Genomic DNA, 55,824 nt, shown 5'->3' with positions numbered 1-55,824 from the left:
CCACGCTCAGGAACTCCGGTATCCACTGGTGCAGTTCGGCCTGCTTGGCCTCCGACAGGGCGGGCAGCTTCAGGCCCGCCTCCGTGGCCAGGTCGGCGAAGTGGGCGCCGGTGCCGCCCGAGATGGAGTAGACGACGACCCCTTCGGCGCGCGGCGGCCTCGCGCGGGCCAACAGGGCGGCGGTGTCCTGGAGTTCGTCCAGACCGTCGACGCGGATCACGCCGTACTGCCGCATCGCGGCGTCCACCACGGTGTCCGCGCCGGTGAGTTTGCCGGTGTGGGAGGCGGCCGTGCGGGCGCCGGTCTCGGTGCGGCCGACCTTGACCGCGACGACCGGCACCTTGCGGCGGGCGGCCCGGTCGGCGGCGAGCAGGAAGGAGCGGCCGTCCTTGAGGCCCTCCAGGTAGCAGGCGATGGCGCCGACCTCGGGTCGCTCGGCGAGGTAGGAGAGGAAGTCGGAGGTCTCCAGGTCGGCCTCGTTGCCGGTGGGGGCCCAGTGGGTGAGGCGGATGCCGAGCTCCTGCAGGGCGAAGACCGGACGGCCCTGGTGACCGGACTGGGTGATGAGGGCGATGCCCGGCCCGTCGAGGTCGTCGCGGAAGGTCGAGAAGGCGTTCAGGTTGGTGTTGGGCCCCAGCAGGCGCATTCCGGATTCCGCCACGGCGGCAGCGAGACGCTCCTGAGCCGCGGCCCCCTCCTCGCCGGTCTCCGCGAATCCGGAGGCGAAGACGACCGCGAACTTCACCTTGGCCTCGGCCAGTTGCTCGATCAGCGGGAGCGGGTCGGCGACCAGCAGGACGGCGAGGTCGACCTGCTCGGGCAGTTCGGCCACGGACGCCACGCAGGGGATGCCGAACACGGACGGGCGGGTCGGGTGCACCGGATGCAGCCGGGCGCCCACCCGGTCCGCCCAGTCGATCAGCTGCCGGGTGACACCGGTGTTCGGGCGGCCCTCGGCGTCCGAGGCGCCGATCACGGCGACCGACTCCGGCCGGAAGAAGCGGTCCAGATCGGGGACGGCGGCGTACAGCGGCCGCCCGCCGACATCGAGATCGTCGACCTCGGCGGGCCGGCCGTGGACGGCGGGCCCGGGTTGCTCGCCGCACGCGATGACCCGGGCCCGGCGGGAGTCGGTGGTGAGGGTGCCGTGGGTTGATCCAAGCATCGGTCCGCCCGCTCCTGTGTGACAGCTCTATTAACTGACGCTCTGTCAGATTACAGAACTGACGTCGTGTCAGGAACTGTTGGGGAGTGAAATCAATGGACCGCTGTATGACTGGCTGCGAGCCAGGAGAGTCTCGACATCCCGGGTGCGGTGCGCCGGCTCGTTTCGGCATCGCCCTGGGGAAAGCCCTGGCCGAGGATCAACTGGTGGGCGCGGGACCGAGGTCGGCCGGCGAGGGCACCGACGATCCGCCCCGGCTGCGGGAGGAGGCGCGATGCAGCACGCCGAGGTGGTCGCCAAGAACATCACCGCCCAGATCAAGGGCGAGCAGCCGGAGGCCACGTACCAGCCGCTCGGCTTCCCGATGATTCTGCTTCCGCTCGGCCCGAACGGCGGTGTCGGACAGCTGCCCTCGCCCGACGGCCCGTTCCAGGCCCCCGCCACGATGGTCTCCGAGTACAAGGGCTCGGGCCTGTTCACAGGCCGCTTCGTCGGTCAGCTCGGCCCCACGGCCGCCTGACCCCACCGCACCTCCTCAGCCTGCCGCGCGGGCTCGACGGTCATCCAGGATTCCCCCGCATCGACCGGCGAGCCCTCGCGGCGTTCGTGATGCCGCCCCAGGAGCGGACGGGACGCCATCCACGCCATCCACCGGCGGACTATGCGATCGCACAGATGTTCTTCGACGTGGAGTCCGCCGACGGCGGCCCCGGCTACAGCACCGCCAGCACCTCCTTCGCCACCCGCTCGCCCGACCGCACCGCACCGTCCATGAAGCCCATCCAGTGGACCGACGTCTCCGTCCCGGCCCAGTGGATGCCACCGACGGGGGCGCGCAGGGCGGGGCCGTACTGGGTGAGCACGCCGGGCGCGCCGATGGAGACGGGGCCGCCGCGGGAGTAGGCCTCGTTGTTCCAGCGTTGCAGGACGAAGGAGGTGGGGGAGGCCGCCTTCGGGCCGAAGTACGTCACGTAGTCCTTGAGGACGGCCGCCTTGACCTCCGCCTCGCTCGCCGCGTCGTACTTGCGGGCCTCGTCGGCCTCGATGAAGCCCATCAGGGCGCCGTAGGAGGCGTCGGGCGGGGAGTTGTCGAAGGTCGAGCTGATCACACCGGTGTCGCTGACGACCTGGCCGTTGAGGCCGTCGGCCCGCCAGAACGGGGTGTCGTAGATGGCGATCGCCTTGCCGACCGAGGCCATCGGGAGGCGCTGGGTGAGCTGGTCGCGGGCGGCGGGCAGCAGCGGGTCGTAGGTGATCCGGGCCGCGAGCGGCGGGGGTACGGCGACCACGACCCGCTTGGCGGTGACGGTGACGCCGTCGGCCGTGACGACGTACTTCGCGCCGGACCTGGCGATCGTGCGCACCGGGGCGTTCAGCACCACCCGGTCGCCCAGCGTGGCGGCGAGCTTGATCGGAACCAGCTGGGAGCCGCCGACGAAGCGCAGTTCCTGGGCACCGCCCGCGGTCTCGGTGAGGCGTTCCAGGGTGCCGGGGGTGGTCTCGTTGCCGGCGGCGGCTATGTAGAAGAGGACGAACAGCAGGGAGAGTTCCCGGGGTTCGGCCGAGAAGATCGACGTGCAGGCCACGTCCAGGAGGAACTTGGCCGAGGGGATCACCGCGTTGGCGCGCAGCCAGGTCTCGAAGGTCTGCCGGTCCCACTCCTCGGCCTTGGCGGCGGTCCAGGGGGCGTCCACCGGGACCTGCTTGGCCATGTCGTCTAGGGAGGCCTGCACGATCGCCGCGTTGGCCAGTCCCGCCGCGTCGATCGGCGGGACCGAACCGAGGAGGCCGTCGGTGGCGTACGGGGTTTTCTTGCCGTCCTTGTAGAGCAGGTTGTTGCCGGTGTTGTAGGTGGCGAAGGTCTGCACCCCGAGCGAGTCCGCGAGGGCCTTGATGCGGTCCTGGGTGGGGCCGATGAACTCGCCGCCGCCCTCGGTGACACCGCCGTTGGCCAGGGGCAGGTTGAGGACCCGGCCGCCGACCCGGTCACGGGCCTCCAGTACGACGACGGTCTTCCCGCCGGCGACCAGGTCGCGGGCGGTGGTGAGCCCGGCGAGACCGCCGCCCACGATCGCGACGTCCACGTCACGGGTGGCGGCGGAGGCGGGGGAGGCGGCGGTGCCGGTGAGGGTGACGGCACCGGCCGCGGCGGCGGCACCGCCGAGCAGGGAGCGCCGGGTGAGCCGGGGGAGCGGGGGGAGCTGTCTTTCGCGTGCCACGTGAGTCCTCCGTGGTGGAGAGAATGTGGAGCTAGAACATGAGGAGTGTTCACATTCTGGCCCTGTACGACGGCACACGACAACGCTCCCGTCACATCTGACACATGAGCAACGGGAGTCGTACTGAAGTGAGTTGAGGTTTTCTACGTCAGACGGGGAGCTTGGAGAGCCGACCCGCGCCGTCCTTCACCACGGTCTTCGCGATCTTCTCCGCGTCGATCGCGACCTCGCGGAAGGTCCCGCTGATGGGAGTGACGTAGCCCGTGAAATAGAGGCCGGGGGCGTTCTGTGGGGCCCGGGCGCCGTTGACGACTGGGCCCCCGTGTTCGTCGAGGATGTCGAGATGGCCGACCAGCCCCTCCAGCGATCGGGTGTACCCCGTCGCCGCGATGACCGCGTCCGGTGTGATGCGCGTGCCGTCGGCGAGCAGCACCTCGTCGTCCTCGAAGCCCTCGACGGCGGCCACGACCTCCACCCTGCCCTTGCGGATCGCGTCGATGAGGCCGACGTCCTGGACCGGGATGGCGCCCTCCTTGACCCGGCTGTACAGGCCGGTGTCGGGGCGGGGCAGGCCGTGCTGGGACAGGTCGGGCACGCTGAGCTTCGCCATGGGCCGGGCCAGCCGGTCCACGAGGCCGACCGGCAGCCGTCGTACGAGAACGCCCGTGTACTGGGCCGCCCAGCCGGCCGTGGAGCGGCGGACGATGTGCGGGGCGGTCCGCACGGACAGCCGTACCCGTGCGGCGCCGCCCTCGACCAGGTCCACGGCGATCTCGGCGCCGGTGTTGCCGACGCCGACGACGAGCACGTCACGGCCGGTGTAGGGCGCCGGGTTGCGGTACGCGCCGGCGTGCAGGAGCTCGCCCTTGTACTCCTCGCGGCCCGGCCAGTCCGGCACCAGCGGGGTGTGGTTGTAGCCGGTGGCGACGACCACCGCGGCGCCGGTCAGCTCCCGGCCGCCGGTGGCGTGCAGCAGCCAGCCGGTGCCGTCGGGGGTGCGCTCGACGCGGGAGACCTCGACGCCGGTGACGGTCTCCAGCTCGTGGAACTCCGCGTACTTCTCCAGATAGCGCACCACGTCGTCGCGGGCGACCCAGCGGCCGAAGCGGCGGGGCATCGGCAGGCCGGGCAGCGCCGACAGGCGGCGGGTGGTGTGCAGATGGAGGCGGTCGTAGTGGCGCCGCCAGGACGCTCCGACGTGCTCGGACTTCTCCAGGACGACCGCGCGGACGCCCCGGGCGCGCAGTGCGTACGCGACGGAGAGGCCGGCCGGGCCGCCGCCGATGACGTACACGGGGTGATCGGGCTGGTCGGGGCGGTCTGCGGGGGCGGGGTCGGGTGCGGAGTCGGCCATGAGCGCGAGCGTAATCAGACAGCGCGTTGATGGGTCTCGGTCAAGATGGGAATTGGTTGCGGATCGATCACGCCTGTAGGAGAAGTGCGTGGGTCGCGTGACGTAGCCCACACGGAAAGGGCCGGGGTGTCGAGTCCGTGGGGGTTCTCACCGTGAGCGCGGTCTTCCCGGACCCCGTGATCTGACGTACCGTCAGATTCCATGGACACGATCTGGCTGACCGGCGCCGAGTGGCTGGCCGTGCTGCGCATAGGCCTCGGGTTGTGGTGGCTGGAGAGCTGGCGGCACAAGGACAAGAGGACGTGGTTCGAGGGCGGCGGCATCACCTGGGCCGCGGACATCGCCGCCAAGCACCGCTGGACCCCGGTCCGCAGTGGCTTCGACGTGCTGGTGGCGCCCCGCCCGAAGACGATGGCGTACGTCGTCGCGTACGCCGAACTCGCCCTGGGCGCGGGCCTGATCCTCGGCTTCCTGACCCCGTTGGCCCTGGTCGGCGGCCTGCTCCTGAACGTCCTCTACTTCACCCTGATGATCCACGACTGGGCCGAGCAGGGGCAGAACTCGATGATGGCCCTCATCTCGCTCGTCGCCCTGTTCGCGATGTCCTGGCAGACCTGGTCGCTCGACGCCGCGCTGGGCTGGTTCTGATGGGCGCGAGGTACGACCTGCCGGAGACGGACGCCTTCACACAGACCTACTGGGACGCGGCGGCGCGCGGCGTCCTGTTGCTCAGGCGCTGTGGGACCTGCGACCGAGTCCACCACTACCCCCGCGAGTTCTGCCCGCGCTGCTGGAGCGAGGACGTCTCCTGGACCGCGGCGACCGGCCGGGCCACGCTCCACACCTGGTCCGTCGTCCACCGCAACGACCTCCCGCCCTTCAAGGACCGCACGCCGTACGTCGCCGCGGTCGTCGATCTCGTCGAGGGGCCCCGGATGATGACGGAGCTGGTCGACTGCGTGTACGAGAACCTGCGGGCCGGGCTGGACCTGGAGGCGGTGTTTCCGGACGGGGTGCCGAGGTTCAGGCCGGTGGGGCCGGTTCGGCGGTTTGAGTAACCGGGTCGGGCGGTGCTCCGTGGTCCTTGGTGATGCCCCGCCGCCTTTCGTCGAGGGCCGTGGGCCGGGGGGATCTGGAGGGGGCGTTTCCGGACGGGTGCCGAAGTCAGGCCCGTGTGCCGGTTCGGGCGGCTTGAGTGACTGGTCGGGCCGTGCGTGCTCCGTCGTCCATGGCGACGACTGCCGCCCTTCGTCGAAGCCCTCAGCCCGGCCTGGACCTGGAGGCCGTGTTTCCGCACGGGGTGCCGGAAATCAGGCCGCGCCGGACGACCAGGGCGGTTTGAATGGGCGGATGACCCATGTCGATGATCAGCACCGTATACGCCCCTTCACTCCGCTGCACGGGCACGGCCTGCGCCTGTGCGAGTGGGACGCGGACTCCGATGCCCAGGCCGAGGACTGGCTGCGAGCTTCGCTGGATCCCGAGTTCGGGCGCTGGAACACACCTCTCACGCCCGTCCACGACCTCGACGGCGCCCGTGCCGCCCTGCGACACAGGGCCGAGCAGGCGGCGCAGGGCACGAGCGCGTCGTACCGGATCACGGACGAGTCGAACGGTGCGACCCTCGGGCACATCGGCGTCAATGTGATCGACCACGTCTTCCGCACCGCCCGCGTCGGCTACTGGGTGCTGCCCGAGGCCCGTGGCCGGGGAGTCGCCACCCGCGCCCTGCGCCTGGCCGCCCACTGGGCCCTCACCGACCTCGGCCTGCACCGCCTGGAACTGGGCCACGCCCTCGGCCACGGCGCCTCCTGCACCGTCGCCGAACGCTGCGGCTTCCGCTACGAGGGCACGCTGAGGGGAGCGATGTTCGAGGCGGGCCGCCGCGACGCGTTCCGCGACGTGCACCTGCACGCCCGGCTGGCGACGGATCCGCAGCCCTCGTAATCCGCGGGACGCCTGGCACACCGAGGGCCTCGACGTCAGCCGGCTCGCCCGGGCGCGCGGCGCCGACGAGGTGCTGCTCTTCACCGATCTGGCCAACCCGACCAGCAACGGCCTCTATCAGCGCATCGGCTACCGGCCGGTGGCGGACTTCGCGGTGTACGGCTTTCAGGGCCAGAGCAGTTCCCGGCCCCAGCCACCGTCCGTGCGACGGTAGGTGAGCCGTACGTGCCGCCTGCGTTCGTCCCCCTGGAAGAACTCCACCTCCTCGGGCACGAGCCGGTACAGCGTCCAGGACGGGACGGGTGCCGCGGGCTCCCGCGCCGCCCGCTCCCACGCCTCCTCGGACGCTCGCGCCAACTCGTCGAGAGAGCCCAGGACCTCGCTCTGCCGGCCGGTGAGTGCGGCGGCCAGCGCGCCGGTCGAGCGGGCGTGCAGATCAGCGGCCGCCTCGGGGGAGGGCGCGGCGGTCACCGGCCCCCGCACCCGCACCTGCCGGCCGAGGACCGGCCAGTAGAAGCCGAGGGCGGCGTACGGCCGTACCGTCAACTGGCCGCCCTTGCGGCTGTGGGAGTGGCTCGCGAAGGCCCAGCCGTCCTCGTCCGCGCCGTGCAGCATCACGGTCCGTACGTCAGGCCGGCCCGCCGCGTCCGCCGTCGCGAGGGACATGGTGTGCGGCTCGGTCTGCCCGGCGGCCACCGCCTCCGTGAACCAGGCGGTGAACAGTTCCAGCGGGGTCGCGGGCGCGGCGGCGGGGTCGAAGGAGGGCAGCGAGGTGACCTCCGGGTCCCACACCCGCAGCGATCTGAGCAGCTCGTGAAGATCCGTTGCCATGCCTCAGACGGTACCGAGGTCGGACGTCACCCATCGCTCGGGCCGCATCCGGACGATCACCTGCTCGCCGTGGTTCTTCGAGGCGAACTCCACGTACCCGTCCACCTTCTCGGCGGGCAGGTAGCGGGCGGAGATCTCCTGGAGGTCTTCGAGGGTGCCCGGCCGGGTGTCGACGACCGGTCCCTCGACGGACACGTAACGGATGGTGGGCTCGACGCGCTCGACCAGCAGGGAGAAGCGACCGGCCGCCCGGATCAGCTCGTGCTTGCGGGAACCGGCGCCAGTCATGATCCAGATGTCCCCACCGGGCGTGTACTGGTACCAGATCGGCACAGCGAGCGGGGCGCGCCCCTCTCCCGCGTCGACCGCCAGCGCGGCGACATGCGGTTCGGCCAGGAACTGTTCACGTTGTGCGCGAGTCAGGGCCATACAGCGCAGGGTACTGGGGCCGTCGGAGGGAAGGGGGCCCGGTCACCCGGCCGGTCCGTGGGACAGAGGCCGCCAGGACCGGGCCCGGCCGACGCAACGGCGGCCGTCGGGGTGGCGCGCCTCGTGCCCTAACGCCCCAGCACCACCGTCCCCGACGAGCAGAACCAGCCCCCCGTCCCGGACGCCACCGCCAGCCCCGGCGCCGACCCGTCCCGGCGCCGCACCTGCCGGGCGCCCGCCTCCCCACGCAGCTGCCGTACGGCCTCCACCAGCAGGAACAGCCCCCGCATGCCAGGGTGTTGGGCGGACAGGCCACCGCCGTCGGTGTTCACCGGCAGGTCCCCGCCCTCGACCTTCAGCCGCCCCTTCGCCACGAAGGAACCGCCCTCGCCCTTCCCGCAGAAGCCGAGATCCTCCAGGGTCACCAGCGTCATGTAGGTGAACGCGTCGTAGATCTCGGCGAGTTCGATCTCCCCCGGGCGCACGCCCGCCCGCTCGAAGGCCAGCCGTCCGCTCACCGCCGCCGGGGACACCGTGAAGTCGGGCCACTCGGACATGCTGACGTGCGAGACGTACTCCCCGGTGCCGAGCACCCAGACCGGAGCGGTACGGCAGTCCCGTACGTACTCCTCGGCCGTGAGCAGCACCGCCGCGCCGCCGTCGGAGCGGATACAGCAGTGCAGCTTGGTGAAGGGGTCCGCGATCATCGGGCCGGCGAGGACGTCGTCGACGGTGATCGGGTCGCGGAACATCGCCTCGGGGTTGAGGCCGGCGTTCGCGCGGGCCTGTACCGCCACCTCCGCCAACTGCTCGATCGTCGTGCCGTGTTCGATCATGTGGCGGCGGGCCGCCATCGCGTACTTGGCGATCAGGGTGTGGCCGTAGGGCACCTCGAACTGGAGCGGTCCGCGGGCGCCGAAGGAGAGGGTGCCGGTGCGGCGGCCCGCCTTGATGTCGGCGCGGGCCGTGGAGCCGTAGACCAGCAGGACCGCGTTGGCGTGTCCGGCGGCGATCGCGTCGGCCGCGTGGGCCGCCATGACCTCCCAGGTGGAGCCGCCGACCGAGGTCGAGTCGACCCAGGTGGGGCGAAGGCCCAGGTACTCGGCAATCTCGGCGGGGGCGAGGGTGCCGGTGCCGGCCGAGGCCAGGCCGTCGACCAGCCCGTGGTCCAGGCCCGCGTCGGCGAGGGCGCGGCGGGCGGCCTGGGCGTGCAGGGCGTAGGGGGTCGTGCCGTCCACGCGGCCGCAGTCGGCCAGGGCCACGCCGGCGATCGCGACTTTCCGGCTCCCGGGGGGCATGAGGGCCTCCTGCCTCTGGGCATCTGGTGCGGGCGCTCCTAATATGACGGACCGTCAGATCGGGAGGGAAGAGGAAGAGCCATGGACGCTCGCTTCACCGCCGAACAGGACGAGATCCGGGGTGCGTTGCGGGAACTGCTGCGGAGGCGGTGCGGGCCCGCGGAGTCGAGGAGCGCGGCCGACACTCCGGCCGGGTACGACCCGGCACTGTGGACGGCCCTCGCGCAGCAACTGGGACTGCCCGGGCTGGCGCTTCCCGAGCGGTACGGCGGGGTGGGGTGCTCGGCCACCGAACTGGCGCTGGCCTGCGAGGAGACGGGCCGGGTACTGGCGGCCACCCCCCTGCTGGCCACGGCCGTCCTCGCGGCCCCCCTGGTACTGGCCCTGGGCACGGACGCCCAGCGCACGGACCTGCTGCCCCGCATCGCGTCGGGTGCCCTGACGGCGACCCTGGCCGCACCACCGGGTACGGCCCTCGCCCTGACCGGCGACAACAGCGGCGACTGGGCCGGGGGCGGACGAGCGGGCGGAGTCCAGGCCCGCCCTGTCCGCGGCACGGGCGCGAGCGGCGCCCCTGGAGGACCGGGCGCAGCCCCAGCGGGGCGCTCGGCCCTGCCCCCGGCGGATGCCGGCCCCGGGGAGCTGGACGCTGCCTCGGTGGGACCCGCGGCGGATGCCGGCCCCGGAGGATCAGGCGCCGTCCCAGCGGGGGGCTCGGCCCCACCCCCGGTGGATGCCGCCCCCGGGGAGCCGGGCGTCGCCTCGACGGGACGGTCGGGCGCGGTCGCGGCGCGGCAGCCGAGGGCCGCCGTCGGGCAACCGGCAGCCGCGTCGGAGCAATCGGCGCCCGCGGCGGAGCGTTCGGCCGCCGGGGCGGCCCCGGGTGCAGGCGGCTGGCGGCTCTACGGACAGGTGGATCAGGTCCTCGACGGGCACAGCGCCGGTCTTCTTCTCGTCGCCGCCCATGCCGGAGGATTCGCCCGATCCCGGACCCTCCTCTTTCTCGTCCGCGGCGATGCCCCCGGGCTCCTGCGCACCCGGCAGACCACCCTTGACGCCACTCGCCCCCAGGCACGCGTCCAACTCCGGGACGTGGAAGCCGAACTGCTCGGGTCCGACGACGGGGCCGAGGTGCTCGGGGCCCTCGCCCGCACGGGAGACACCGCCGCGGCCGTTCTCGCCTGCGAAGCCGTGGGGGCCGCCGACCGTGCGCTGGAGACGACCGTCGAGTACGTCAAGCAACGGGAGCAGTTCGGACGGGCGATCGGCTCCTTCCAGGCCGTCAAGCACCGGCTCGCCGATGTGTACGTCCAGCTCCAAGCGGCCCGTTCCGCCGCCTACTTCGCCGCCTGGGCCGCCGTTCACGACGAGCAGCGGGTCGGCGGCCTCGCCCTCGCCCAGGCCCTGGAGGCGCTGCGGACCGCCGCCGCCGAGGGGATCCAGCTGCACGGGGGCATCGGGTTCACCTGGGAGCACGAGGCGCAGCGGTACTTCAAGCGCGCCACCGCGGACGAGCTCCTCTTCGGACCGGCGCACCGACTGCGGGCGCACGCCGCGGAGGCGGCACGGCTCTTCGAGCGGACGGAGGTGGCGGTGTGATCGGGGCGCGGATCGTCCAGAAGGTGTCGTCGACGCGCGGCTTCGCCAAGGTCGCTCCCCATGTCGTCCCGGCCCTGGACCGGGCCGTGCACCGGCTCACCCGGGGGAGGGTCCTGCTCAGCGCGCAGATGCTGCCGGGGGTGATCCTCACCTCGACGGGGGCGCGGAGCGGACTGCCCCGGCGGACCCCGCTCGCCTGCATGCCCGAGGACGACGGCCGCACCTGGATCCTCATCGGCTCCAACTTCGGCCGCGCCGGTCACCCCGCCTGGACCGCCAACCTCATCGCCCACCCGGACGCCGAGGTCAGCTGGAAGGGCACGGACGTCCCGGTCACGGCGACCCTGCTGACGGGGGAGGAGCGGGCGGCCGTATGGAAGACCGCGCTGGCGTTCTGGCCGCCGTACGCCACCTATCAGGCGCGGGTCGAGCGGGAGATACGGCTGTTCAGGATCGTCCGCAGGTGACCCCGGACGCACGACAGGCGGCCGTCCACTCGTGTGAACAGCCGCCCGCCAGACAGGACTCGAAACAGGGACGCTACTTCGTCGGCTTCCTGCCGGTCACGCCCAGGTGCACCAACAGCGCCAGATTCGGCTTGAGTTCGGCCTGCTTGACTCCCCAGCTCTGGAAGCCCTTCTGGTGCGAGGCCACCGCCGCGAGCATCGCGACGAGTGAACCGGCGACCGCGGCCGGGTTGACGTCCTTGTCGACCCTGCCCTTGGACTGGAGCTCGGCGACCGCGTCCGCGAGGGAGTTGTTCACGGAGTTGAGGATCTTCATGCGGATCTTGTAGAAGCGCTTGTCGCCCTCGGCGGCCCCGAGATCGACCACACGCAGGATCGCGTCGTTCTTGCGCCAGAACTCCAGGAAACCGTCCACGAGTTCCTGCGCGGTCTGCCAGCCCGCCTTGCCGACCCACGACCGGCCTTCGAGCAGCTGCGTCAACTGGCCGCCCTCGGTGGCCATTTGCTCGGCAACCTCCAGGACGGCGCCCTCGACGTCCGGGAAGTACTGGTAGAAGGTCGCGGGTGAAGTGCCCGCCTTCCGGGCGACATCGATGACTTTGACGTCCCGGTAGGGGGAGGAGCTGAGCATCTCGCTGAGGCAGTCGAGCAGCTTCTGCCGGGTCGCCTGCCCACGCCGGCCGGCCACACGGCCGTCGACGGTACGCACTTGTCCTGTCATGCCGTCAGCTTACCGAGGGGTGATCGGAGCGCGATTCGGCCGACTGCAAATGGGGTGCGCGGGGCCCGGGAGACGGGTGTGCCTGGTCCTGCGGGGTGCGTGCGTCGCCGTTACTTTGACGGTATGGCCGAAAACAGGGCATCCGCAGACGGAACGGGATACGGCGAGGGCGTCCCCTGCTGGGTGGACGCCCAGCTGCCCGACGTGGCCGCCGGGAAGCGGTTCTACGGTGAGCTCTTCGGATGGACCTTCGAGGACGCCCACGGGGGTTCGGTGTGGGCCCATCACAAGGGCCGCCCCGTCGCCGCCCTCGCCCACAAGGCGGACGGCCGCATGCCCACCGTGTGGACGGTCTACTTCGCCACCCCGGACATCGAGAACCTCGCCGACCGGATCTGGGCGGCCAGTGGACAGGTCGTCACCGCGCCCGTGCCGGTCGGTGAGCTGGGCACGTCCGCGCTGGTCACCGACCCGGAGGGGGCCGTTTTCGGCCTCTGGGAGCCGGGCAGCCACTCCGGCTTCGGCGCCCGGCGCGAGCCCGGCACCTTCGCCTGGGCCGAGCTCTACGCGCGCGACACCGAGGCCGCCAACACTTTCTACGGCGGGCTTTTCCACGACGCCCTCTTCGGACCCGAGGCGCACCCCGACTTCGGCCGGGCCCTCGTCTCCGACGTCTTCCCCGCCGAGATGCCGCCCCACTTCCTCGTGCACTTCGCCGTCGAGGACTGCGAGAGCGCGCTCGGGACGGTCAGCCGGCTCGGCGGACGGGTCCAGGCGCCGCCATTCGAGACGTCGTACGGAAATGTGGCCGTCGTCACCGACAATCAGGGAGCGTCGTTCGCCATTCTGGAGCGGTCGGAGCGATCGGAGCGGTAGAAGGTTCCGCTTTGAGGTGAGACACCCCATTTGACCTCGGGTTCGCCACCAGGCCTCCGGCCAGGAAGAATCAGGGTTGCGTGCCGCCATGGCGGTTCGGTGGTGAGACGCTGCACGGGGTCGCGTACATATGTGGGTGGCGCGGCTTGTACGGGGAGGTGGCAGGCAGAGTGGTGGATCAGCTGACGCAGCACGATCCGCGCAGGATCGGGCCGTTCGAGGTGCTGGGACGGCTCGGTGCGGGCGGCATGGGGCTGGTCTATCTCGCGCGCTCGGCGTCGGGCCGGCGCGTGGCGATCAAGACGGTCCGTACGGAGCTCGCCGAGGACCAGCTCTTCCGCGTCCGCTTCACCCGCGAGGTGGAGGCGGCCCGGGCGGTCTCCGGCTTCTACACGGCGGCCGTGGTCGACGCCGACCCGCGCGCGGCCGTGCCGTGGCTGGCCACCGCGTACGTCCCCGCGCCCTCCCTCGAAGAGATAGTGAACGAGTGCGGGCCGCTCCCGGCCCAGGCGGTGCGCTGGTTCGCGGCGGGCGTGGCCGAGGCCCTCCAGTCCATCCACGGCGCGGGCCTGGTCCACCGCGACCTCAAGCCCTCCAACGTCCTGGTGGTCGAGGACGGCCCCCGGGTGATCGACTTCGGCATCGCGTCCGGTGTCTCGAACACCCGTTTGACGATGACCAACGTCGCCGTCGGCACCCCCGCCTACATGTCGCCCGAGCAGGCCAAGGACTCCCGCAGCGTCACCGGCGCCAGCGACGTCTTCTCGCTCGGCTCCATGCTGGTCTTCGCCGCCACCGGCCACCCGCCCTTCCACGGCGCCAACCCGGTCGAGACGGTCTTCATGCTGCTGCGCGAGGGCCCGGACCTGGAAGGCCTCCCGGACGAGCTGCGTCCGCTCATCGAGTCCTGCATGCAGATGGACGCCACCGCCCGCCCCAACCCGGCCGACCTCCAGGCCCAGCTGGCACCCCACCTCTTCGGCTCCGGCTCCGACGACAGCGGTACGGCGTCGGCGTGGCTGCCCGAGAAGGCCGTCACGATGATCGAGTCGAGGCGCGGTGGCCGCCCGGCGCCCACCCAGGCCGTCGGCGCCCGCGGCGGAGGCGGCCGCCCCGCCGTACCGCCGCCGCCCTCCTACGACCCGCCTCAGCCCGCGCCCGTGCCCGTCGGCGCTCCCGACACCGGCCCGGTGCGTCTCGCCGGTGCCCAGGTGCCCATCGGGCCGGGACCGCGCGTCGCCGACGCCCGGGCCGCCGCGGTGAAGGCACCCCCGCCGGAGGCCGGCCTGGTCGCCTCCTGGTCCCGGCCGCGCCCCGGCGTCAACGGCACCGACGCCGCCGTGGGCCCGGCCGTACCGGCGCCCCCGCCCGTGCCGCCGGAGACCGCGGCCGGCTGGCGGCCCTGGCGGTTCCGCATGTCGAACGACGTGTGGGGCACCCCGGCCGTCGCCGGGGACCTCGTCTACGTCACCTCCTTCGAGGTGCACGCCCTGGACGTCGGCACCGGCCGCCGCCGTTTCAAGACACGGGACGTGGCCTGGTCGATGGCGGTCGCGGACGGCCGTATCCACGCCTCCGACGGCCCCACCCTCTTCGCGCTCGACGCCCGCGAGGGCGCCGACCAGTGGCGGCTGAACACCGACGCCTGGGTGTACTCCCTGAAGGCCGAGCGGGGCACGGTCGTCACCGGCACGCGCGGCGGCGGCGTCCAGGCGTGGGACGCCGCGGGCGGCCAGAAACTCTGGGAGATCTCCGGCTGTCAGACCGACTTCGAGTCCCCCGAGGCCGGACCCGCGCTCCACGAGGGCACGGTCTACGTCTGGCAGGAGGGCCGCCTGCGCGCCCTGGACGCCCGCACCGGCGAGGAGCGCTGGGCCTTCCCCATCGGTGACGCGGCCTCCTGCGGCGGCGTGCCGGTCCGGGTGGCCCAGGCCCACGACGGGTTCGTGTACATCTCGGCCGGGACGCGCGTCATGGCCCTCGACGTGGTGAGCGGACGGGTGCGCTGGCACTTCGAGGCCCCGGCGGTCTTCCTGTGCCCGCCGACCTTCGTGCCGGGGGCCGCGGTGACGGGCGGCGGGGTGTACCTCGCCGACTACCTCGGCACCGTCTACGCCCTCGACGCGACCGACGGCCGCGACCGCTGGCGCATCGCCACCGAGGCCCGGGCGTCGGTCGAGCCGGTGCTGGTGGCCGCGGGCCATGTCCACGTGGGCAGCGGCAAGGGCCTGTACACGCTGGACGCCGTCACCGGCACGCCGAAGTGGCGGTTCCAGGCCGGCGGGGACATCGTGGGGGCGCCCGCGGTCGCCGAGGGCCGTATCCACTTCGGGTCCACCGACCATCTGCTCTACACCCTGAAGGCCGACGACGGCCGCCTGCGCTGGAAGCTCGCGACCGGCGGGGAGATCACCGGGTCGCCGGTGGTCAGGGACGGGGTCGTGTACGCGTGCAGCAAGGACCGCTGCGTGTACGCCCTGGACGCGGAGAAGGGGACGGGGACCGCCAGGGCCACCTGATCGGGATGTCGGTGGCCCCCGTTAGGGTGATCCCATGCATTCACGGGGGCGGGTTCTCAGGTTCACGGCGGTCATGGCGACGGTGGTCCTCGCGCTGACGGGGTTCTCCAGCGGTCACAAGAGCAGCGGGCGGCACAGGAGCCACAGTGACGGGGACAGTGGCGGGGGATGCAGCAGCTCCAGCCAGAACCACGACAGCTACACACCCCGGACCACCAGCACCCGCCGTGCTTCGGCGCTCCAGGACGGCTCGGCCGTGCTGGTGAGCTGTGCGACGAAGGCGACTCCCTACGCCACGGTCGAGGTCAGCAACCCGAACAGCCGTCAGGCCACCTTCGAGGTGGAGTTCTCCTTCACCGACGCCTCCGGCGGGACGCTGAGCTCCGGGGACAAGCAGATCTCGGTGTCCGCGAGAGGCACGTCGAGGATCCAGGTGCCGGCGAGTCGGGCCGTTCTGGCGAAGCTCGACCACTGCCTGGTCGAGCCGGAAGCCGACCTGGTGAACTGACCGTCAGCCCCGCAGCCCGGTCAGGAAGCCGACCATCGCCGCGTTCACCTCGGCCGGGCGTTCCTGCTGGGTCCAGTGACCGCAGCCCGGCAGCAGGACCGGGTCGCGGACCAGGTTCGGCATCAGTTCCGGCAGGCGCTCGATCAGTTCCGGGGTGCCGGGGAACGCGGGGACCAGGTCCCGGTCGCCGTACATGTACAGGGCGGGCGGGGTGACCCTCGCGCCGTGCCAGGGCGCCGTCAGCTCCCAGTTGCGGTCCAGGTTGCGGTACCAGTTGAGGGCGCCGGTGAAGCCCTTGGCGAAGCTCTCGGCGAGTTCGTCGAGGTCCTGCTCGGTGAGCCAGTCGGGGAGCACCTCGGGGTCGGGCATGTCCGCGAGCCAGCCGCGGTCCAGGTCGGTCACCAGGGCCTGCTCGTAGCGCCCGCCGCCCTCGCCGTCGCCCGAGGCGCCGACCAGCAGCCTGCGCAGGGCGGAACGGGGGTCGGCGCCGAACTCGGCGTCTGCCACCCCGGGCTGGTTGAAATAGTTCCAGTAGAAGTGCCCGTCGAACCGCTCCCGCATGGTCGCCAGCGGCGGCCGCTCACCCCGGAACGGTGGCGGCACGCTCAGCCCCGCCACCCCGCGCACCACATCGGGCCGCAGCAGCGCGGTGTGCCACGCGACCGGCGCCCCCCAGTCGTGCCCGACGACGAACGCCGTCTCCTCGCCCAGCGCGTGGACGAGACCGACGACATCCCCGACCAGGTGGAGGATGCTGTACGCCGACACGTCCTCGGGGTGGTCGCTGGTGCCGTATCCGCGCTGGTCGGGTGCGACCACCCGGAATCCGGCGGCGGCCAGCGGGCCGAACTGGTGGCGCCACGAGTGCCAGGACTCCGGGAAGCCGTGCAGCAGCACGACGAGCGGTCCCTCGCCCTCCTCCGCGATGTGCAGCCGTATACCGTTCACGTCGACCATGCGGTGTTCAACCATGGGGTGAGCATACGCCTGTACAGGACACCGAAATTGCTAACGCAACCTGAATGCGGCCTGCCGGGAACGGAACAGTTCGCTCTGCCGGTCCAGGGGCAGGTTCCCGAGCGCGATGAGATGCGGCGCCTGCGCGAACCCCTGTGCCACGGCGGTCTCCTTGGCCGCCCAGAGCGCGCGGACGGTGCCCTGCACCCCCTCCGTCGGGTACCCGGCGATCACCGACGCGGCAGCGGTCGCGGCCGCCGACGCCCCGCCCGGCTCGGTGAGTTCGGTGACCAGTCCGATGGCGTGGGCGCGTTCGGCGGAGAGCCGTTCCGCCGTCCCCATGAGCGCCGTCCGCGCGGCCTCCCCGTGCGGCATCAGCTGCGCCATGAGCACCGACTCGTAGGCGCTGACCATCCCGTAGGTGGTGTGCGGGTCGAAGAAGGTGGCGTTCGGGTCGGCGACGAGGAAGTCGCACTCGCCGAGGAGGTAGAAGGCCCCGCCGCAGGCCATTCCGTTCACGGCGGCGATGACCGGCTTCCAGAGGTCGTTGGACTTCGGGCCGACGTGCAGAAGCGGATCGTCCGCCATGTAGGGGGAGTCCGGCTGCGGCACCTCGGCGTCCCGGTCGAGGCCGGTGCAGAAGGCCCGCTGCCCGGCACCGGTCAGGACGACCGCCCGTACGGTGTCGTCGAAGCGCAGCTCCCGCCACACCCCGACGAGTTCGTCCCGCAGGGCCAGGTCGATGGCGTTGTGCCGGTGCGGCCGGTCGAGGGTGACGACCGCTACCCCGGTGTCCTTGTCGGCGGTCATCCGCAGGCCGGTCACGCCAGCACCCACTGCGGAAGTCCGTCGGAGAACACCACGTGCACCCGGGCGCCGATCCGGATCCGTTGCGGATCAAGGGAGTTGAGCGGCGCCCCGGCCGCGGTGACCAGATTGCCGACCAGCCGTACCCGCGGCGCCTCCTCCAGTTCGACCACGATCACGTTGTACGGCGCCTGCGCCGCGTAGTCGGGGAGCAGGGGCGGGTGCGGGACGACGTAGGACCAGATGCGGCCGCGCCCGGAGACCGGACGCCACTCGGTGCCGAAGGACCGGCAGTGCGGGCAGCAGGGCCGGGGCGGGAAGCGGGGTTCGCCGCAGTCGGCGCAGACCTGGACGCGCAGTTCGCCCCGGGCGGCGTACTGCCAGAAGGGGGCGCCCGTGGAGTCCTTCACCGGTTCGAGCATGTCAGCTCCTGTTGGTCAGCAGCAGGGCGGAGGTGGGGACGCCCTCGCCGGCGGTGACGAGGCAGGTCGCGGCGTCCGGCACCTGGGCGGTGCTGGCCCCGCGCAGCTGCCGTACGCCCTCGTCGATGAGGTTGAAGCCGTGCACGTAGGCCTCGGACAGCCCCCCGCCCCCGGTGTTGATCGGCAGTCGTCCGCCGATCTCCAGGGCACCGCCCTCCGTGAAGGCGCCGCCCTCCCCGCGACCGCAGAAGCCGTAGCCCTCCAGGGAGAGCGGGACGAGGGCGGTGAACGCGTCGTAGATCTGGGCCACGTCGACGTCCTGCGGGGTGAAGTCGGCGTGTTTCCACAGGTGTCGGGCGGCCGTCCAGGCGGGTCCGGTGAGCGGGTCGTCGTTCCAGTAGTTGACCATGCCGTGATGCTGGGCGGGCAGGCCCTGGGCGGCGGAGTGGACGTAGACGGGGGTGTTCGGGCAGTCCCGGGCGCGCTCCCGGCTGACCAGCACACAGGCCAACGCCCCGTCCGTCTCCAGGCAGTTGTCGAAGAGGCAGAGCGGTTCGCTGATCCAGCGGGAGGTCATGTACATCTCGCGGGTCAGGGGGCGGTCGTACATGATCGCGGCGGGGTTCTGGTTGGCCCGGTTGCGGCAGGCGAGGGCGACGTTGAAGAGGTGGTCGCGGGTCGCGCCGTACTCGTGCATGTAGCGGCGGGTGAGCATCGCGATCTCGTCGGCCGGGCGGAGCAGGCCGAAAGGTCTCGTCCACTGGGCGGGGGTGGGGAGCTGGACGGTCGTGTTCGTCCAGGGGCGGGGGCCGGACCCGCGCTTCCGCGAGCGCCAGGCGACCCCGACCGTGGCCTGGCCGCTCGCTATCGCCGCGGCGAGGTGGGCGACCGTCGCGCACGAACCGCCGCCGCCGTAGCCGACCTTGCTGAAGAAGGTGAGGTCGCCGAAGCCGACGGCCTTCGCCAGTTCGACCTCGTCCGTCTCCTCCATGGTGTACGAGGCCAGGGCGTCGACCTCGCCCGGGTCGATCCCGGCGTCGTCGAGGGCGGCGAGCACGGCCCGGCAGGCCAGGGTTCTCTCGTCCTCGGCGAGTCGTCTGGCGAAGGGAGTCCGTCCGATGCCGACGATCGCCGTGGCGTCCTTGAGGGTCACGCTGCACGCACCTCCGCACACTGTGAGGCCTGCTGACAGCCCGTCAGGCTACAGCTAATCTGACGGATAGTCAGCTAACGCAGTTTCCGCTTTCGGGGAGGCCGATGTGGAGTGGCGGAGCATCCCGGAGCTGGTCGGCTGGGCCGCGCGGCGGTACGCCGCCACGGAGGCGGTCGTCGAGGGCCGTAACCGGGTCACCTACGGCGAGTTGGGCGCCCGCGTGGAGCGGGCGGCGGCCGCGTGCGTGGCGAACGACGTACGGCCCGGCGACCGGGTGGCCGTCTGGGCTCCCAACTCCCTGGACTGGATGGTCGCGGCGCTGGGCGCGGTGTCGGCCGGGGCGGTCCTGGTGCCCCTCAACACCCGCTTCAAGGGCACCGAGGCCGCGGACGTGTTACGCAGGAGCGGGACCCGGCTGCTGTTCGTCACCGGCACCTTCCTGGGCACGTCGTACGTGGCCTCCCTGCGCCGGGCGGTCGCGGAGGGACCGGGGCTGCCGGACCTGGAGCAGGTGGTGGTGCTGTCGGACGACGCCCCCGCCGACTACCGCACCTGGAAGGAATTCCTGGCGAGCGGGGACGCGGTGGGGGAGGCGGAGGTGCGGGCGCGGGCCGCCGCCGTGGCCCCCGACCGGCCCTCGGACATCGTCTTCACGTCCGGCACGACGGGCCGCCCCAAGGGTGCGGTGATCACCCACGAGCAGACCCTGCGGGCGTACGAGGTCTGGTGCGAGCTGGCCGGGTTGCGGCACGGCGACCGCTACCTGATCGTCAACCCCTTCTTCCACACCTTCGGCTACAAGGCCGGGGTGATCGCCTGTCTGATGCGCGGGGCGACGATGATCCCGCAGCCGGTGTTCGGCGTGGACACCGTGCTGGCGAACATCGCGGCGGAACGGGTCTCGGTGCTGCCGGGCCCGCCCACCCTCCACCAGTCCCTCCTGGACCACCCGGCGCGCACCTCCCACGACCTGTCCGCCCTGCGCCTGGTGGTCACGGGCGCGGCGGTGGTGCCGCTCAGACTGGTCGAGCAACTCCACGGCGAGCTGGGCGTGGAGACGGTCCTGACCGCGTACGGCCTCTCGGAGGCGAGCGGCATCGTGACCATGTGCCGGCGCGGCGATCCGCTGCCGGTGATCGCGTCGACCTCCGGGCGGGCCATCCCCGGCACCGAGGTGCGGGTCGAGGCGCCGGACGGGGAGCCCGGTGAGGTCCTGGTCCGCGGGTTCAACGTGATGCGCGGCTACTACCAGGACGAGGCGGCCACCGCGGAGGCGGTGACCGAGGACGGCTGGCTGCGCACCGGCGACATCGGCGTCCTGGACGCGGCGGGCAACCTGCGGATCACCGACCGGCTGAAGGACATGTTCATCGTCGGCGGCTTCAACGCGTACCCGGCGGAGATCGAGCAACTGCTCGGCCTGCACCCGGCGGTGGCCGACGTGGCGGTCGTCGGTGTGCCCGACGCGCGGCTGGGCGAGGTCGGCAGGGCGTACGTGGTCCGCCGCCCCGATGCGGTCCTGACCGCCGACGACCTGATCGCCTGGGCCCGCCGGGAGATGGCCAACTACAAGGTGCCGCGGACCGTGGAGTTCGTGGCGCGGCTGCCGAGGAACGCGAGCGGGAAGGTGGTCAAGGGCGAACTGCGCCGGGGACCGGCCTGAACGGCCGGCCCCCGGACACGCCTCGGCCGCGGCGGCTCCCCCTCCGCGCCGCCGCGGCCGATCCCCGTGCGGGAAGGAGTCCGGTCAGACGGGCTCGTCCGTGGCGTGGATGTTGTCCGTGCCGGCCTCGGCCGTGCCCTCGTCCGCCTTGAGCGCGGCGGCCTTGAGCGGCTCGCTCGTGGCGTGGATGTTGTCCGTGCTCACCGGCGTCTCGTCCTCGACGTCGGTGGCGTGGATGTTGTCGGTGGTGTTCTTGTCGCTCATGGGACTGCCTCCCCTGACAGTTCGGATGCTGATCTGTTGCCCGGCCCGGCGACTCCCCCGAGGGTCGCCGGGCCGGTGGTGCGACCGCACACCGTAGTGCAACGGTCCAGGTCGACCCGCCTGCCCCCCGACGCGACGGAACGACAGGACGAGAGTGCCTGTCGGCGATAAACGAATGATGAACGTCCGCTCCCCGGCCTCCCGGCCCCTCCCGTCCCGGCCCCCGGGAAGGTCGCTCCTAGGCGAGTGCGAGCGGTGAGAGCAGGGCCCGCACCGAGTCCGCCTCGGGGGCGTCGAGGGCCTCGAAGAGGTCCAGGGCCTCCCGCCAGCAGACCTGCGCGCGGCCGGGCTGGCCGATGCCGCTCAGGGCGTGGCCGAGGACCACGAGGACGTTGGCCCGGCGCCAGTCGCCGCCGATGCCGCGCAGCACGGTCAGGGCCGTCTCGGCGTTCGAGGCGGCCTGCGCCGGTCGCAGCGCGGTCAGGTCGGCCTCCGCCAGGCGGAACATGGACATGCCCTCCCACAGGCGCTGACGGCTGTCCTGGAACACCGTCAGGGCCTCCTGGAGGCGCTCGGTCGCCTCACCCAGCCTGCCGTGCTGGGTGAGCGCGAGGCCCAGCGCGTAGCGGGCGTTGGCGCCCTTGAGGGCGTGGCCCATGGCGTCGTACATCTCCATGCCCTGCCGGGCCAGCGAGACCGCTGTCTCGGTGCGGCCGCCCGCCAGGTGGATGCGGGAGAGGTTGCACAGGGCGCTCGCCTCGCCGGTGGGGTCGTCGCAGGCGCGGAAGCCCTCGATGGCGCTGGTGAGATGGGCCTCGCCGTCCTCGTTGCGGCTCTGGTAGACCGCGATCACCCCGAGGATGTTGTTCGCCCAGCTGCCCGCCAGCGGATCACTGGAGGCGACGGTCAGTTCGTGGGCGCGGGCGGCCTCCTCGTCGGCCAGGTCGAAGCGGCCGGTGACGCTGTGGGCGTAGGCCAGCGTGATCAGCGCCCGGGCCTCCGCCGCGGAGTCCCGGGCCTCGCGCGCGGCCTCTCGCAGGGCCGAGGCGACACCTTCGTACGCCTTGGAGTTGGTGCCGGACTCCGCCAGGTCCACGGCGGCCCACAGGAGGTCGACCGCGCGTCGCAGGAAGCCGGACCCGGCGGACTGGCGTACGCACGCGAGGAGCGACACCGCTTCCGCGTACAGCCAGTCCTGTGCCGCGTGCCGGTCGGCGAAGACCAGCCCCGGGTACTCCGGGGTGGCCAGATGGTCCACCAGCCGGTCCCCGGGCCGTTCGATCAGGTACACACCCGCGACGGTGGCCAGGTAGAAGTCGAGGAGCCGGGACAGGGCGGCCGCCCGCTCGCTGGGCGGCCACTCGTCGCGTTCGGCGCACGCACGCGCGTAGAGCCGTACGAGATCGTGGAACCGGTAGCGGCCGGGCGCCGCCGACTCCAGCAGTGAGGTGTCGACGAGGGCCTCCAGGAGGTCCTCGGTGTCCTCGACGGGAAGATCCAGTACGGCGGCGGCCGCGGCCAGCGAGATGTCCGGGCCGTCGGCGAGGCCCAGCAGCCGGAACGCGCGGGCCTGGGCGGGCTCCAGCTGGCCGTAGCCGAGTTCGAAGGTGGCCTTCACCGCGAGGTCACCGGCCTGGAGTTCGTCGAGGCGCCGGCGTTCGTCGGCGAGCTTCGCCGCGAGGACCGAGACCGTCCAGGTGCGGCGGGCCGCCAGACGGGAGGCGGCGATGCGGATGGCGAGCGGGAGGAAGCCGCAGGCGGCGACCACGTCGAGGGCGGCCTTGCGCTCGGAGGCGACCCGCTCCTCGCCGACGATCTTCGTGAAGAGCTGGAGTGCCTCGTCGGGGGACATGACGTCCAGGTCGACCAGGTGGGCGCCGGCGAGGTCGACCATCCGGACCCGGGAGGTCACGAGGGCCGCGCAGCCCTCGGTGCCCGGCAGCAGGGGCCGCACCTGGGCCGCGTCGCGCGCGTTGTCGAGCAGGACGAGGACCCGGCGGCCGTCCAGGACCGAGCGGTACAGGGCGGCCCGTTCCTCCAGGGAGCCGGGGATCGCCGAGTCGGCGGTGCCGAGGGCTCTGAGGAAGGCGCCGAGGACCGTCTCCGGGTCGGCGGCCCGGGCGCCGGCACCCTGGAGGTCGACGTAGAGCTGTCCGTCGGGGAAGGCGGCACGGGACTGGTGGGCCACGTGCACGGCCAGCGTGGTCTTGCCGACGCCGCCGATGCCGGCCAGCGCGGAGACCGCCATCACCCGGCCCTCGGAGCCGGATGCGAGCACCTCGCTCAGTTCGGTGACGAAGGCGGCGCGACCGGTGAAGTCCGGGACGGTCGCCGGTAGTTGCGCGGGGCGGACGGGGGCGGCGACCGGTTCGGGCTGCGGGGAGGAGGGTTCCGCGAGGCCGGGGTCGGCCTGGAGGATGCGCTGCTGGAGCTCGCGCAGACCGGCGCGGGGGTCGACGCCGAGTTCGTCGGCGAGCAGGCGGCGGGTGTCGGCGTAGACGGCGAGGGCCTCCGCCTGCCGGCCGCTGCGGTACAGGGCGAGCATGAGCAGCTCCCTGAGCCGCTCGCGCAGGGGGTGCTCGGCGGTGAGAGCGGTGAGTTCGGAGACCGCCTCCGCGTGGCAGCCCTGCTCCAGGTCCATGTCGAGGCGGGATTCGAGGAGTTGCAGCCGCCACTCCTCCAGCCGCACGCGCTGTGCCTCGGCGTACGGTCCCGGCACCCCCGCCAGCACCTCGCCGTCCCACAGCCCCAGCGCCCGGGTCAGGGCGTCCCGCGCGTGGCACAGGTCCCCGGCGCTTCTGGCCTTCTCCGCCTCGGTGGCCAGTTCCTGGGCGGCGACGAGGTCCAGCGCGTCCTCGCCGAGCCCGCGGATCGCGTAACCGCCGGACTCGCTGACCAGGATCCCGGGGTCGAGGATCTTGCGGAGCCGGGAGGCGTACGTGCGCACGGCGGCCAGCGCCTGGGACGGGGGCTCCTCGCCCCACAGGGCGTCGATCAGCTCGGCGGCGGTCGCGGTACGGCCCTCACGCAGCAACAGGGCGGCGAGCAGGGCGCGTTGCTGGGGGGAGCCGGTGTTCAGCAGTTCCTCGCCGCGCCGGGCGCGCACCGGGCCGAGCACGCGGAAGCACAGCGGCGCGGGTTCCCCCGCGGCACCCGTGTCCTGCCCGGCCCCCGCCGAGGAGCCGGGGCGCCTCTGCTCCGGCACCCGCGGTACACCGTCCATCGCCGTCCCCCTCGGGCCTGTTTACAACCCCGTCAGTCTGCCTTGTCCATGGCGGATGCGTCAGCTGTGGAGAGCCTGATCACAGGAGGACGCGCGGGATATCACAAGCCCTTCGCGCTCTCTTCGCACACTTCCGCACAGGACCGCTCGCGACGACCCCGCCGGCACCCACCTCCCGACACGACACCGGGAGCGGGGCGGACGGTTCCGGACGGACTCGCTCATGGGTGCCGGGTGCCGAGTGCCCGGTTGCCGGTGGCTACGCCCGGGCCTCCGCGGGGGGGCGTCCGGGGCCCGTCGGTCGCGCGGGCGGACCCGCCTGCCGTCCTCCAACCGGCCGGGGCCACCTCCAACGCCGGTACAACGCCCCGCGCACGCAGAGCTGACGGGTCGTCAGATCGGCGCTACCGTGAGCGCCATGGAGACCACGACGGCACTTCCGAAGATCATCTCCGTCGACGACCACACGGTGGAGCCCTCCGACGTCTGGCAGAACCGGCTCCCGAAGAAGTACCTCGACACCGGCCCCCGCGTAGTCCGCGCCCCGCTGAAGGAGATCAGCTTCCTCGGCGGCCGCTTCAAGCCCGTGATGGGCGCCCCCGGCGAGGACGGCCCCCTCGGCGACTGGTGGCTGTACGAGGGACTCCAGCGCCCCCTCACCCGCCTCGACACCGCGGTCGGCTACAGCAGGGACGAGATCAAGCTGGAGGTCATCACCTACGAGCAGATGCGCCCCGGCTCCTACGACGTCCCGCAGCGCCTCGCCGACATGGACGTCAACCACGTCCAGTCCGCCGTCTGCTTCCCGACCTTCCCGCGCTTCTGCGGCCAGACCTTCACCGAGGCCGAGGACCACGAACTGGGCCTGCTGTGCGTCCAGGCCTACAACGACTGGATGGTGGAGGAGTGGTGCGGCCCCGACGCGCAGGGCCGGCTCATACCGCTCACCCTCATCCCGCTGTGGGACGCCGAACTGGCCGCCGAGGAGGTCCGCCGCAACGCCGCCCGCGGGGTCCGCGCCGTCGCCTTCTCCGAGATACCCCCGCACCTGGGCCTGCCCTCCGTCCACTCCGACGACTGGGACCCCTTCCTCGCCGCCTGCGACGAGACCGGCACGGTCATCTCGATGCACATCGGCTCCAGCAGCCGTATGCCCTCCACCTCCGCCGACGCCCCGCCCGCCGTCGGCTCCACGATCACCTTCGCCAACTGCTGTTTCTCGATGGTCGACTGGCTGATGAGCGGCAAGTTCGAGCGCTTCCCGAACCTCAAGGTCATGTACGCCGAGGGCCAGATCGGCTGGATCCCCTACATCCTGGAGCGCGCCGATGTCGTCTGGGAGGAGAACCGCGGCTGGGGCGGCGTCGCCGACAAGGTCCACCGCCCGCCGTCGGAACTGTTCACCGAGCACGTCTACGGCTGCTTCTTCGACGACGCCTTCGGGCTGAAGAACCTCGACTCCATCGGCGTCGGCAACGTCCTCTACGAGACCGACTACCCCCACTCCGACTCCACCTGGCCGAAGTCCCGCGAGGTCGGCGAGGCCCAGATGGGACACCTGGACGCCGAGGTGGTCGAGCGGATCGTGCGCGGCAACGCCATCGAGCTGCTCGGTCTCACCCCGGACGGCCTGTGGGGCGGACCGCGGTGACCGAGTACGGCATCCAGCTCCCCGTCCAGTCCCAGAGCACGATCTACGCCGAGCCCTGGGAGGCAGCCGCGGGAGCCGGGGATCTCGCCGAGGTGGCCCGGGCCGCCGACCGTGCCGGGTTCGCGTACATCGCCGCCTGCGACCACGTGGCGATCCCGCGCCGCCTCGCCTCCGCGATGAGCACGGTCTGGTACGACCCGGTCGCCACCCTCGCCTACCTGGCGGGCGTGACCGAACGGGTGCGGCTGCTCAGCCATGTGGCCGTCGTCGGGCTGCGACACCCCCTCCTCACCGCCAAGCAGTACGCCACCCTCGACCATCTCAGTGGCGGACGGCTGATCCTCGGGGTCGGCGCGGGACACGTCCAGGAGGAGTTCGAGGCGCTCGGGGCCGACTTCGCCGGACGCGGGGCCGTCCTCGACGAGTCGGTCGACGCGCTGCGAAAGGCCCTCGGCCCCGACGAGTTCCCCGAACACCACGGCAAGCTCTACGACTTCGCCGACCTCGGCCAGCGTCCCCGGCCCACCCAGTCCCACGTCCCGGTGTGGGTCGGGGGCTCCTCCCCGGCCGCCGTACGCCGGGCCGCCCTCAAGGGGGACGGGTGGCTGCCCCAGGGGGACCCCCGGGACCGGCTGCCCGCGCAGATCGAGCGGATACGGCGGCTGCGGGCTCAGGCGGGCCTGGACGGGCCGTTCACCGTCGGGGCCATCGCCGAGCCGCTCTACCTCGGCACGCCCACCTGGGACGTCGGCCGTCGGACGCTCAGCGGCACGCCCGAGGAACTCGCCGAGTCCCTGCGCGCCTACCGCGCGATGGGCGTGGACCAGATCCAGGTGCGCTTCCGCAGTCGTGACCGCCAGGAACTCATCGACCAGATCTCGGCGTTCGGCGCCGACACCGCCCCCCACCTCTGAGGAGTCACCGCATGGGCAAGCTGGACGGACGTGTCGTGCTCGTCACCGGCGCGGCGCGCGGGCAGGGGGAGCAGGAGGCCCGGCTGTTCCGCGAGGAGGGCGCCGAGGTCGTCGTGGGGGACGTGCTGGACGAGCAGGGGAAGGCGCTCGCCGAGGAGATCGGGGCGCTGTACGTGCACCTCGACGTGGGTCAGGAGGCCGACTGGCGGCGGGCGGTACGGGCCGCCGTGGAGGAGTACGGGCGGGTCGACGGGCTCGTCAACAACGCCGGCATCCTGCGCTTCAACACCCTTCTCGACACCCCCCTCGACGAGTTCATGCAGATCGTGAACGTCAACCAGGTCGGCTGCTTCCTCGGCATCAGGGCCGTCGGGCCGGTCATGTCCGACGGGGGCACGATCGTGAACACCGCCTCCTACACCGGGGTGACCGGGATGGCGGGCGTGGGCGCCTACGCGGCCTCCAAGCACGCGATCGTCGGGCTCACCCGGGTCGCCGCGCTGGAGCTGGCACCGCGCGGTATCCGGGTCAACGCCATGTGCCCCGGCGCCGTCGACACCGCGATGTCCAACCCGGCCGTCCTGGACCCGTCGGCGGACGGGGCGGAGGCCTCCCGGGGGCTCGACCGGTTCTACCGCAAGATCGTGCCGCTCGGCCGGATCGGGCGGCCGGAGGAGGTGGCGGCGCTCGCGCTGTTCCTGACCTCCGCCGACTCGTCGTACATCACCGGGCAGCCGTTCGTGATCGACGGCGGCTGGCTCGCGGGAGTCAGTGTCATCTGACTGACCGTCAGCTATTGACCCTCCATGCCGGTGGTGCCACAGTCACATCGAAACTGACGATCCGTCAGAAATATTCGGACCGGGGATGGTGACCCGCCTTGGAATTCGGGCTCTTTGTACAGGGATACGTGGGCAAGCGCGCCGAGACCGACCCGCTGGCCGAGCACAAGGCGCTGATGGAGGAGACCGAGTACGTCATCCAGGCGGACCGGTCCGGCTTCAAGTACGCCTGGGCGTCCGAGCACCACTTCCTGGAGGAGTACTCGCACCTCTCCGCCAACGACGTGTTCCTGGGCTACCTCGCGCACGCCACCGAGCGGATCCACCTGGGGTCGGGCATCTTCAATCCGCTCGCCCAGGTCAACCACCCCGTGAAGGTCGCCGAGAAGGTGGCCATGCTCGACCATCTCACCGAGAACCGCTTCGAGTTCGGCAGCGGGCGCGGGGCCGGCTCGCACGAGATCCTCGGCTTCATCCCCGGGGTGACCGACATGAACTACACCAAGGAGATCTGGGAAGAGACCATCGCCGAGTTCCCCAGGATGTGGCTCCAGGACGAGTACGTCGGCTTCCAGGGCAAGCACTGGCAGCTCCCGCCGCGCAAGGTGCTGCCCAAGCCGTACGGCAAGTCGCACCCCGCGATGTGGTACGCCGCCGGGTCGCCGCCGTCGTACGCCATGGCCGCGCGCAAGGGGCTCGGGGTGCTGGGCTTCAGCGTGCAGAAGGTCTCCGACATGGAGTGGGTCCTGGAGCAGTACAAGACGGCGGTGGTCGACGCCGAGCCGATCGGGGACTTCGTCAACGACAACGTGATGGTGACGACCACGGCGATCTGCGCGCCGACGCACGCCGAGGCGATCGAGATCGCCGTGCGCGGGGGGCTGCACTATCTGCCGTCCCTGGTGTTCAGGTACCACGACACCTTCCCGCGGCCCGAGGGGTTCCCCGTATGGCCGGAGACCCTGCCCGAGTACACCGCCGAGTTCGTCGAACTCCTCATCGAGGAGGAGCTGCTGATCTGCGGTGACCCGGACGAGGTGGTCCGCCAGTGCAAGCGGTGGGAGCAGGCCGGGGCGGACCAGCTGAGCTTCGGGCTGCCGGTTGGGGTGCCGAAGGAAGAGACGCTCCAGACGATCCGGCTCATCGGGGAGCACGTGATTCCGAAGATCGACACGGATCCTGTGCATCGGACTACGCGGTTCCGTCAGGGGGCTTGAGCATTCGTCGGCGGGTGCGGGTTCGTTGCGGCTGGTCGCGCAGTTCCCCGCGCCCCTAGGTGGGCATCCCGGCCCCTGTCCAAGGAGGCAACGTCATGCTCGATCACGTCATCAAAGGCGCTGCCGTCGTCGACGGGACCGGTGCGCCTTCCTTCGCAGCCGACGTCGGCATCCGTGACGGACGTATCGCTGTCGTCGGCAACGTCACCGAAGAAGCCCGCACCACCGAGGACGCCACCGGGCTCGTTCTCGCCCCCGGGTTCGTCGACCCCCACACCCACTACGACGCCCAGCTGTTCTGGGACCCCTACGCGACCCCCTCCCTCAACCACGGCGTCACCACGGTCGCCGCCGGCAACTGCGGCTTCACCCTCGCGCCGCTGAACCCGGCCCGCCCGGACGACGCCGACTACACCCGCCGCATGATGTCCAAGGTCGAGGGGATGTCCCTGGTCGCCCTGGAGGAGGGGGCGCCCTGGACCTGGAGTTCCTTCGGGGAGTACCTGGACGCCCTGGAGGGGCGGATCGCCGTCAACGCCGGGTTCATGGTGGGGCATTGCGCGCTGCGGCGGTACGTCATGGGGCCGGACGCCGTCGGAGGACAGCCCTCCGAGGAGCAACTGGCCGAGATGCTCCGGCTGTTCCATGACACCATGGACGCCGGGGCCTGGGGATTCTCCACCACCCAGTCCTCCACGCACTCCGACGGCGACGGCAGGCCCGTGGCGTCCCGGCACGCCCTGCCCGCCGAACTCCTCGCGCTCTCCCGGGCCGTCGGGGAGCACGAGGGGACACAGATCGAGGCCATCGTCGCCGGCTGCCTCGACCAGTTCAGCGACGCCGAGATCGAGCTGTTCGCGGAGATGAGCGCGGCGGCCGGGCGGCCGTTGAACTGGAACGTGCTGACCATCGACTCGTCCGTGCCGGAACGGGTGCCGAGGCAACTGCTCGCGAGTGAGCAGGCGAGGAAGGCGGGCGGCCGGGTCGTCGCCCTGACCATGCCGATCCTCACCCCGATGAACATGTCCCTGGGCACCTTCTGCGCGCTCAACCTCATCCCCGGGTGGGGGCCGGTCCTCGGGCTGCCCGTCCCCGAGCGGATCGAGAAACTGCGCGATCCGGACGTACAGAGGGAGCTGCTCCGGCAGTCCCAGTCCAAGGAGGCCGGGGTCTTCCGGCGGCTGACCAACTTCGGCCGGTACGTCATCGGCGACACCTACAGCGACGCCAACCGCGGGCTCAGCGGGCGGGTCGTGGAGGACATCGCGGCCGAGCGCGGACAGGAGCCGTTCGCCGCGCTCGTCGAGATCTGCGCGGCCGACTCCTTGCGTACGGTCCTGTGGCCCATGCCCACCGACAACGACCCGGCGTCCTGGGCGATGCGTGCCGAGGCCTGGCAGCACGAGGACGTACTGCTCGGCGGGTCCGACGCGGGCGCGCACCTGGACCGGATGTGCGGGGCGCCGTACACGACCCGCTTCCTCGGGGACTGTCTGCGCGGGCGCAAGCTCACCTCGTTGGAGCAGGCCGTGAAGATGCTCACCGACGACCCGGCCCGGCTGTTCGGGCTGCGGGAGCGCGGGCGGATCCAGGAGGGCTTCCATGCGGACCTCGTCCTCTTCGACCCGGAACGCATCGCCGCGGGCACGGCCACCCTGGTGCACGACCTGCCGGGTGACAGTCCGCGGCTGGACTCCAAGGCGATCGGGATACGGGCCGTGTGGGTCAACGGGGTCGAAGCGATCCGGGACGACGTGGTGAGCGGGGCCGTACCGGGCCGGGTGCTGCGGTCGGGGCGGGACACGCGGACGGTGAGCACGAGGTGAGTGCGCCGGAGGAGCAGGCGCTGTTCGTCGGCGGTGAGTGGGTGGCACCGGACGCCGGTCACTACGCGGTGGCCGACCCGGCCACCGAGGAGACCGTCGGATGGGCTCCGGAGGCCTCGCGGGATCAGGTGCACGCGGCTTGCGCCGCGGCCCGCGAGGCCTTCGGACCGTGGTCGCGCACGACGCCGGAGGAGCGGGCCGCCGTGCTGGCCCGCGCCGCCGACATCATCCGCGCCCGCCTGGTGCCGTACGCCGAGCTCGCGCAGGCCGAGACCGGCGCGACCACGGGTGTGGCCCGTGGCATGCAGGTCGGCGTGGCCGCCGCCCGCTTCCGGCGGTACGCGCGGGTCGAGCCCGCGGAGTGGGCGATCCCGCCGCAGGTCAACGACGCCGGCCCGATGGGGAGGGCCGCGGTGATGGGCGCGCTGGCCGTCCGTCAGGCCGTCGGGGTGGTCACCTGCATCACGTCGTACAACAACCCGTGGGCGAACCCCGCCGGGAAGATCGCCCCGGCGCTCGCGATGGGCAACACGGTGGTGGTGAAGCCCGCCCCGCAGGACCCCCTCTCCGTCTACCGCATGGCGGAGGCACTGGAGGCCGCCGGGGTGCCGCGCGGGGTCGTGAACGTGGTGAGCGGCCGTTCCGTGGAGGTCGGCGAGGCCGCCGTCGACTCGCCCGACGTCGACATGGTCAGCTTCACCGGCTCCACGGCGGTCGGACAGCGCATCGGCGAGGTGTGCGGGCGGTCCATGAAGCGGCAGCTCATGGAGCTGGGCGGGAAGGGGGCGGCGGTCGTCTTCGAGGACGCGGACCTCGCGTCGGCGGTGGCCGGGATCGGGACCACCTTCTCCTTCTACAGCGGACAGATCTGTACGGCACCGACGCGGGTGCTGGTGCAGCGGGGCGTCTACGAACGATTCGTCGAACAACTCGCCCTTCACGCGCAGAGGTTGAAGGTGGGGGACCCTCGGGAGGCCGGGACGGTCGTGGGGCCGCTGATCTCGGCGGCCCACCGGGAGCGGGTGGAGTCGTACGTCGAACTGGGCCGCAAGGAGGGCGCTTCCGTCGTCGTCGGCGGTGAACGGCCGCCCCTGGAGCGCGGCTTCTACGTCGCCCCGACCCTCCTCGCCGACTGCGGCCCGCAGATGCGGGTGGTCCGTGAGGAGATCTTCGGCCCGGTCGTGACCGTGACCCCCTTCGACGACGAGGAGGAGGGGATCGCCCTCGCCGACGACAGCGACTACGGCCTGATCGACTACGTCTGGTCGGCGGACGTCGCCCGTGCCTTCCGCGTGGCGCGACAGTTGCGGGCCGGGGGAGTCGGGGTCAACACCGTCGGCCGCAACATGGAGGCGCCGTTCGGAGGCTTCCGCAGGAGCGGGGTCGGCCGGGACTGCGGGTCGTACGCGCTGCACGCCTACAGCGAGGTGCAGTCGATCGTCTGGCCGGGGTGAGACGGCTTTGGGAGCGCGTGTTCGGCCAACTGGCCGGTAACCCCCGGGTGGGCCCGTAGAGTCCCGGAGCGGAGGGCGGCGAACGCGCCGTCGCCGCACTGACAGTCAGTCAAGAACCGTTCCGGAGAACCGACTTGAAGCTCACCAAGCGACTTGCCCTGACCACCGCGGGCCTTGCGGCCGCGACCGCCCTGCTGGGCACGACCACCGGTTACGCGACCCCCTCGGACCCCGCACCCAGGCCCGTGAAAGTCCCCGCCGCACTCAAGGTGCCCGACGGCAACAAGCTGACCGGCGTGTACCCGGCCCGGGGCGTCCAGACCTACACCTGCACCGACGGCGCCTGGAAGCTCCTGGAGCCCGCCGCGACCCTCTCCGACCGGAGAGGCCGCACGGTCGCACTCCACTCCCGCGGCCCCGTCTGGGTCTCCACGGTGGACGGCAGCGCGGTGAACGGGGCGGCGATCGCCAACTCCCCCAAGACCGGCACCATCCCCGAGCTCCTCCTCCAGGCCACCGCGACCCGGGGCACGGGCGTCTTCGCGGGCGTCTCCTACATACAGCGCCTGAACACCACCGGCGGTGTGGCCCCGACCACCGCCTGCACGGGCACGGACCAGGTGAGCGTGGCGTACACGGCGACGTACGCCTTCTACAAGCCCGCCAAGTGACGCCTGTGACTCCCTGAGCGGCGCGGCGGCGCCTTCCCGCCGGAGCGGAGCCGCCGCCGTGCCGCCTCTCAGAACTGCTGCCGCTCGCCGGCCCCGCGCGTCACAGGAACTCGCTCCGGTAGGCCGAGGCCAGCTCGGCTGCGCGGCGGCGACGCTCCATGACCTCGTCCTGCGACAGCTGCGGCGGCGGCGCGTCCTTGCCCGCGACGACGTCGCCGATGCGCAGGAAGTACTCGTCCTGGCCGGCGGGGGTGCACATGCACAGCATGCGGGCCGGCGCACCCGAGACGTTGCGGAAGTTGTGCGGCGCGTTGGCCGGAACGTTGATCGTGGACCCGGCTGCCACGGTGTGCTTCTCGCCGCGGAAGGTGAACTCGATCTCGCCCTCCAGGACCGTGAACATCTCCTCGAAGTCGTGCCGGTGCGGGGGCGGCCCGCCGCCGTCCGGCACACGCATGTCGATCAGGCAGTACCGGCCGTCGGTCTGCTCGCCGGTGACCAGCATGGCGTATGTGTTGCCCACCAGTGAGACGTACGTCGTGCCGGGGTCGTCCGGGTGCGCCACGGTCAGTGCGCGGGACGGGTCGTCGTCGGGAATCATCGCGGTCGTCTCCTCTTCGAAGTCGTGTCAGGCGGCGGGTGCGACGATGACGACTTTGCCGTGCAGCTCGCCCGCGGCAGCCTGGGCATGGACCGTCGGCAGCTCCGCGAGCGGCACCCGCTGCGCCACGTCGACGCGCAGCTCGCCGGAGTCGACCAGCGCCACCAGCCGCGACAGCTGTTCGGCGTCGCTGTTGACGAACAGGTCGATGCCGCGCACGCCGCGTGATTCGTCGCTGGGCGCGGGCATCCACACCGTGGTGTTCACCAGCACCCCACCGGGACGGATCAGCGTGAGCAGCGCGGCCAGCTGTGCCGGGTCGACGGGAGCGAGGTTGAGCACGACGTCGAGGGGCTCGGTCACGGCCGCGGTCACCTCGGTGCTGGTGTGGTCGACCACCTTGTCGGCACCCGCCGACTCGACGAGCTCGCTGCTGCGCGGGCCGGCCGTGGCGATCACGTACGCGCCGGCGTTCTTGGCCAGCTGCACGGCGTAACCGCCGACCGCACCGCCCGCACCGTTGATGAGCACACGCTGCCCCGACGCCAGCTTCGCGTGATCGAACAGGGCCTGCCAGGCGGTGAGACCCACCAACGGCAGCGCGGCGGCGTCGGTCAGCGGGATGTTCCTGGGTGCCGGAGTCAGAACCTCGGCCGGAGCCACCACGTACTCCGCGGCCGCGCCGACGCCCGCCATCGGCAGGAAGCCGACGACCCGATCGCCGATCCCGAGGCGGCCGGTCACGCCCTCACCCAGCGCTTCGACCGTGCCGGAGACGTCGATGCCGGGAGTGTGCGGCAACGTCACCGGGATGGGGCCCTGCATGAATCCCCCGCGGATGTTGCCGTCGACACCGTTGAACGATGTCGCCGCGACCCGGACCAGAACCTGCCCGGCGCCCGCTATGGGCTGCTCGACATCCTCGTAACGCAGGACGCTCGGGTCGCCGTACTCGTGGAAACGTACTGCCTTCATGGGAAATCCCCGTCTTTCGATTCGCTGAGTCGACGGAGCAAGCGTGGCGCGCATCGGGACCCGGATGAAGGTCCTGCTTATCCACGGACAAGTTGTCCCTGGCAGACGAAGTCCTCTCTGCGGGAGGGTCTTCAGTGGCTCACGGCGGACAGGAGTTGGAGCTTCTCGTAGCTGGGTGTGCCGGGTGTGGCGGAGAAGACCAGCAGTTCCTGGGCCTGGTCGGGGTCGACCAGGCGCTGGCAGTACAGCTCCAGTTCGCCCAGCTCGGGATGGCAGTAGCGCTTGAGGTCGTTGTGGTGGGTGACGTCCACCTCGTGCAACCGCCAGATGTCGGCGAACTCGGGGCTGGCCTCCAGCAGTGCGTCGACGATCTCGCCGGCCCTTCCTCGAGGGTCCGCCGTGTACGCCGCCCGGATCTCCGAGGTGAAGACCCGGCCTCGCAGGTCGTGGTCCTCGGCGGGGTAGAGGGCGCGTTGCACCGGGTCGGTGAACCAGCGGTAGACCAGGTAGCGGGACAGTCCGCTGAAGCGGGTGTAGTCGCCCAGCAGGGCGACCGCCGTTCGATTCTGCAGCAGTGTCTCGTTGAACCGGGACATCACCAGGGCGGGTGTGTCCGCGAGGCGTTCGACGATGCGCATCATGGTGGGGCTGACGTGGTCGTCGCGCAGGTGCCGCCGCGGCGCCGAGTGCCCGGCGAGCTCGAAGAGGTGGTCCCGTTCGCTCAGGCTGAGGTGCAGTCCGCGGGCGAGCCCGGCGAGCACCTGTTCGGACGGGATCGGACCGCGCTGCTGCTCGATCCGACTGTAGTAGTCGACCGACATACCGGCCAGCGCGGCGACTTCCTCGCGTCGTAAGCCACCGGTACGACGCCGCGGGCCACGGGGAAGCCCGACATCCTCCGGCTGCAGCACCTCCCGGCGCGCCCGGAGGAAGTCGGCCAGCAGCGCCCGGTCCATCTCAGCCCCCGCGAACAAGACCCGTGCCGAAGGACTGTCCGGTCGGCGAAAACCACCGTATCGGAACCGTATCGGAAAGGCCTTGCCCAAAGCCTGATCGTCCAGGCCGCCCTGGATGTGGCCCTCAGCGGTCCAGATCCACCCGTACGGTCAACTGCCCTGCCCCGATGGCCCGTACGGACACGCTGTTCAGCACGGGCAGCGAGCGCAGCCGTACGGCGGTGTCGTCGTCCGGCATCAGATGGGCGGTCCCGGTGTGCCACCGTCCCCGGATGCGCACCCGCACCCGCGGATCGGCCTTGATGTTGCGGACGTACTGCGACCGTTCGCCGAACTCCGACACCAGCCAGAAGGAGCCGCCGACCCGCTTGCCGCCCACCGGCGTCCTGCGGGGCAGGCCCGAGGCGCGGCCTGTGGTCTCCAGGACGGTCTGCAGGGGAAGTTGGCGCATGACGGGGTTGAGCAGGCGCTGAACGGCCCTGGCGGCACGGTACTTGCGCTCGGCGTCACGGGACATGGTGGTGACACTCCTGTCTCTGGTCTTCGCTCCGGCCTTCCATAACGCGACCGTCGGCCTAGATGATCTCAGGGTGCGGCCGGGCGGACGAAGGGTGTGGCAATGCGCGTGGTGACCTGGAACCTGTGGTGGCGCTTCGGCCCGTGGGAGGAGCGCCAGAAGGCGATCCTCGCGGTTCTGCGGGAGCTGCGGCCGGATGTGGTGGGCCTGCAGGAGGTGTGGTCGGCCGGTTCCGAGAACCTCGCGGAGTGGCTCGCCGGCGAACTCGGTCTGCACTGGGCGTGGGCCCCGTCGCCCGCCTCGGAGCGCTGGCAGCGGCGGATCGGCGACCCGGGGGTGGAGGTCGGCAACGCGGTACTGAGCCGCTGGCCGGTGATCGACCGGGCCGTGCTGCGCCTGCCCGCCCCCGAGGACCTGGACGACGGCCGCCTCGCCTTCCACACCCGGCTCGCGGGGCCCTCGTACGACATCCCCTTCTTCACCACCCACCTCACCTCGGCCCCCACCGCCTCGGTGATCCGCCGCCAACAGGTCACGGCGCTGGCGGAGTTCGTGGCCGACCACCGCTCCGGCACCGACTTCCCCCCGGTGATCACCGGCGACTTCAACGCCTGGCCCGACTCCGACGAGGTCCGCCTCTTCGGCGGCTACAAGACGGCTCCGGCCGCGCCCGACCAACTCTTCGTGGACGCCTGGGAGTACGCGGACCCGACGGCTCCCTCCGCGACCTGGGACCCGGCGAACCCGTATGTCCGCGTGGCCCCACCGGTCCGCATCGACTACATCCACGTGGGCCCTCCGGGCGCGTCCGGCTTAGGCCACGTCCTGAACGTCCGGCGGGCGGGGGACGGTCCGGTGGAGGGGGTATGGCCGTCGGACCACCTGGCGGTGGTGGCGGATCTGGCGGACAGGTCAGAGTGACTTGAGGTGGTCGAGCAGGGCGGTGAAGGCGGCGGGGGTGACGGTGACGATGGTTTGGGCGGTGTCGGAGTCGGTGAGGTGGACTCCGTCAGGGTCGGTGGATATGTGGACGCAAGCTTCGCCCTCTTGGCAGTAGGACGACTTCCGCCAGGCGTGGGTGGTCATCTCGGCTCCTTCACAGGCTTTGGATGATGGAGTGGATCAGATCGCGGGACTTCGCGGGACTGAGGGCAATGGCCTCCACGACGTCCAGGAGGCGCCGGTACTTCTCCAGATGCGCCTCGGCATCCAGGAGCATCGGACCGTGGAACTGGTCCAACTGCACGGTGTCCAGCAGGGGTACGGGCCCACACAGGTAGTTGATCGACTGTCCCGACCCGGGGAACGCCCCGATGTCGTAGGGGAGTACACGAAGGGTGATGTGCTCTCGCAGGCTCATGTCGATCAGATGCCGAAGCTGATCGCGTGCCACCCGCTGTCCGCCGACCCGCATGTGCAGGGCGGCCTCATGGATCACCGTGCTGTACGGGTTCGGGTTCTCCCGGAACACGAAGTCCTGCCGCTTGATCCGATGCGAGACGCGGTGCTCGACCTCCGGCGGGGTGGGGGCCGGAATCGCCTGGCTGAAGATCTCCCGGGCGTGCTCGGCGGTCTGGAGCATGCCGGGGATGTGGGCGGTGAAGGCGGTACGGACGGCTGTGGCGTGGTGCTCCAACTCGGCGAGGGCGAGCAGTCCTGACGGCAGCACCTCGCCGTACGCGTCCCACCACCAACCACGTGCCTTTTCGGCCGCCATGTCGGCGAGGGCGTCGATGTACGACTGGTTCGTGCACGAGTAGATGCCGGCCATCGCCCGCACCCGATCCGGGCTCACCCCGAACCGGGCCGACTCGACGTTGCTGAGTTGACCCGAACTCGTGCCGAGCAGCTGGGCGGCCTCGGTCGCGGTCAGACCGGCCCGTTCGCGGAGTTTGCGCAGCTCAGTCCCGAGCCGGACACGTCGAGCCGTCGGCGCGGGCCTGGGCGCCATGAGACCTCCTCCTACCGGGCGTACGGCGAGCTTGTCACCCACACGAGGGAGAAGGCGCCGAGATTCTTCGAAGTGGCGCAAAGAACCTTTGCGCGGCCCCTATCGTCGTATCCAGGCGCCCTTCCTGGAAGCGCACCGTGGGACGCCACGGCAGAGACACCAGGCACTCGTCCAACTCCCCTCAGTGACCGGAGACTTCCGATGGCCACCGTATCCCCGTCCTGGAACTACACCCTGCATCTCCCGCACGATCCACGCGCACCGGGGATCGCGAGAGGTGCTCTGCGGCTGATCCTGGCCGCACACGAGATGCCGGACCTCGCCCCCACTGCGGAGCTGCTCGCGGCGGAACTGCTGGCGAACGCGCACTGTCACACGAAGAAGCCGTACGCCTTCCGCCTCCTCTCTCCGGCCCCCGGACGGGTGAGGGTCGCCGTCTGGGACACGGACCCCCGCATCCCGCCCGGCTTCACCTCCGACCAGCCTCCCCCCGCACCGGACGCCGAACACGGCCGAGGCCTGCACCTGGTCCGTGCCTGCGCGGACGCGACGGGCGTGTCGGTACTGCGCGAACTGGGCGCGTCGAAGGGCGGGAAGCTGCTGTGGGCGGAGTGCGGGGGCGGGGGTACGGCATGGTGAGCGAGGTGCTCCCCCTGCCGCCGACCCGGACCGTGGGACGTACGGCTTCCCCGGGGACCGGGAGCACTTCGAGGACGAGTCGGCGGCAGCCGTAGGAACCTCCCCGATCGACGACTTCGCGGACGCCGCCGTACGTGAACGGGATCGTGCCCACGCCGTGACGTCGGCCGACGTGGAGACAGGAAAGAACCTTATGGCGGGGGTTACTCGCGGGCTCGTCGGTCAGTCGGGTGTCTCGCCCGAGTCGGCGGGCTGGGAGTCGTCGGCCGGCGCGGACCGCTCGATGTCGTCGTTGGTCGCGGCCCAGCTGGCCAGCAGGTTCAGGGCGTCCTGCGAGGGTGAGTGGGGTTCAGCGGTGTAGGTGAGGAGAAACTGGCTGGGGCCGTCGGGGAGCGGGAAGGTTTCGAAGGGCAGGTCGAGGTCGCCGACGACCGGGTGGTGGAGGAGTTTCACGCCGGTGGTGTGCATGCGGACGTTGTGGGCGGCCCAGCGGCGACGGAATTCCTCGCTGCGGGTGGACAGCTCCCCGATCAGGTCCGTCAGCCGTCGGTCGTAGAGGTCGCGGCCGGCCTCGGCGCGCAGCATGGCGACCGTGTCACCCGCGACTTCGTCCCAGTGGCGGAAGAACGCGGTCGCGTGCGGGCTGAGAAAGACGAACCGGGCGTTGTTCGGCGGCCGTACCGGGTCGGCGTAGACGGGGGAGAACAGGGCGCGCCCGAGGTGGTTGGCGGCCAGGATGTCCCCGCGTCCGCTGAGGATGAACGCGGGTGTGCCGGCCATTGAGTCGAGGACGCGCTGCACCGCGGGCCGCACACGCACCTGGGCCGGTCGGCGGCGCGGCGGGCGGGTCGTACCGGCGCCGCGCAGCAGGTCGAGCAGGTGGATGCGTTCGGCCTCGTCGAGCTGAAGTGCTTGCGCGATGCCTTCGATGACACTCTCGGAGACGCCGGTGGCGTTGCCGCGCTCCAGCCGGGTGTAGTACTCGCTGGAGATGCCCGCGAGGAGGGCGACCTCCTCGCGGCGCAGCCCGGTGACCCGTCGGCGCTCTCCGCCGTACAGGGGCAGGCCGGCCTGCTCGGGGGTGACCTTGGCCCGTCGCGTGCCGAGGAATTCCCGGATCTCCGCGCGGAAATCATCACGGAGGTCGCGGTTTGTGCCGTTGGGGTCGTTTCTGCCTGCCATGCGCTTCACTCTACGAGCGCATCCGCCGGGTTGGGGGTCCCTGTCAGTGACCCCCTCATCAGGGACTCCCGTCCCCGCGTGACAGCCGGTTTTGTTGGTGGTGCACCGCCCACGGCGGTGTGAACCGTCCGGACAGACGGCGCTCGCCGCGCCGGTCTCCGCCTCCTCTGCGGCGCTCTCCGCGCTGCACGGATCACCCCCGCAGACAGCGGGTGCCGGATCTCGGCGCCTGAAAGGAAACCCCCCCATGAGCAAGGTCATTCTCGTCACCGGTGCCGGACGCGGTCTGGGCACGGACATCGCCCGCGAGGCCCTCGCCGCCGGGCACCAGGTCGTCGCCACCGGCCGCCGCCCCGAAGAGGTCGAGAAGACCCTGGGCGGGCCGCAGGACAATCTGCTGGTCACCAGGCTGGACATCACCAGCCTGGAGGAGGCCGAGGCCGCCGCGCAGGCAGCCGTCGACCGTTACGGCCGGATCGACGTCCTGATCAACAACGCCGGGAATCTCTTCACCGGCTACTTCGAGGAGATCTCGCCCGCGCAGATGCGCCGGCAGTTCGAGACCAACCTCTTCGGCCCGATGAACGTCACCCGCGCTGTCCTGCCCATCCTGCGCAAGCAGCGTGCAGGCCACATCATCACCATCACTTCGACCGCCGGGCTGGTCGGCATGGAGTTCACCTCCGCCTATGCCGCCTCCAAGTTCGCGGAAGAGGGCTGGATGGAGTCCCTGCGTCACGACGTCGAGCCGTACAACATCCACACCACGATCGTGGAGCCCGGCTACTTCCGCACCGAACTCCTCGTGGACGGCTCCACCAACTGGCCCGAGCTGTCCATCGACGACTACGCCCCGCGCACCGCCCCGCGGATCGAGGGCATGAAGAGCATGAACGGCCAGCAGCCCGGCGACCCGGCCAAGCTCGCCCGCGCTCTGCTGACCATCGTCAGCCAGGACAAGCCGCTGCTGCGGTTCGTCGCCGGTGCGGACGCCATCGAGGCTGCCGAGGCCAAGGCGAAGGAGCTCCTCGCCCAGGCCGAGGCATCCCGCGAGCTGGGCGGCCGCCTGGCCTACGACGACGCTCACGCCTGAGCACCACGCCCCGCACCCCTGCCGGGACGGAGGACGGTTGCCGGGTGCCTTTTCGACAGTACGGAGAGAGCCAACATGCCCCTCAAAGGCGAGTACGAGCCGAGCAAGGCGCAGTTTGTGCGTGACCAGGTGGAGCTGTACGAAAGCTCCGGCGGTACGCAGGGAACGACGCTGAGTGTCCTGGTCGCACGGGAAGAGGACGAGAGGCTCCGGGACCTGCCCGTCGTCATCCTGACCACTCTGGGCGCGAAGAGCGGCAAGATCCGCAAGACGCCGGTCATGCGGGTGGAGCACGATGGCTCCTACGCAGCGGTCGCCTCCATGGCGGGAGCACCCACCCACCCCGTCTGGTACCACAACGCGGTGGCCGACCCCCGGGTCGAGCTGCAGGACGGCCCGGTGCGCCAGGACATGCTGGCACGCGAGGTGACCGGGGACGAGAAGGCCCTGTGGTGGGCCCGAGCCGTCGAGGCCTTCCCCGACTATGCCGAGTACCAGAAGAACACGGACCGTGAGATCCCGGTCCTCGTTCTGGAGCCGGCAGCCCACGAGCACTGACCGGCGCAGCCGGTCCAACCCAGGAATCCCCCGCCGCCTGGTCCTGCCGACACCAGCGTCGGACCCCACCCGGCAGCGGCCGGTTCGCATCCCCCGTGATCGGCCGGGGGCGCGCCCGGGCCTGCGTTGCTGAAGAACATCACGGACGACCGCGGCACAGATGTCCCCGGCGGCCTGACCTGCGACGACGTCCACGTCTGAGCACCATGCCAGGCCGAGGCCGGCAACCACCGGGTGCACCTACGGCCCCGGCCCGCGACCCGGCCGACGGCGCCCGCGTCGACAGCGCGCGCGGATCACCCCAGCACGGTCCCGCCGACTGTTGGCGCACCCCCTACGCACGACCACCGACCGGCCTGACGGCCGTCACGACAAGGAGTACCTGATGAAGCACGTATCACTGGGCGGGCTCGATGTCTCCCGCATCGGCCTGGGAGCCATGACCATGGCCGGCACCTACACCACGGGCGGGGGCCTCGACGACACGGAGTCGATCCGCACCATCCACCGTGCGCTGGACCTCGGCGTCACCCACATCGACACCGCCGAGATCTACGGCCCCTTCCACAGCGAGGAAATCGTCGGCCAGGCCATCAAGGGCCGCCGCGACGACGTCGTCGTGGCGACGAAGTTCGGTCTCGTCTCGCACGCCGGCGACGGTCCCGGCGTCATCGACAGCAGCCCCGCCAACGTGAGGACCGCCGTCGAAGGCTCACTCCTGCGGCTCGGTACCGACCACATCGACCTCTACTACCAGCACCGCGTCGACCCGAACACCCCCATCGAGGAGACCGTCGGCGCGCTGGCGGAGCTGGTCGCCGAGGGAAAGGTGCGCCACATCGGACTCTCCGAGGCCGGCCCCGCCACGATCCGCCGGGCCCACGCCGTGCACCCGGTGGCCGCGCTGCAGACCGAATACTCCCTGTGGACGCGTGACGTCGAGGCCGAAATCCTTCCGCTGCTGCGCGAGCTCGGCATCGGGTTCGTGCCCTACTCGCCGCTCGGACATGGCCTGCTGACCGGGCAGATCCGCACCGTCGACGACTTCGCCGACGACGACTGGCGCAAGACCAACCCGCGCTTCACCGGTGAGAACTTCCATCGCAACCTGCGCATCGTCGACGAAGTACGGGCCATCGGCGCCGAGATCGGAGCCACCCCCGCCCAGACCGCGCTGGCCTGGCTGTTGACCCGCGGTGACGACATCGCCCCCATCCCCGGAACCCGCCGGGTCGCACGCGTCGAGGAGAACACCGCTGCCGATGGTGTGGAACTCACCGCCGCCCAGCTCGACCGCCTCAACAACCTCACACCCGCCGCCGGCGAACGCCACGACGAGGCCAACATGGCCAGCATCGACCACTGACCACCGAGGTCGGCTGAGCCCGCGCTCCTGGACTTCGCGAAATTCCGGCGCCCCGGGCGGCGTCCATTCACCCTCTCCCTGATCACTGAAAAGGCTCACCATGTCCAAGGTTCTCCTTGTCGTCGGCCACCCCGACCTGTCCCAGTCGCGGGCCAACGCGGCGCTCGTGGACGCCGTCCGTGACCTGGCCCATGTCACCGTGCACGACCTCTACGCCACCTACCCCGACTTTAAGATCGACGTCGCCGCAGAGCAGGCACTGCTGGCCGAGCACGACGTGGTCGTCTTCCAACACCCGGTGTTCTGGTACAACACCACCCCACTGTTCAAGCAGTGGCAGGACAGGGTCTTCACCCTCGGCTGGGCCTTCACCATGGACGGCTCCGCCTCGCAGCTGGCCGGCAAGAAGGCCGTCGTCGCCGTCACCGCCGGCGTCCCCGCCGAGCACTACACCCCCGAAGGCTCGAACCAGGCCACCATCGAGGCACTGCTCGGCAACTGGCACGCCACCCTGCGGCTCTGCCAGTTCGACATCCAGCCGATGGTCAAGCTGTACGGCACCGCTTTCGGCCTTTCCGACGAAAACCTGGCCACCGCCGCCAAGCAGTACAACGAACTGCTCGCCTCCTTTGCCGCCTGACCGCACTCTCACGAGGACAGCCGCCCTCGCCGTCCGCGACGCAGCGGTGATGGTCTGGTCTTCGGTCGCTCCTCGCCGGATCGGCGCCAAGCGACCGAAGATCAGTATCGGCGGCGACCGTGTCGTGAAACAGCGACCGCTCGTCGCCGCCCAGGGCCAGGTGGTGCTGCGCTCGAGGCGCGGTACCCAGATGGCTGACGCGGTCCCGGCCAACGAAGACGGAGACCGCGTCAGGTCTCTTCCTCGCGAGCCACGAGATCGATGGCACGACTGAATGGCAGGTTCGGGAGGGCCAACTCTTCATTTCGCCGGGGGACGGCAGACACCGCTACCTCGACGGGTGACCGACCCGTTCCGCCGGTTCCGGCGGCCGACTCGACCGTTGAAGTCGGCCTGAATGACTCACTGACCCTGTTCCTCCCCCGTGAACATCCTGATCAGCCCGTGAGGCGTGTCCGTGCCGAACATCAGGGCGAAGAGTTCGGTGCCCTCGGTGGCCGTTTCGGCGCTGCGGGGGAACATCGCGCGCTCGTGCTCGGTGAGCGCGGTCTCGATGTCGTCGGGGTGGGCGGCCAGGGCCTGGGCGAGCTCCGCGCCGTCGAGCATGGCGAGGTTGGCGCCCTCGCCGTTCGGGGCGGCGACATGGGCGGCGTCGCCGATCAGGGTCACTCCCGGCACCCGCTCCCACCGGTGCTCGACGGGCAGGGCGGTGAAGGGGCGCAGCACCGGCGCGGTGTCGGTGTCGGTGATCAGCGCGGTGAGCTCCGGTGCCCAGCCGTCGAACTCCCGCGCTATCCGTGCGGTGGCCGCGGCGGAGTCGGAGAAGTCGATGTCCGCGAACCAGTCCTGCGGCCGGGCGAGCATCACATACGTGTGCAGGTTGCCGCCCCTCTCCCGGTGCGTCACGAAGCCCTTGCCCGGCGCCAGCACGAACAGCGCCCCGCCGCCGACCACCTTCGCGCTGGCCGGGTGCCGGGTGTCGGCGTCGTGCAGATACACCTCCACGCAGGACATACCGGTGTACGCGGGCTTCGCGGGCGAGAGCAGCGGCCGTACCCGTGACCACGCGCCGTCCGCACCGACCAGCAGATCGGTGACGACCGAGGTGCCGTCGGCGAACGTCACCTCATGCCGGCCCCCACCGAGCGCCCGGACGCCGCCGACCTTGTGGCCCCAGCGGACCGTGCCCGGCGGGAGTGAGTCGAGCAGGAGCTGCCGCAGTTCGCCGCGCTGCACCTCGGGGCGGCCGCCGGTGCCGTCGTCGGCCTTGTCGAACAGGAGGGTCCCGTCCCGGTCGACCAGCCGTGTCGCCTCCCGGCCCTCCAGGATCAGGCCGTGGAAGCCGTCCACCAGGCCGGCCGCCTGGAGGGCCAACTGCCCGTTGTAGTCGTGGATGTCGAGCATCCCGCCCTGCGCACGCGCCGTCGGGGAGGACTCCGCCTCGTAGACGGTGGAAGGGATGCCGTGCACGTGCAGGACGCGGGCGAGCGTGAGGCCGCCGAGTCCGGCGCCGATGATCGTGACGTGGGTGGTCATGGTGGCTCCTCGAGGGGTGCGGGGCCGGTCGGATGGTCACCGGCCGTCTCCAGAAAGGTTCTGAGGCCCCGTCGACAAGCCGCCGACATCGAACCGACAGCCCCGACAGACGACCGACACACGGCAGCGGCCCCCGTCCCCGCCACTGATGCCGACCAGTCGGTATGGACATCCCGGCCCCCGCCCGGTACAGATGCAGTCATGCGTATCTCCGTGACGATCTTCCTCACCGACGAGACCATCACCCCGACCCGGCTCGCCCGTGAGCTGGAGGCGCGGGGCTTTGCCGGGCTGTATCTGCCCGAGCACACCCACATCCCCGTCGAGCGGGTCACCCCGTACCCCGCGGGTGGCGAACTGCCGCGCGAGTACGGCCGTACCCTCGACCCCTTCGTCGCGCTCGGTCAGGCCGCAGCCGTCACCGAGCGGCTCGGTCTCGGCACCGGCATCACCCTCGTCGCCCAGCACGACCCGATCGACCTCGCCAAGCAGATCGCCACCCTCGACCACCTCTCCGGCGGACGGTTCACGCTCGGGCTCGGGTTCGGGTGGAACGTCGAGGAAGCCGCCGACCACGGCGTCGAGTGGCGGACCCGGCGCGAGCTCGTCCGGGACCGGATGGCTCTCATGCAGGCCCTCTGGGCGGACGAACCGATGGCCTACGAGGGTGAGTTCGGGAGCGTCCGGGCCAGCCACGCCTTCCCCAAGCCGGTCCGGAAGCGGACCCTGGTGGGCGGTGCCGCCGGGCCCAAGCTGTTCTCCCACATCTGCGAGTACGCCGACGGGTGGCTGCCGATCGGCGGACGCGGCCTGAGCGAGTCCCTGCCCGTGCTGCGCGCCGCCTGGGCCGACGCGGGCCGTGACCCGGGCGCCCTCCAGGTCGTCCCGTACGCCGTCCTGCCCACCCCCGGCAAGCTCGCCCACTACGCCGAGCTCGGCATCGAGGAGGTCGTGCTCCAGCTGCCTCCGGCCGGGGAGGGCGAGGTGCTGAAGGCGCTCGACGAGTATGCCCGCTTTGTCCAGGACGGCACCGGAGATGTGTGATGTCCCCCACCTCCGGTCGGCAGCGCCGCCCTGATCACACCGCTCGTATGCTCGAAGGATGACGACTTCCGCGACCTCCGGATCCGGACCCACCGACCGCCCCGGCGGAACCGGCCCCACCGAGAACTCCATGCGTCGCGCTCTCAAACGGGCCCGGGACGGCGTCGCACTCGACGTGGCCGAGGCAGCGGTCCTGCTGCAAGCCCGCGGCGAGGCCCTCGTCGACCTCACCGCGTCCGCCGCCCGCGTCAGGGACGCGGGCCTCGCACAGGCGGCCCGCCCCGGTGTCATCACGTACTCGAAGAGCGTCTTCATCCCGCTGACCCGGCTGTGCCGGGACAAGTGCCACTACTGCACCTTCGTGACCGTGCCCGGCAAGCTTCGCCGGGCCGGCCACGGCATGTTCATGTCCCCCGACGAGGTCCTCGACGTGGCCCGCAAGGGGGCCGCGCTGGGCTGCAAGGAAGCCCTGATCACCCTCGGTGACAAGCCCGAGGACCGCTGGCCGGAGGCCAGGGAGTGGCTGGACGCGCACGGCTACGACGACACCATCGCCTACGTCCGGGCCATCTCCATCCGCATCCTGGAGGAGACGGGCCTGCTGCCCCACCTCAACCCGGGCGTGCTCTCCTGGACCGACTTCCAGCGGCTGAAGCCCGTCGCGCCGAGCATGGGCATGATGCTGGAGACGACCGCGACCCGGCTCTGGTCCGAGCCCGGCGGCCCGCACCACGGCTCCCCCGACAAGGAACCCGCCGTACGGCTGCGGGTCCTGGAGGACGCCGGCCGCTCCTCCGTACCCTTCACCTCCGGTCTCCTGATCGGCATCGGCGAGACCTACGAGGAGCGGGCCGATTCCCTCTTCGCCCTCCGCCGGGTCTCCCGCGCCTACCACAGCGTCCAGGAACTGATCATCCAGAACTTCCGCGCAAAGCCGGACACCGCGATGCGCGGCATGCCCGACGCGGAGCTGGACGAGCTGGTCGCCGCGGTGGCGGTGGCCCGCCTCATCATGGGCCCGGCCGCGAACATCCAGGCCCCGCCGAACCTCCTCGACAGCGAGTACGAGCGCCTGATCGGGGCCGGGATCGACGACTGGGGCGGGGTCAGCCCGCTGACCATCGACCATGTGAACCCCGAGCGTCCCTGGCCGCAGATCGAGGAGCTCACCGAACGCTCGCGCGCCGCCGGTTTCGAGCTGCGGGAACGGCTGTGCGTGTACCCCGAGTTCGTCCGGCGCGGTGAGCCCTGGCTGGACCCGAGGCTGCGCCCGCACGTGGCCGCGCTGGCCGACCCGGAGACGGGGCTGGCGGTGCCGGACGCCGTGGTCGAAGGCCGTCCCTGGCAGGAACCGGAGGAGGTGTTCGTGGCGTCCGGCCGTACCGACCTGCACGCCTCCATCGACACCGAGGGCCGTACGTCCGACCGCCGCGACGACTTCGACGAGGTCTACGGCGACTGGGGCGCCCTGCGCGAGGCGGCCGCCCCCGGGATGGTGCCCGAGCGTATCGACACGGACGTACGGGAGGCACTGCGGACCGCCGCCGACGATCCCACCAGGCTGACCGACGAAGAGGCCCTCGCGCTGCTGCACGCCGACGGCCCGGCCCTGGACGCGCTGACCCGGATCGCCGACGACGTCCGCAAGTCGGTGGTCGGCGACGACGTGACGTACATCGTCACCCGGAACATCAACTTCACCAACGTCTGCTACACCGGCTGCCGTTTCTGCGCCTTCGCCCAGCGGCGCACCGACGCCGACGCCTACACGCTCTCCCTGGACCAGGTGGCCGACCGCGCCCAACAGGCCTGGGAGGTCGGCGCGGTGGAGGTCTGCATGCAGGGCGGCATCCACCCGGACCTGCCGGGGACGGCGTACTTCGACATCGCGAAGGCGGTGAAGGAGCGGGTCCCCGGCATGCATGTGCACGCCTTCTCGCCGATGGAGGTCGTCAACGGCGCGACCCGCACCGGCATGTCCATCCGGGAGTGGCTGACCACGGCCAAGGAGGCCGGGCTCGGCTCCATACCCGGTACGGCCGCCGAGATCCTCGACGACGAGGTCCGCTGGGTGCTGACCAAGGGCAAGCTGCCGACGGCGACCTGGATCGAGGTGATCGAGACCGCGCACGAGGTCGGCCTCCGGTCCTCCTCGACGATGATGTACGGCCATGTCGACCAGCCCCGGCACTGGCTGGGCCACCTGCGCACGCTGGCCGGGATCCAGCAGCGCACCGGCGGCTTCACGGAGTTCGTGACGCTCCCCTTCATCCACACCAACGCCCCGGTCTATCTGGCCGGCATCGCCCGCCCCGGCCCGTCGATGCGGGACAACCGGGCGGTCACGGCGATGGCCCGCCTGCTCCTGCACCCCTGGATCCCGAACATCCAGACCAGCTGGGTCAAGCTCGGCACCGAGGGCGCGGCGGAGATGCTCCGCTCCGGCGCGAACGACCTCGGCGGCACGCTGATGGAGGAGACGATCTCGCGGATGGCGGGGTCGTCGTACGGCTCGTACAAGTCGGTGAAGGACCTGATCGCGGTGGCGGAGGCGGCGGGCCGTCCCGCGCGTCCGCGCACCACGCTGTACGGGGAGGTGTCGCAGGAGCGGCAGCAGGCGGCACAGGTCTCCGACGGGCACCTGCCGGAGCTGCTGCCGGTGCTGGACTGAGAGCCGCTCTGGACGGGCGTCGAGACGGGGGCCGGTACGATGATCCGACCCCCGTTCGACGGGGATCCTTAGCCGAGGAGATGCGTGCCGTGCCAGCCCCGAAGGTCTGGGTGACGGGTCTGACCGTGGGGGCGATCGCCGCCGTCGTCGCCCTGGCCGTACAGGCCGACGAGGGGACGAAGCCGAGCGGAGCCGTCTCCACCCGGCCGAGCGTGTCGGCGTCCCCGAGCGTGTCCGCGCAGCCCAAGCCGTCCGCCACCGCGGTCCCGGACGGCTCCGGCACCGGCCGCCGGATCGTCTACTCCCTCGGCGAGAAGCGGGTCTGGCTGGTCGACGCGAGCGAGGCGGCCCGGCGGACCTTCGCCGTCTGGCCGGGGACGGTCGAGCCCGCCCCCGGCGACTACTCCGTCTCGCTGCGCCGGGGCGAGCCGACGACCGGGTCCGACGGCGTGCGGATCGAGCACATCGTGTACTTCACCGCCGTGGACGGCGTGAACGTCGCCTTCTCCAACGCGGTGGACGGCTCCTCGCCCCCGCCCGCGAACGGCGCCCAGACCGGCGGCATCCGCATGAAGGCGGCGGACGGCTCGGCACTGTGGACGTTCGGCGAGACGGGGACGAAGGTCGTCGTCGTCAACTAGCGCTACGGTCGGGCAGGTTGACGACCAGCAGCACCAGCCCGCTCAGCACGAACACCCGCAGCGCCGCGTCCAGCCCGTTCCAGGTGTCCGACTGCCACATGGAGAACCACTCCCCGCCGATCGCGATGAACCCGGCACCGAAGAGCAGCATGAGCATGAGCAGACCGTAGGTGGAGAAGCGTCGGGCGGCCTGGTCGTCCCGGCGCACCCACAGCCAGGTGCCGTAGATCAGCACGAGCGCCGCGAGCGTCTCCCAGACGATGATCGCCACGTACGCCGTGTTCTGAAGTCCCTTGCTGGTGACGGCTCTCCACATCAGATCGTCGTCCTTGAACGTCGTGTCCATCGCGAGAACGTGCTGCACGAACGCCTGGTTCGTCCCGAAGTCCGTGATGTTCCCGAACGCGACGAGCGCTATGTACAGCGCGACGCTCGCGGTGAGCAGGGTGGCGGAGAGATGGAGTGCGCTGCGTGTGGTGCGTGGGGGTGTCGATGCCATGAAGGTCATCTTCCCTGTCGGGGACGGTGTGTTCCAGATCGGTTGCGTCAGAATGAGAGGCGGACGGGCCGCGACGAGGGGACGAACGCATGACGCAGGCGGAGCCGTCGGCGCAGGAGCTGATCCTGCGGCGCGCACGGGCCGGATTCGTGGGCCGCGAAGCCGAACGGGCCGCGTTCCTGCGGAACTTCGACATCCCGGCCACTGACGCCCGGCACCGGTTCCGGTTCCACGTCCACGGCAGCGCGGGCATCGGAAAGACCTCCCTGGTCCAGGAGTTGGCGCAACTCGCCCGTGAACGCGGGGCGCTCACCGCCTACGTCGACGACAGCGTCGGCAGCGTGCCGGAGGCGTTGGAGACCCTGTGCCGTGAATTCGCCGACCAGGGAAGGCGATTGAAGGACTTGGAGCGGCGCCTCACGACCTGGCGGGAGCGGCGGCGCGAGGCGGAGGCAGCCACCCTCGCCGCGCTCGCGCCCGAGTCCTCGCCGGAGCCGGCGTCGGCCGGAAGCAGGATGGCGGTGGACGTCGGACTGGGCGCACTGGAGGCCACCCTGCCGGGCGTCGGCCTGGTCACCCGGGCCCTTCCGGCGGACCGGCTCGCCCAGGGGGCCGACCGGCTGCGGGCCGGCCTCGGCGCCCGTTTCCGCAACCTCGACGACGTCGACCTGGTGCTCACCCCGGAGCGGGTCCTCACCCCGGTGCTGCTCGGCGAACTGAGGTCCGCCGCCGCAGCCGTACCGTGGATCGTCCTGTTCTTCGACACGTACGAGCGGACCGGCCCCTTCCTCGACCCGTGGCTGTACGACGTCCTCACCAAGCCCCGCGAGCACGGCCGGCTGCCTGCCGCCGTCGTCGTGGTAACCGCGGGTCAGCGCCCCCTGGACAGCGCCCGCTGGGGCGGCCTGGACTCGGTGGCGGAGGTGCCGCTCGCTCCCTTCACCGAGGCCGAGTCGCGCCGCCTGCTCGCCGCGCGGGGCGTCGTGGCCGAACCGGTCGTCGAGGAGGTGCTGCGCCTGACGGGCGGCCTCCCGGTCCTCGTGTCGACGCTCGCGGCCAGACGCCCCGACGGTCCGGACGACGTGATCGACCCGAGCAAGACCGCGGTGGAACGGTTCCTGAAGCCGGAACCGGAGGCCCGCCGGAAGGTCGCCAAGGCCTGCGCGCTGCCGAGACGGCTGGACGCGGACGTCTTCCGGGTGCTCGTCGCCGCATCCGAGGACGAACTGGACTCCCAGTACGCGTGGTTGACCGGGCTGCCGTTCGTCGCACAGCGCGGGGACCGGCTCCAGTACCACGACGTCGTACGCGCGCAGATGCTCCGGCTGGAGCGGCGCCGGTCCCGGACCGAGTGGACGGCCCGGCACCGGCGGCTCGCGGAGGCGTTCGCCGAGTGGCGCGAGGACGCCGAATTCGACCGCCGTGCCGAGGAGTTGTGGACCGACGAGGAGTGGTGGGAGCTGCGCCTGGAAGAGGTGTACCACCTGCTGTGCGCCCGCCCGCCCGCGGCACTCGCCGAGGCGCTGCGCGGGTTCGTCGTGGCCTGCCGCGAGGACGAGGTCGTCGCCCGTCGCTGGACGCGGATGCTGGAGGAAGCGGGCGACGCGGCGGACAACGCCGTACTGCGCGAGTGGGGACGGTCGTTGGCCGCCGCGCTCGCCGACGAGGAGAACGGGGTGACCAGGGCGACGGACCTGCTCCTGACCCGCCCCGGTCTCGACCCGGCCGGCCGGGCGGAGGCGCACGCGCTGCGCGGCAGGGACCTGCGCAACCGTCAGGAGTACGGGCAGGCCCTCGAGGAGTACGACCGTGCGCTCGAGCTCGACCCGGAGCAACCGCTGGCCCACTACGGCCGTGGCGTCACCCACCAGCTGCTCGAAAACTACCCGGCGGCCCTGGCCGCTCTCGACCGAGCCGCCGAACTGGCCCCCGACAGCGGGTGGATCCTCGCCGAGCGGGCCGAGACCTACCGTCTGGCGTCCCGTCTCGACGAGGCGGACGCCGACTTCAGCCGTGCCGTCGCCCTCGACCCCATGGACGACATCGCCCTGACCGGGCGGGCGGTGTGCCGGCACAGCATGGGCCGGCTCGACGAGTCGCTCGCCGACTTCAACCGTGCGCTGAGCATCGATCCCGAGTACCTGTGGGCGCTGGTGCGCAGGGCCCGGCTGCACCGTGCGCGGGGCGACCTGGACAAGGCCTTCGCCGACCTCGACCGGGCGGCCGCGCTCGCGCCCGAGCTGGCCTGGGTCGCGTCGGAACGCGGCGACGCGTACCGGCTCGCCGGACGGTACGACGAGGCGGTGACGGAACTGGGGCGCGCGGTGTCCCTGGAGCCGGGCTACGCGTCGGCGCTGGCGAGCCGCGCCGAGGCCCTGTACGAACTCGAACGGTACGAGGAGGCGTTGGCCGACTTCGACCGGGCCGTCGGGCTGATCCCCGACTACGCCTGGGCGCTGGCCATGAGATCTCGGGTGAGGAGTCGACTGGACGACCGGAACGGCATGTTCGAGGACCTGCGGCGCGCCAGCGAGGCGGAGCCGGGTGCCCACTGGATCCAGGCCGAGCTGGGGTGGGCGTACTGGAGCGCGGGGCGGCACGACGAGTCGTCGGCCGCCTTCCAGGCTCTTCTGGCACAGGACCCCGCCCACGAGACCGCCCTGGCCGGCCTGGGAGCGATCCACCACGCCCGCAAGTCCTACGAAGAGGCTCTTCACCATCTGGACCGCGCCGTGACCGTCGACCCCGAGTACGCCTGGGCCTACGGCCGGCGGGGCCGGGTGTGTCTGGCGATCGGCCGAACGGAGCAGGCTCTGTCCGACCTGGACCGCTGCGTGGCGCTGGACGCCGGGATGACGTGGGAGCGGAGCGCGGCGATCGAACTGCTGCTGGGGTGCGGGCGGTGGGAGGAGGCGGGGGAGCGGTTGGCGGCGACCGACTCCGCGGAGCTGGACGACGTACGGGCGGAACTCCACCGCCACCACGGCGAGTGGGCGCAGGCCCGCGCTTTCGCCGAGCGCCTGCGCGCCACGGACCCCCTCGCCGGCACCTTCCAACTGGCCATGACGGTCCACCGCTCCGAAGGCCCGGCTGCCGCCGAACCCCTGTGGCGCGACCTCGCTCACCTGGTCGAGCAGGACCCGGACATGGCGCCCGTGATGCGAGCCCAGGGCCACTGCTTCCTGGGCTGCGCCCTGTCCGACGGGCCGGCGGCGGACCGGGGCCTGTCCGAACTCCTGGCCCTCACCCCGGAATGGGACGACCTGGCCGCCCTGGCCGGCGTCCTCACTGAACTCGTGACCGCTCCTGCGCCGGGCCGTTCCGCCCACACCACCACATGCCTGACGGCGGTGACCGAGGCGAGGGACGCGATTCAGGCCATGTGGCGTGCGGGGAACTGAGGCAGGGGAGTCACGCCGACCGGCCGCCGCCCCCGTCCCTGGCGTCATAAGCCCGCCGAGCCTCCTCCACCCTCTCCAGATTCGGTGACCACTGCGCCAGCGTCGCGAACAACGGGGCCAGGCTGCGGCCCAGTTCGGTGATCTCGTACTCCACGCGGGGTGGGACCTCCGCGTGGTACGTGCGGTGGACCAGGCCGTCGCGTTCCAGTTGGCGCAGGCGCTGGGTCAGGACCTTGGGGGTGATGGTGGCGATCCGGCGTTCCACTTCCACGAAGCGCTGACGGCCGTACTCGTGAAGGGCCCAGAGGATCGGTGTGGTCCAGCGGCTGAAGACGATGTCGACCACGGGGGCGATGGGGCAGGCGTTCTGGGGTGTGGTCTCCGTCACATCGATACCTTCCGTCCATTACTTTCCTCTAGGTACCTACTGGCTTCCCGATAGTAGCTTCGCCGTGTGTCCACAGGAACCTCGGAAAAGGGGAGCAACATGATTGTGGTGACCGGTGCTACGGGGAACGTCGGGCGGCCGCTGGTGAGGGCGCTTCTCGCGGCGGGGGAGCGCGTGACGGCCGTCTCCCGGCGGAGTCCGCACGACCTCCCGGCAGGGGTGCGCCATCATCGGGCCGACCTCGCGGCGCCCCAGACCCTCAAGCCCGCCCTCGACGGCGCGGAGTCCCTCTTCCTCCTGACCTCCGGCGACTTCATGGCGCAGGGCGGCAACCTGGACGACGTCCTCGAAGTCGTCCGGGCCGGTGGTGTCCGGCGGGTCGTGCTGGTGTCCTCGCAGGGCGTCAGCACCGGCGACCATCCCTCCGAACTGGAGGACGCCGTAAGGCGGTCGGGGCTCGACTGGACCATGCTGCGGCCCGCGGGGTTCCACTCCAACACCTTCCAGTGGGCCGACGCGGTGCGTGCCGAGCGGACCGTGGCGGCGCCGTTCGGGGACGTCGCGCTGCCGACCGTCGATCCGGAGGACATCGCTCAGGTCGCCGCCGTGGCGCTGCGGGATCCCGGCCATGCCGGGCGTGTCCATGAGTTGACCGGGCCCGCCCCGATATCGCCACGGCAGCAGGCCGCCGCCCTCGCGGAGGCGCTGGGCGAACCCGTGCGGTTCGTCGAGCAGACCCGGGCGGAGGCCAGGGCCGGGATGGTCCGGTTCATGCCGGAGCCGATCGTGGACGCCACCCTCGACATCCTCGGCCGACCGTCGGACGGTCTGCGCCGCGTCAGCCCCGACGTCGAGCGGGTCCTCGGCCGCCCGCCCCGCGCCTACGCCGAGTGGGCGGCCGGCCACGCCTCCGCCTTTCGGTAAAAGTGGCGCATACCCACACGCCCCCTGAACCCCGCAGCCACCGTCGATTACAGTGCTGAGCGTCGTACATACGGACGGTCGCCACGGGAGGTCTTGGTGGGTGCGACAACCGGGGCCGTCGTGTGGGGGCGTGCCGAGCAGCAGGACTTCCGCAGCCGGGTACGCGGGACGCTCCTCGGGGTGGCCGTGGGTGACGCGCTGGGCGCGCCGGTCGACGGGCTCGGACTGGACGAGATCAGGGAGACGTACGGCGCCGAGGGGCTCCTGGATCTCGGATTCGGGTACGGCCGGCGCGGCGCCGTCACCCATCTCACCCAGCTCAGCCTCTTCACCGTGGACGGGCTCATACGGGCCCAGGTGCGCCGGGACACCGGCGCCTGGCATCCGCCCACCGATCTGCACCGGGCGTACCTGCGCTGGTTCGCCACCCAGCGGGACTGGGGGCCCGACGAGCGGCGCAAGGACGACGGCTGGCTGGCCCGGGAGGAGTGGCTGTACGCCCGCCGCGACCCCACCCGGTCCCTGCTCATCGGGTTCGGCGACGACACCATGGGGACGCTGGAGTCGCCCAAGAACCCCAACGAACTCGGTCCCGAGGCCACGGCCCGTTCCGCGCCCTTCGGGCTGCTCGTCGGATGGGAGCCGCAGCTCGTCGTACAACTGGCGGTGGAGTGTGCCGCGCAGACCCACGGGCACCCCGTGGCCTATCTGTCGGCGGGCGCCTACGCCGTGATCGTGCACGCGCTGGCCCTCGGCGACAGCCTGGACGGGGCGGTCCAGCGGGCGCTCGCACTGCTGGCCGCGCGGCCCGGGCACGAGCCCGTGTCGGACGCGCTCCAGCACGCGCTGGGTGCCGTACGGCAGGGGATGCCCACCCCGGCGCGGGTGGAGGAACTCGCGGCCGACGGCTCGGCGGACGGGCTGCTGTCCGCCGCCGTGTACTGCGCGCTGGTCGGGGAGGACGTACGGCACGGTCTGTGCCTCGCCGTGAACCACGACGGCCCCTCCGCCGCGGCCGGCGCCCTCACCGGCGGCCTGCTCGGCGCCCTGCACGGCGAGACGGCCCTCCCGCCGGCCTGGCTGGCCGAGCTGGAGGGCCGTCCCACCCTGCTGGAACTCGCCGACGACTTCGCGATGGAGATGACCCAGGGCCCCGCGCTGCACGGGCCCGCGGGGGCGTCCCCGGGGTGGCTGGTCCGCTACCCCAGAGCCTAGGGTCTGTCCGCAATGTCAGGGGAGCCAGAGTCGTAGGCAGGCGAGGGTGACCAGGGCCTGGTAGTGGCGGGCGAGTTTGTCGTAGCGGGT

The 55,824-nt window shown here is 71.5% G+C and carries 52 protein-coding genes and 1 pseudogene (1 of these 53 only partly in view); 30 read left to right on the top strand and 23 right to left on the bottom strand.

Translation table 11 applies throughout. The features are described 5' to 3' along the window. A protein-coding gene (locus ABZT93_RS21875) for an acetate--CoA ligase family protein (RefSeq protein ID WP_356106726.1) crosses the window boundary here: on the bottom strand, positions 1-1,165 show its 5' portion. 1,061 nt of this gene lie to the left of the window's left edge; only the first 1,165 of its 2,226 coding nucleotides appear in the window; its start codon is at positions 1,163-1,165; its stop codon lies beyond the left edge, outside the window. A gap of 274 nt (positions 1,166-1,439) precedes the next feature. On the opposite strand from ABZT93_RS21875, the gene ABZT93_RS21870 reads away from it, so the two are divergent. Continuing rightward, on the top strand, positions 1,440-1,685 hold the full coding sequence (locus tag ABZT93_RS21870; RefSeq protein ID WP_356106724.1) for a hypothetical protein: 246 nt from the start codon (positions 1,440-1,442) through the stop codon (positions 1,683-1,685). A gap of 193 nt (positions 1,686-1,878) precedes the next feature. Here the strand turns inward: ABZT93_RS21870 and ABZT93_RS21865 are convergent, their stop codons facing one another. Together ABZT93_RS21865 and ABZT93_RS21860 are read right to left on the bottom strand one after the other, a co-directional pair. Beyond that, entirely contained in the window at positions 1,879-3,384 is a 1,506-nt protein-coding gene (locus ABZT93_RS21865; RefSeq protein ID WP_356106721.1) for an FAD-dependent oxidoreductase, read from the bottom strand. 148 nt (positions 3,385-3,532) lie between these two features. Beyond that, on the bottom strand, positions 3,533-4,738 hold the full coding sequence (locus tag ABZT93_RS21860) for an NAD(P)/FAD-dependent oxidoreductase (RefSeq protein WP_356106718.1): 1,206 nt from the start codon (positions 4,736-4,738) through the stop codon (positions 3,533-3,535). A gap of 201 nt (positions 4,739-4,939) precedes the next feature. On the opposite strand from ABZT93_RS21860, the gene ABZT93_RS21855 reads away from it, so the two are divergent. The 4 genes and pseudogenes from ABZT93_RS21855 to ABZT93_RS21840 all read left to right on the top strand — a co-directional run. After that, entirely contained in the window at positions 4,940-5,386 is a 447-nt protein-coding gene (locus tag ABZT93_RS21855; protein ID WP_356106717.1) for a DoxX family membrane protein, read from the top strand. Continuing rightward, positions 5,386-5,796 carry an OB-fold domain-containing protein gene (locus ABZT93_RS21850; protein ID WP_356106714.1) on the top strand — a complete coding sequence of 137 codons (411 nt, stop codon included), beginning with the start codon at positions 5,386-5,388 and terminating at the stop codon, positions 5,794-5,796. The genes ABZT93_RS21855 and ABZT93_RS21850 overlap by 1 nt, the downstream gene beginning before the upstream one ends. 292 nt (positions 5,797-6,088) lie before the next feature. After that, a complete protein-coding gene (locus tag ABZT93_RS21845) occupies positions 6,089-6,685 on the top strand; it encodes a GNAT family N-acetyltransferase (protein WP_356106712.1) in 597 nt (198 codons plus the stop codon). A 31-nt stretch (positions 6,686-6,716) separates the two neighbouring features. Further along, positions 6,717-6,899, top strand: a pseudogene (locus ABZT93_RS21840) (GNAT family N-acetyltransferase); the annotation flags it as partial. On the opposite strand, the gene ABZT93_RS21835 reads toward ABZT93_RS21840, so the two are convergent. The 3 genes from ABZT93_RS21835 to ABZT93_RS21825 all read right to left on the bottom strand — a co-directional run bounded on the left by ABZT93_RS21835 (position 6,851) and on the right by ABZT93_RS21825 (position 9,243). Continuing rightward, complete coding sequence (locus ABZT93_RS21835; RefSeq protein WP_356106710.1) at positions 6,851-7,516, bottom strand: pyridoxal 5'-phosphate synthase; 666 nt, start codon at positions 7,514-7,516, stop codon at positions 6,851-6,853. The pseudogene ABZT93_RS21840 and the gene ABZT93_RS21835 sit on opposite strands and share 49 nt — an antisense overlap. A 3-nt stretch (positions 7,517-7,519) precedes the next feature. Continuing rightward, complete coding sequence (locus ABZT93_RS21830) at positions 7,520-7,945, bottom strand: pyridoxamine 5'-phosphate oxidase family protein (RefSeq protein ID WP_356106707.1); 426 nt, start codon at positions 7,943-7,945, stop codon at positions 7,520-7,522. A gap of 128 nt (positions 7,946-8,073) precedes the next feature. Then, entirely contained in the window at positions 8,074-9,243 is a 1,170-nt protein-coding gene (locus tag ABZT93_RS21825; protein ID WP_356106704.1) for an acetyl-CoA acetyltransferase, read from the bottom strand. A gap of 81 nt (positions 9,244-9,324) precedes the next feature. Here ABZT93_RS21825 and ABZT93_RS21820 point away from each other — a divergent pair, with 81 nt between their 5' ends. Further along, positions 9,325-10,842 carry an acyl-CoA dehydrogenase family protein gene (locus tag ABZT93_RS21820; RefSeq protein ID WP_356106702.1) on the top strand — a complete coding sequence of 506 codons (1,518 nt, stop codon included), beginning with the start codon at positions 9,325-9,327 and terminating at the stop codon, positions 10,840-10,842. Continuing rightward, a complete protein-coding gene (locus ABZT93_RS21815) occupies positions 10,839-11,309 on the top strand; it encodes a nitroreductase/quinone reductase family protein (protein WP_356106699.1) in 471 nt (156 codons plus the stop codon). The genes ABZT93_RS21820 and ABZT93_RS21815 overlap by 4 nt, the downstream gene beginning before the upstream one ends. Positions 11,310-11,382: 73 nt before the next feature. Here ABZT93_RS21815 and ABZT93_RS21810 read toward each other — a convergent pair whose 3' ends face one another. Further along, complete coding sequence (locus ABZT93_RS21810) at positions 11,383-12,030, bottom strand: TetR family transcriptional regulator (protein WP_356106697.1); 648 nt, start codon at positions 12,028-12,030, stop codon at positions 11,383-11,385. Positions 12,031-12,153: 123 nt separating this feature from the next. Between ABZT93_RS21810 and ABZT93_RS21805 the strand changes: the two genes are divergently transcribed. From ABZT93_RS21805 to ABZT93_RS21795, 3 genes are all read left to right on the top strand, one after another. Beyond that, entirely contained in the window at positions 12,154-12,906 is a 753-nt protein-coding gene (locus ABZT93_RS21805) for a VOC family protein (protein WP_356106694.1), read from the top strand. Positions 12,907-13,076: 170 nt separating this feature from the next. Beyond that, complete coding sequence (locus ABZT93_RS21800) at positions 13,077-15,425, top strand: serine/threonine-protein kinase (protein WP_356106692.1); 2,349 nt, start codon at positions 13,077-13,079, stop codon at positions 15,423-15,425. A gap of 34 nt (positions 15,426-15,459) precedes the next feature. After that, entirely contained in the window at positions 15,460-15,933 is a 474-nt protein-coding gene (locus tag ABZT93_RS21795) for a hypothetical protein (RefSeq protein WP_356106690.1), read from the top strand. 3 nt (positions 15,934-15,936) lie between these two features. Here ABZT93_RS21795 and ABZT93_RS21790 read toward each other — a convergent pair whose 3' ends face one another. Genes ABZT93_RS21790 through ABZT93_RS21775 form a run of 4 tightly spaced genes read right to left on the bottom strand, consistent with a single transcriptional unit; the run spans position 15,937 to position 19,272 of the window. Further along, positions 15,937-16,905 (bottom strand): alpha/beta hydrolase, encoded by a 969-nt coding sequence (locus tag ABZT93_RS21790; protein WP_356106688.1) that lies wholly within the window; start codon positions 16,903-16,905, stop codon positions 15,937-15,939. Between the two features lie 36 nt (positions 16,906-16,941). Continuing rightward, positions 16,942-17,700 carry an enoyl-CoA hydratase/isomerase family protein gene (locus ABZT93_RS21785; protein WP_356107002.1) on the bottom strand — a complete coding sequence of 253 codons (759 nt, stop codon included), beginning with the start codon at positions 17,698-17,700 and terminating at the stop codon, positions 16,942-16,944. A gap of 11 nt (positions 17,701-17,711) precedes the next feature. Continuing rightward, positions 17,712-18,119 carry an OB-fold domain-containing protein gene (locus ABZT93_RS21780; protein ID WP_356106686.1) on the bottom strand — a complete coding sequence of 136 codons (408 nt, stop codon included), beginning with the start codon at positions 18,117-18,119 and terminating at the stop codon, positions 17,712-17,714. Position 18,120: 1 nt separating this feature from the next. Continuing rightward, on the bottom strand, positions 18,121-19,272 hold the full coding sequence (locus ABZT93_RS21775) for a lipid-transfer protein (protein WP_356106683.1): 1,152 nt from the start codon (positions 19,270-19,272) through the stop codon (positions 18,121-18,123). 106 nt (positions 19,273-19,378) lie between these two features. On the opposite strand from ABZT93_RS21775, the gene ABZT93_RS21770 reads away from it, so the two are divergent. Further along, complete coding sequence (locus ABZT93_RS21770; protein ID WP_356106682.1) at positions 19,379-20,935, top strand: FadD3 family acyl-CoA ligase; 1,557 nt, start codon at positions 19,379-19,381, stop codon at positions 20,933-20,935. Positions 20,936-21,019: 84 nt separating this feature from the next. Here the strand turns inward: ABZT93_RS21770 and ABZT93_RS21765 are convergent, their stop codons facing one another. Together ABZT93_RS21765 and ABZT93_RS21760 are read right to left on the bottom strand one after the other, a co-directional pair. Then, positions 21,020-21,199 carry a hypothetical protein gene (locus tag ABZT93_RS21765; protein ID WP_356106681.1) on the bottom strand — a complete coding sequence of 60 codons (180 nt, stop codon included), beginning with the start codon at positions 21,197-21,199 and terminating at the stop codon, positions 21,020-21,022. Positions 21,200-21,437: 238 nt separating this feature from the next. Next, positions 21,438-24,422 (bottom strand): BTAD domain-containing putative transcriptional regulator, encoded by a 2,985-nt coding sequence (locus ABZT93_RS21760; protein ID WP_356106680.1) that lies wholly within the window; start codon positions 24,420-24,422, stop codon positions 21,438-21,440. 409 nt (positions 24,423-24,831) lie between these two features. On the opposite strand from ABZT93_RS21760, the gene ABZT93_RS21755 reads away from it, so the two are divergent. The 7 genes from ABZT93_RS21755 (at position 24,832) to ABZT93_RS21725 (ending at position 32,937) form a co-directional block, all read left to right on the top strand. Continuing rightward, on the top strand, positions 24,832-26,073 hold the full coding sequence (locus ABZT93_RS21755; RefSeq protein ID WP_356106679.1) for an amidohydrolase family protein: 1,242 nt from the start codon (positions 24,832-24,834) through the stop codon (positions 26,071-26,073). Further along, positions 26,070-26,987, top strand: coding sequence for an LLM class F420-dependent oxidoreductase (locus ABZT93_RS21750; protein WP_356106678.1), 918 nt, complete (start codon positions 26,070-26,072; stop codon positions 26,985-26,987). Before ABZT93_RS21755 ends, ABZT93_RS21750 begins: the two co-directional genes overlap by 4 nt. Before the next feature lie 11 nt (positions 26,988-26,998). Then, a complete protein-coding gene (locus ABZT93_RS21745) occupies positions 26,999-27,769 on the top strand; it encodes an SDR family oxidoreductase (protein ID WP_356106676.1) in 771 nt (256 codons plus the stop codon). 98 nt (positions 27,770-27,867) lie between these two features. Further along, positions 27,868-28,986, top strand: coding sequence for an LLM class flavin-dependent oxidoreductase (locus ABZT93_RS21740; protein ID WP_356106674.1), 1,119 nt, complete (start codon positions 27,868-27,870; stop codon positions 28,984-28,986). 95 nt (positions 28,987-29,081) lie between these two features. Next, positions 29,082-30,812, top strand: coding sequence for a D-aminoacylase (locus tag ABZT93_RS21735; protein ID WP_356106672.1), 1,731 nt, complete (start codon positions 29,082-29,084; stop codon positions 30,810-30,812). Next, positions 30,809-32,266 (top strand): aldehyde dehydrogenase family protein, encoded by a 1,458-nt coding sequence (locus tag ABZT93_RS21730; RefSeq protein WP_356106671.1) that lies wholly within the window; start codon positions 30,809-30,811, stop codon positions 32,264-32,266. Before ABZT93_RS21735 ends, ABZT93_RS21730 begins: the two co-directional genes overlap by 4 nt. Before the next feature lie 134 nt (positions 32,267-32,400). Further along, complete coding sequence (locus ABZT93_RS21725) at positions 32,401-32,937, top strand: DUF3455 domain-containing protein (protein WP_356106669.1); 537 nt, start codon at positions 32,401-32,403, stop codon at positions 32,935-32,937. A 100-nt stretch (positions 32,938-33,037) separates the two neighbouring features. Here the strand turns inward: ABZT93_RS21725 and ABZT93_RS21720 are convergent, their stop codons facing one another. The 4 genes from ABZT93_RS21720 to ABZT93_RS21705 form a co-directional block, all read right to left on the bottom strand. Then, positions 33,038-33,538: a cupin domain-containing protein gene (locus ABZT93_RS21720; protein WP_356106668.1), complete on the bottom strand. Its 501-nt coding sequence runs from the start codon at positions 33,536-33,538 to the stop codon at positions 33,038-33,040. A 27-nt stretch (positions 33,539-33,565) separates the two neighbouring features. After that, positions 33,566-34,513: an NADP-dependent oxidoreductase gene (locus ABZT93_RS21715; RefSeq protein ID WP_356106666.1), complete on the bottom strand. Its 948-nt coding sequence runs from the start codon at positions 34,511-34,513 to the stop codon at positions 33,566-33,568. A 131-nt stretch (positions 34,514-34,644) separates the two neighbouring features. After that, positions 34,645-35,469, bottom strand: coding sequence for a helix-turn-helix transcriptional regulator (locus ABZT93_RS21710; RefSeq protein WP_356106664.1), 825 nt, complete (start codon positions 35,467-35,469; stop codon positions 34,645-34,647). Between the two features lie 124 nt (positions 35,470-35,593). Then, on the bottom strand, positions 35,594-35,986 hold the full coding sequence (locus ABZT93_RS21705) for a nitroreductase/quinone reductase family protein (protein WP_356106662.1): 393 nt from the start codon (positions 35,984-35,986) through the stop codon (positions 35,594-35,596). 102 nt (positions 35,987-36,088) lie between these two features. On the opposite strand from ABZT93_RS21705, the gene ABZT93_RS21700 reads away from it, so the two are divergent. After that, a complete protein-coding gene (locus tag ABZT93_RS21700) occupies positions 36,089-36,907 on the top strand; it encodes an endonuclease/exonuclease/phosphatase family protein (RefSeq protein WP_356106660.1) in 819 nt (272 codons plus the stop codon). Here ABZT93_RS21700 and ABZT93_RS21695 read toward each other — a convergent pair. Together ABZT93_RS21695 and ABZT93_RS21690 are read right to left on the bottom strand one after the other, a co-directional pair. Then, the gene (locus ABZT93_RS21695) at positions 36,899-37,072 is read right to left on the bottom strand and encodes a DUF397 domain-containing protein (RefSeq protein WP_356106659.1); all 174 of its coding nucleotides are present in this window, start codon (positions 37,070-37,072) and stop codon (positions 36,899-36,901) included. The genes ABZT93_RS21700 and ABZT93_RS21695 overlap by 9 nt on opposite strands. Positions 37,073-37,082: 10 nt before the next feature. Then, positions 37,083-37,937 (bottom strand): helix-turn-helix transcriptional regulator, encoded by an 855-nt coding sequence (locus ABZT93_RS21690; protein WP_356106657.1) that lies wholly within the window; start codon positions 37,935-37,937, stop codon positions 37,083-37,085. Between the two features lie 201 nt (positions 37,938-38,138). On the opposite strand from ABZT93_RS21690, the gene ABZT93_RS21685 reads away from it, so the two are divergent. Then, complete coding sequence (locus ABZT93_RS21685; RefSeq protein ID WP_356106655.1) at positions 38,139-38,576, top strand: ATP-binding protein; 438 nt, start codon at positions 38,139-38,141, stop codon at positions 38,574-38,576. A 222-nt stretch (positions 38,577-38,798) separates the two neighbouring features. Here the strand turns inward: ABZT93_RS21685 and ABZT93_RS21680 are convergent, their stop codons facing one another. Further along, positions 38,799-39,758, bottom strand: a complete 960-nt coding sequence (locus ABZT93_RS21680) for a helix-turn-helix transcriptional regulator (RefSeq protein WP_356106653.1) — start codon at positions 39,756-39,758, stop codon at positions 38,799-38,801. A 247-nt stretch (positions 39,759-40,005) separates the two neighbouring features. Between ABZT93_RS21680 and ABZT93_RS21675 the strand changes: the two genes are divergently transcribed. The 4 genes from ABZT93_RS21675 to ABZT93_RS21660 all read left to right on the top strand — a co-directional run bounded on the left by ABZT93_RS21675 (position 40,006) and on the right by ABZT93_RS21660 (position 43,415). Further along, a complete protein-coding gene (locus ABZT93_RS21675) occupies positions 40,006-40,851 on the top strand; it encodes an SDR family oxidoreductase (protein WP_356106652.1) in 846 nt (281 codons plus the stop codon). 75 nt (positions 40,852-40,926) lie between these two features. After that, a complete protein-coding gene (locus ABZT93_RS21670) occupies positions 40,927-41,409 on the top strand; it encodes a nitroreductase family deazaflavin-dependent oxidoreductase (protein WP_356106650.1) in 483 nt (160 codons plus the stop codon). A gap of 385 nt (positions 41,410-41,794) precedes the next feature. After that, the gene (locus ABZT93_RS21665) at positions 41,795-42,775 is read left to right on the top strand and encodes an aldo/keto reductase (RefSeq protein WP_356106648.1); all 981 of its coding nucleotides are present in this window, start codon (positions 41,795-41,797) and stop codon (positions 42,773-42,775) included. A 100-nt stretch (positions 42,776-42,875) separates the two neighbouring features. Continuing rightward, positions 42,876-43,415, top strand: coding sequence for an NAD(P)H-dependent oxidoreductase (locus ABZT93_RS21660; protein WP_356106646.1), 540 nt, complete (start codon positions 42,876-42,878; stop codon positions 43,413-43,415). 402 nt (positions 43,416-43,817) lie between these two features. Here ABZT93_RS21660 and ABZT93_RS21655 read toward each other — a convergent pair whose 3' ends face one another. Beyond that, the gene (locus ABZT93_RS21655) at positions 43,818-44,951 is read right to left on the bottom strand and encodes an NAD(P)/FAD-dependent oxidoreductase (RefSeq protein WP_356106644.1); all 1,134 of its coding nucleotides are present in this window, start codon (positions 44,949-44,951) and stop codon (positions 43,818-43,820) included. Positions 44,952-45,152: 201 nt separating this feature from the next. Here ABZT93_RS21655 and ABZT93_RS21650 point away from each other — a divergent pair, with 201 nt between their 5' ends. The 3 genes from ABZT93_RS21650 (at position 45,153) to ABZT93_RS21640 (ending at position 49,307) form a co-directional block, all read left to right on the top strand. Beyond that, positions 45,153-45,995: an LLM class F420-dependent oxidoreductase gene (locus ABZT93_RS21650; RefSeq protein WP_356106643.1), complete on the top strand. Its 843-nt coding sequence runs from the start codon at positions 45,153-45,155 to the stop codon at positions 45,993-45,995. A 58-nt stretch (positions 45,996-46,053) separates the two neighbouring features. After that, positions 46,054-48,666, top strand: coding sequence for a bifunctional FO biosynthesis protein CofGH (locus tag ABZT93_RS21645; protein ID WP_356106641.1), 2,613 nt, complete (start codon positions 46,054-46,056; stop codon positions 48,664-48,666). Positions 48,667-48,746: 80 nt separating this feature from the next. Further along, positions 48,747-49,307 (top strand): hypothetical protein, encoded by a 561-nt coding sequence (locus tag ABZT93_RS21640; protein WP_356106639.1) that lies wholly within the window; start codon positions 48,747-48,749, stop codon positions 49,305-49,307. Here ABZT93_RS21640 and ABZT93_RS21635 read toward each other — a convergent pair. Beyond that, positions 49,300-49,806, bottom strand: a complete 507-nt coding sequence (locus ABZT93_RS21635) for a DUF2165 domain-containing protein (RefSeq protein WP_356106638.1) — start codon at positions 49,804-49,806, stop codon at positions 49,300-49,302. The two genes, ABZT93_RS21640 and ABZT93_RS21635, sit on opposite strands and share 8 nt — an antisense overlap. An 89-nt stretch (positions 49,807-49,895) precedes the next feature. Here ABZT93_RS21635 and ABZT93_RS21630 point away from each other — a divergent pair, with 89 nt between their 5' ends. Further along, the gene (locus ABZT93_RS21630) at positions 49,896-53,207 is read left to right on the top strand and encodes a tetratricopeptide repeat protein (protein WP_356106636.1); all 3,312 of its coding nucleotides are present in this window, start codon (positions 49,896-49,898) and stop codon (positions 53,205-53,207) included. 10 nt (positions 53,208-53,217) lie between these two features. On the opposite strand, the gene ABZT93_RS21625 is transcribed toward ABZT93_RS21630, so the two are convergent. Continuing rightward, complete coding sequence (locus ABZT93_RS21625; RefSeq protein WP_356106635.1) at positions 53,218-53,595, bottom strand: helix-turn-helix domain-containing protein; 378 nt, start codon at positions 53,593-53,595, stop codon at positions 53,218-53,220. A gap of 99 nt (positions 53,596-53,694) precedes the next feature. On the opposite strand from ABZT93_RS21625, the gene ABZT93_RS21620 reads away from it, so the two are divergent. Both ABZT93_RS21620 and ABZT93_RS21615 read left to right on the top strand, forming a co-directional pair. Continuing rightward, positions 53,695-54,519: an NAD(P)H-binding protein gene (locus ABZT93_RS21620; RefSeq protein WP_356106633.1), complete on the top strand. Its 825-nt coding sequence runs from the start codon at positions 53,695-53,697 to the stop codon at positions 54,517-54,519. Between the two features lie 96 nt (positions 54,520-54,615). Beyond that, positions 54,616-55,734, top strand: coding sequence for an ADP-ribosylglycohydrolase family protein (locus tag ABZT93_RS21615; RefSeq protein ID WP_356106631.1), 1,119 nt, complete (start codon positions 54,616-54,618; stop codon positions 55,732-55,734). Positions 55,735-55,824 lie beyond the last annotated feature (90 nt).

It is taken from the genome of Streptomyces sp. NPDC005303 (genome assembly GCF_040607335.1).
In the GTDB taxonomy this organism is placed as follows: Bacteria; Actinomycetota; Actinomycetes; order Streptomycetales; family Streptomycetaceae; genus Streptomyces.
The sequence above is the reverse complement of the archived record's forward strand: the minus strand, read 5'-3'. Positions and strand labels throughout refer to the sequence as shown.

Excerpts from the sequence above, each read along its gene's own strand:
- ABZT93_RS21870 (WP_356106724.1), top strand. The coding sequence starts at position 1,440 with ATGCAGCACGCCGAGGTGGTCGCCAAGAACATCACCGCCCAGATCAAG.
- ABZT93_RS21860 (WP_356106718.1), bottom strand. The coding sequence starts at position 4,738 with ATGGCCGACTCCGCACCCGACCCCGCCCCCGCAGACCGCCCCGACCAG.
- ABZT93_RS21855 (WP_356106717.1), top strand. The coding sequence starts at position 4,940 with ATGGACACGATCTGGCTGACCGGCGCCGAGTGGCTGGCCGTGCTGCGC.
- ABZT93_RS21850 (WP_356106714.1), top strand. The coding sequence starts at position 5,386 with ATGGGCGCGAGGTACGACCTGCCGGAGACGGACGCCTTCACACAGACC.
- ABZT93_RS21845 (WP_356106712.1), top strand. The coding sequence starts at position 6,089 with ATGACCCATGTCGATGATCAGCACCGTATACGCCCCTTCACTCCGCTG.
- ABZT93_RS21835 (WP_356106710.1), bottom strand. The coding sequence starts at position 7,516 with ATGGCAACGGATCTTCACGAGCTGCTCAGATCGCTGCGGGTGTGGGAC.
- ABZT93_RS21830 (WP_356106707.1), bottom strand. The coding sequence starts at position 7,945 with ATGGCCCTGACTCGCGCACAACGTGAACAGTTCCTGGCCGAACCGCAT.
- ABZT93_RS21825 (WP_356106704.1), bottom strand. The coding sequence starts at position 9,243 with ATGCCCCCCGGGAGCCGGAAAGTCGCGATCGCCGGCGTGGCCCTGGCC.
- ABZT93_RS21820 (WP_356106702.1), top strand. The coding sequence starts at position 9,325 with ATGGACGCTCGCTTCACCGCCGAACAGGACGAGATCCGGGGTGCGTTG.
- ABZT93_RS21810 (WP_356106697.1), bottom strand. The coding sequence starts at position 12,030 with ATGACAGGACAAGTGCGTACCGTCGACGGCCGTGTGGCCGGCCGGCGT.
- ABZT93_RS21805 (WP_356106694.1), top strand. The coding sequence starts at position 12,154 with ATGGCCGAAAACAGGGCATCCGCAGACGGAACGGGATACGGCGAGGGC.
- ABZT93_RS21795 (WP_356106690.1), top strand. The coding sequence starts at position 15,460 with ATGCATTCACGGGGGCGGGTTCTCAGGTTCACGGCGGTCATGGCGACG.
- ABZT93_RS21790 (WP_356106688.1), bottom strand. The coding sequence starts at position 16,905 with ATGGTTGAACACCGCATGGTCGACGTGAACGGTATACGGCTGCACATC.
- ABZT93_RS21785 (WP_356107002.1), bottom strand. The coding sequence starts at position 17,700 with ATGACCGCCGACAAGGACACCGGGGTAGCGGTCGTCACCCTCGACCGG.
- ABZT93_RS21780 (WP_356106686.1), bottom strand. The coding sequence starts at position 18,119 with ATGCTCGAACCGGTGAAGGACTCCACGGGCGCCCCCTTCTGGCAGTAC.
- ABZT93_RS21765 (WP_356106681.1), bottom strand. The coding sequence starts at position 21,199 with ATGAGCGACAAGAACACCACCGACAACATCCACGCCACCGACGTCGAG.
- ABZT93_RS21760 (WP_356106680.1), bottom strand. The coding sequence starts at position 24,422 with ATGGACGGTGTACCGCGGGTGCCGGAGCAGAGGCGCCCCGGCTCCTCG.
- ABZT93_RS21745 (WP_356106676.1), top strand. The coding sequence starts at position 26,999 with ATGGGCAAGCTGGACGGACGTGTCGTGCTCGTCACCGGCGCGGCGCGC.
- ABZT93_RS21735 (WP_356106672.1), top strand. The coding sequence starts at position 29,082 with ATGCTCGATCACGTCATCAAAGGCGCTGCCGTCGTCGACGGGACCGGT.
- ABZT93_RS21720 (WP_356106668.1), bottom strand. The coding sequence starts at position 33,538 with ATGATTCCCGACGACGACCCGTCCCGCGCACTGACCGTGGCGCACCCG.
- ABZT93_RS21715 (WP_356106666.1), bottom strand. The coding sequence starts at position 34,513 with ATGAAGGCAGTACGTTTCCACGAGTACGGCGACCCGAGCGTCCTGCGT.
- ABZT93_RS21710 (WP_356106664.1), bottom strand. The coding sequence starts at position 35,469 with ATGGACCGGGCGCTGCTGGCCGACTTCCTCCGGGCGCGCCGGGAGGTG.
- ABZT93_RS21705 (WP_356106662.1), bottom strand. The coding sequence starts at position 35,986 with ATGTCCCGTGACGCCGAGCGCAAGTACCGTGCCGCCAGGGCCGTTCAG.
- ABZT93_RS21700 (WP_356106660.1), top strand. The coding sequence starts at position 36,089 with ATGCGCGTGGTGACCTGGAACCTGTGGTGGCGCTTCGGCCCGTGGGAG.
- ABZT93_RS21695 (WP_356106659.1), bottom strand. The coding sequence starts at position 37,072 with ATGACCACCCACGCCTGGCGGAAGTCGTCCTACTGCCAAGAGGGCGAA.
- ABZT93_RS21690 (WP_356106657.1), bottom strand. The coding sequence starts at position 37,937 with ATGGCGCCCAGGCCCGCGCCGACGGCTCGACGTGTCCGGCTCGGGACT.
- ABZT93_RS21685 (WP_356106655.1), top strand. The coding sequence starts at position 38,139 with ATGGCCACCGTATCCCCGTCCTGGAACTACACCCTGCATCTCCCGCAC.
- ABZT93_RS21680 (WP_356106653.1), bottom strand. The coding sequence starts at position 39,758 with ATGGCAGGCAGAAACGACCCCAACGGCACAAACCGCGACCTCCGTGAT.
- ABZT93_RS21675 (WP_356106652.1), top strand. The coding sequence starts at position 40,006 with ATGAGCAAGGTCATTCTCGTCACCGGTGCCGGACGCGGTCTGGGCACG.
- ABZT93_RS21670 (WP_356106650.1), top strand. The coding sequence starts at position 40,927 with ATGCCCCTCAAAGGCGAGTACGAGCCGAGCAAGGCGCAGTTTGTGCGT.
- ABZT93_RS21665 (WP_356106648.1), top strand. The coding sequence starts at position 41,795 with ATGAAGCACGTATCACTGGGCGGGCTCGATGTCTCCCGCATCGGCCTG.
- ABZT93_RS21660 (WP_356106646.1), top strand. The coding sequence starts at position 42,876 with ATGTCCAAGGTTCTCCTTGTCGTCGGCCACCCCGACCTGTCCCAGTCG.
- ABZT93_RS21655 (WP_356106644.1), bottom strand. The coding sequence starts at position 44,951 with ATGACCACCCACGTCACGATCATCGGCGCCGGACTCGGCGGCCTCACG.
- ABZT93_RS21650 (WP_356106643.1), top strand. The coding sequence starts at position 45,153 with ATGCGTATCTCCGTGACGATCTTCCTCACCGACGAGACCATCACCCCG.
- ABZT93_RS21645 (WP_356106641.1), top strand. The coding sequence starts at position 46,054 with ATGACGACTTCCGCGACCTCCGGATCCGGACCCACCGACCGCCCCGGC.
- ABZT93_RS21640 (WP_356106639.1), top strand. The coding sequence starts at position 48,747 with ATGCGTGCCGTGCCAGCCCCGAAGGTCTGGGTGACGGGTCTGACCGTG.
- ABZT93_RS21635 (WP_356106638.1), bottom strand. The coding sequence starts at position 49,806 with ATGGCATCGACACCCCCACGCACCACACGCAGCGCACTCCATCTCTCC.
- ABZT93_RS21630 (WP_356106636.1), top strand. The coding sequence starts at position 49,896 with ATGACGCAGGCGGAGCCGTCGGCGCAGGAGCTGATCCTGCGGCGCGCA.
- ABZT93_RS21620 (WP_356106633.1), top strand. The coding sequence starts at position 53,695 with ATGATTGTGGTGACCGGTGCTACGGGGAACGTCGGGCGGCCGCTGGTG.